At 73.6% G+C, this 56,696-nt stretch carries 50 protein-coding genes and 1 riboswitch (1 of these 51 only partly in view); of the genes, 28 read left to right on the forward strand and 22 right to left on the reverse strand.

Annotated features, from left to right (window positions below; translation table 11 throughout):
• Positions 1-201: 201 nt before the first annotated feature.
• From ACIP9D_RS07560 to eccB, 7 genes are all read right to left on the reverse strand, one after another.
• The gene (locus ACIP9D_RS07560) at positions 202-609 is read right to left on the reverse strand and encodes a TIGR03618 family F420-dependent PPOX class oxidoreductase (RefSeq protein WP_350867827.1); all 408 of its coding nucleotides are present in this window, start codon (positions 607-609) and stop codon (positions 202-204) included.
• A gap of 31 nt (positions 610-640) precedes the next feature.
• Entirely contained in the window at positions 641-982 is a 342-nt protein-coding gene (locus tag ACIP9D_RS07565; protein WP_350867825.1) for a YkvA family protein, read from the reverse strand.
• 85 nt (positions 983-1,067) lie between these two features.
• A complete protein-coding gene (locus tag ACIP9D_RS07570; RefSeq protein WP_350867823.1) occupies positions 1,068-1,865 on the reverse strand; it encodes a hypothetical protein in 798 nt (265 codons plus the stop codon).
• 255 nt (positions 1,866-2,120) lie between these two features.
• A complete protein-coding gene (locus ACIP9D_RS07575; protein ID WP_350867821.1) occupies positions 2,121-2,432 on the reverse strand; it encodes a hypothetical protein in 312 nt (103 codons plus the stop codon).
• A gap of 248 nt (positions 2,433-2,680) precedes the next feature.
• Positions 2,681-3,964, reverse strand: a complete 1,284-nt coding sequence (locus ACIP9D_RS07580; RefSeq protein WP_350867820.1) for a WXG100 family type VII secretion target — start codon at positions 3,962-3,964, stop codon at positions 2,681-2,683.
• Complete coding sequence (locus ACIP9D_RS07585; protein ID WP_350867818.1) at positions 3,957-4,325, reverse strand: hypothetical protein; 369 nt, start codon at positions 4,323-4,325, stop codon at positions 3,957-3,959. The genes ACIP9D_RS07580 and ACIP9D_RS07585 overlap by 8 nt, the downstream gene beginning before the upstream one ends.
• Before the next feature lie 105 nt (positions 4,326-4,430).
• Positions 4,431-5,999: a type VII secretion protein EccB gene (gene eccB, locus ACIP9D_RS07590; RefSeq protein WP_350867816.1), complete on the reverse strand. Its 1,569-nt coding sequence runs from the start codon at positions 5,997-5,999 to the stop codon at positions 4,431-4,433.
• 160 nt (positions 6,000-6,159) lie between these two features.
• On the opposite strand from eccB, the gene ACIP9D_RS07595 reads away from it, so the two are divergent.
• The gene (locus ACIP9D_RS07595) at positions 6,160-7,350 is read left to right on the forward strand and encodes a type VII secretion protein EccE (RefSeq protein WP_350867814.1); all 1,191 of its coding nucleotides are present in this window, start codon (positions 6,160-6,162) and stop codon (positions 7,348-7,350) included.
• On the opposite strand, the gene eccD is transcribed toward ACIP9D_RS07595, so the two are convergent.
• Positions 7,334-8,731, reverse strand: coding sequence for a type VII secretion integral membrane protein EccD (gene eccD / locus ACIP9D_RS07600; protein ID WP_350867812.1), 1,398 nt, complete (start codon positions 8,729-8,731; stop codon positions 7,334-7,336). The genes ACIP9D_RS07595 and eccD overlap by 17 nt on opposite strands.
• A gap of 169 nt (positions 8,732-8,900) precedes the next feature.
• On the opposite strand from eccD, the gene eccCa reads away from it, so the two are divergent.
• From eccCa to ACIP9D_RS07635, 7 genes are all read left to right on the forward strand, one after another.
• Positions 8,901-12,866, forward strand: coding sequence for a type VII secretion protein EccCa (eccCa, locus tag ACIP9D_RS07605; RefSeq protein WP_350867811.1), 3,966 nt, complete (start codon positions 8,901-8,903; stop codon positions 12,864-12,866).
• Positions 12,867-12,924: 58 nt separating this feature from the next.
• On the forward strand, positions 12,925-13,188 hold the full coding sequence (locus ACIP9D_RS07610; protein WP_350867809.1) for a hypothetical protein: 264 nt from the start codon (positions 12,925-12,927) through the stop codon (positions 13,186-13,188).
• A 193-nt stretch (positions 13,189-13,381) separates the two neighbouring features.
• Positions 13,382-13,690 (forward strand): WXG100 family type VII secretion target, encoded by a 309-nt coding sequence (locus ACIP9D_RS07615; protein ID WP_350867807.1) that lies wholly within the window; start codon positions 13,382-13,384, stop codon positions 13,688-13,690.
• Between the two features lie 28 nt (positions 13,691-13,718).
• Positions 13,719-14,000, forward strand: a complete 282-nt coding sequence (locus tag ACIP9D_RS07620; RefSeq protein ID WP_350867805.1) for a WXG100 family type VII secretion target — start codon at positions 13,719-13,721, stop codon at positions 13,998-14,000.
• Positions 14,001-14,091: 91 nt separating this feature from the next.
• Positions 14,092-15,591 carry a S8 family serine peptidase gene (locus ACIP9D_RS07625; RefSeq protein ID WP_350867803.1) on the forward strand — a complete coding sequence of 500 codons (1,500 nt, stop codon included), beginning with the start codon at positions 14,092-14,094 and terminating at the stop codon, positions 15,589-15,591.
• Positions 15,592-15,625: 34 nt separating this feature from the next.
• Positions 15,626-16,162 carry a hypothetical protein gene (locus ACIP9D_RS07630; protein ID WP_350867801.1) on the forward strand — a complete coding sequence of 179 codons (537 nt, stop codon included), beginning with the start codon at positions 15,626-15,628 and terminating at the stop codon, positions 16,160-16,162.
• Positions 16,163-16,178: 16 nt separating this feature from the next.
• The gene (locus tag ACIP9D_RS07635) at positions 16,179-17,549 is read left to right on the forward strand and encodes a hypothetical protein (RefSeq protein WP_350867799.1); all 1,371 of its coding nucleotides are present in this window, start codon (positions 16,179-16,181) and stop codon (positions 17,547-17,549) included.
• Between the two features lie 142 nt (positions 17,550-17,691).
• Here ACIP9D_RS07635 and mycP read toward each other — a convergent pair whose 3' ends face one another.
• Together mycP and ACIP9D_RS07645 are read right to left on the reverse strand one after the other, a co-directional pair.
• Complete coding sequence (mycP, locus tag ACIP9D_RS07640) at positions 17,692-18,816, reverse strand: type VII secretion-associated serine protease mycosin (RefSeq protein WP_350867797.1); 1,125 nt, start codon at positions 18,814-18,816, stop codon at positions 17,692-17,694.
• Between the two features lie 181 nt (positions 18,817-18,997).
• Positions 18,998-19,330 (reverse strand): MarR family winged helix-turn-helix transcriptional regulator, encoded by a 333-nt coding sequence (locus ACIP9D_RS07645; protein WP_350867795.1) that lies wholly within the window; start codon positions 19,328-19,330, stop codon positions 18,998-19,000.
• Positions 19,331-19,507: 177 nt separating this feature from the next.
• Between ACIP9D_RS07645 and ACIP9D_RS07650 the strand changes: the two genes are divergently transcribed.
• A complete protein-coding gene (locus ACIP9D_RS07650; RefSeq protein WP_350867793.1) occupies positions 19,508-20,230 on the forward strand; it encodes a carbonic anhydrase in 723 nt (240 codons plus the stop codon).
• Positions 20,231-20,332: 102 nt separating this feature from the next.
• Here ACIP9D_RS07650 and ACIP9D_RS07655 read toward each other — a convergent pair whose 3' ends face one another.
• The gene (locus ACIP9D_RS07655) at positions 20,333-21,352 is read right to left on the reverse strand and encodes a hypothetical protein (protein ID WP_350867791.1); all 1,020 of its coding nucleotides are present in this window, start codon (positions 21,350-21,352) and stop codon (positions 20,333-20,335) included.
• Between the two features lie 3 nt (positions 21,353-21,355).
• Positions 21,356-21,487: riboswitch (cyclic di-AMP (ydaO/yuaA leader) on the reverse strand.
• A 166-nt stretch (positions 21,488-21,653) separates the two neighbouring features.
• On the reverse strand, positions 21,654-23,021 hold the full coding sequence (locus tag ACIP9D_RS07660) for a YibE/F family protein (RefSeq protein ID WP_350867789.1): 1,368 nt from the start codon (positions 23,019-23,021) through the stop codon (positions 21,654-21,656).
• Between the two features lie 328 nt (positions 23,022-23,349).
• On the opposite strand from ACIP9D_RS07660, the gene ACIP9D_RS07665 reads away from it, so the two are divergent.
• Positions 23,350-25,662 (forward strand): heavy metal translocating P-type ATPase, encoded by a 2,313-nt coding sequence (locus ACIP9D_RS07665; RefSeq protein WP_400449524.1) that lies wholly within the window; start codon positions 23,350-23,352, stop codon positions 25,660-25,662.
• A 3-nt stretch (positions 25,663-25,665) separates the two neighbouring features.
• On the opposite strand, the gene ACIP9D_RS07670 is transcribed toward ACIP9D_RS07665, so the two are convergent.
• The gene (locus tag ACIP9D_RS07670) at positions 25,666-25,962 is read right to left on the reverse strand and encodes a metal-sensitive transcriptional regulator (RefSeq protein ID WP_350867787.1); all 297 of its coding nucleotides are present in this window, start codon (positions 25,960-25,962) and stop codon (positions 25,666-25,668) included.
• A 147-nt stretch (positions 25,963-26,109) separates the two neighbouring features.
• Between ACIP9D_RS07670 and ACIP9D_RS07675 the strand changes: the two genes are divergently transcribed.
• From ACIP9D_RS07675 to ACIP9D_RS07710, 8 genes are all read left to right on the forward strand, one after another.
• Positions 26,110-26,319 (forward strand): cation transporter, encoded by a 210-nt coding sequence (locus ACIP9D_RS07675; protein WP_350867785.1) that lies wholly within the window; start codon positions 26,110-26,112, stop codon positions 26,317-26,319.
• A gap of 30 nt (positions 26,320-26,349) precedes the next feature.
• The gene (locus ACIP9D_RS07680; RefSeq protein WP_350867783.1) at positions 26,350-27,336 is read left to right on the forward strand and encodes a hypothetical protein; all 987 of its coding nucleotides are present in this window, start codon (positions 26,350-26,352) and stop codon (positions 27,334-27,336) included.
• Positions 27,337-27,346: 10 nt separating this feature from the next.
• Positions 27,347-29,611, forward strand: coding sequence for a heavy metal translocating P-type ATPase (locus tag ACIP9D_RS07685; protein ID WP_350867781.1), 2,265 nt, complete (start codon positions 27,347-27,349; stop codon positions 29,609-29,611).
• Positions 29,612-29,684: 73 nt separating this feature from the next.
• Positions 29,685-29,858 (forward strand): CsbD family protein, encoded by a 174-nt coding sequence (locus ACIP9D_RS07690; protein WP_350867779.1) that lies wholly within the window; start codon positions 29,685-29,687, stop codon positions 29,856-29,858.
• A gap of 120 nt (positions 29,859-29,978) precedes the next feature.
• Positions 29,979-30,479 (forward strand): hypothetical protein, encoded by a 501-nt coding sequence (locus ACIP9D_RS07695; RefSeq protein ID WP_350867777.1) that lies wholly within the window; start codon positions 29,979-29,981, stop codon positions 30,477-30,479.
• 141 nt (positions 30,480-30,620) lie between these two features.
• Entirely contained in the window at positions 30,621-30,977 is a 357-nt protein-coding gene (locus tag ACIP9D_RS07700; RefSeq protein ID WP_350867775.1) for an ArsR family transcriptional regulator, read from the forward strand.
• Positions 30,974-31,243, forward strand: coding sequence for a hypothetical protein (locus ACIP9D_RS07705; protein WP_350867773.1), 270 nt, complete (start codon positions 30,974-30,976; stop codon positions 31,241-31,243). Before ACIP9D_RS07700 ends, ACIP9D_RS07705 begins: the two co-directional genes overlap by 4 nt.
• A gap of 114 nt (positions 31,244-31,357) precedes the next feature.
• A complete protein-coding gene (locus ACIP9D_RS07710; RefSeq protein ID WP_350867771.1) occupies positions 31,358-32,824 on the forward strand; it encodes an alpha/beta fold hydrolase in 1,467 nt (488 codons plus the stop codon).
• Positions 32,825-32,873: 49 nt separating this feature from the next.
• Here ACIP9D_RS07710 and ACIP9D_RS07715 read toward each other — a convergent pair whose 3' ends face one another.
• The 6 genes from ACIP9D_RS07715 to ACIP9D_RS07740 form a co-directional block, all read right to left on the reverse strand.
• Entirely contained in the window at positions 32,874-33,509 is a 636-nt protein-coding gene (locus ACIP9D_RS07715) for a dihydrofolate reductase family protein (RefSeq protein ID WP_350867769.1), read from the reverse strand.
• Positions 33,506-34,783: a DUF6596 domain-containing protein gene (locus ACIP9D_RS07720; protein ID WP_350867767.1), complete on the reverse strand. Its 1,278-nt coding sequence runs from the start codon at positions 34,781-34,783 to the stop codon at positions 33,506-33,508. Before ACIP9D_RS07720 ends, ACIP9D_RS07715 begins: the two co-directional genes overlap by 4 nt.
• Complete coding sequence (locus ACIP9D_RS07725; RefSeq protein ID WP_350868796.1) at positions 34,780-35,136, reverse strand: YciI family protein; 357 nt, start codon at positions 35,134-35,136, stop codon at positions 34,780-34,782. The genes ACIP9D_RS07720 and ACIP9D_RS07725 overlap by 4 nt, the downstream gene beginning before the upstream one ends.
• 148 nt (positions 35,137-35,284) lie before the next feature.
• Positions 35,285-36,541, reverse strand: coding sequence for a DUF2786 domain-containing protein (locus tag ACIP9D_RS07730; protein WP_350867765.1), 1,257 nt, complete (start codon positions 36,539-36,541; stop codon positions 35,285-35,287).
• 143 nt (positions 36,542-36,684) lie between these two features.
• The gene (locus tag ACIP9D_RS07735) at positions 36,685-37,368 is read right to left on the reverse strand and encodes a response regulator (protein WP_350867763.1); all 684 of its coding nucleotides are present in this window, start codon (positions 37,366-37,368) and stop codon (positions 36,685-36,687) included.
• Positions 37,365-38,954 carry a sensor histidine kinase gene (locus ACIP9D_RS07740; RefSeq protein WP_350867761.1) on the reverse strand — a complete coding sequence of 530 codons (1,590 nt, stop codon included), beginning with the start codon at positions 38,952-38,954 and terminating at the stop codon, positions 37,365-37,367. Before ACIP9D_RS07740 ends, ACIP9D_RS07735 begins: the two co-directional genes overlap by 4 nt.
• A gap of 112 nt (positions 38,955-39,066) precedes the next feature.
• Between ACIP9D_RS07740 and ACIP9D_RS07745 the strand changes: the two genes are divergently transcribed.
• Positions 39,067-40,479: a cation:dicarboxylate symporter family transporter gene (locus ACIP9D_RS07745; RefSeq protein ID WP_350867759.1), complete on the forward strand. Its 1,413-nt coding sequence runs from the start codon at positions 39,067-39,069 to the stop codon at positions 40,477-40,479.
• 67 nt (positions 40,480-40,546) lie between these two features.
• Here ACIP9D_RS07745 and ACIP9D_RS07750 read toward each other — a convergent pair whose 3' ends face one another.
• The gene (locus ACIP9D_RS07750; RefSeq protein ID WP_350867758.1) at positions 40,547-41,683 is read right to left on the reverse strand and encodes a CaiB/BaiF CoA-transferase family protein; all 1,137 of its coding nucleotides are present in this window, start codon (positions 41,681-41,683) and stop codon (positions 40,547-40,549) included.
• Complete coding sequence (locus ACIP9D_RS07755; RefSeq protein ID WP_350867756.1) at positions 41,673-42,821, reverse strand: acyl-CoA dehydrogenase family protein; 1,149 nt, start codon at positions 42,819-42,821, stop codon at positions 41,673-41,675. The genes ACIP9D_RS07750 and ACIP9D_RS07755 overlap by 11 nt, the downstream gene beginning before the upstream one ends.
• 112 nt (positions 42,822-42,933) lie before the next feature.
• On the opposite strand from ACIP9D_RS07755, the gene ACIP9D_RS07760 reads away from it, so the two are divergent.
• Both ACIP9D_RS07760 and ACIP9D_RS07765 read left to right on the forward strand, forming a co-directional pair.
• The gene (locus ACIP9D_RS07760) at positions 42,934-43,890 is read left to right on the forward strand and encodes an ATP-binding cassette domain-containing protein (RefSeq protein WP_350867754.1); all 957 of its coding nucleotides are present in this window, start codon (positions 42,934-42,936) and stop codon (positions 43,888-43,890) included.
• A 76-nt stretch (positions 43,891-43,966) separates the two neighbouring features.
• Complete coding sequence (locus ACIP9D_RS07765) at positions 43,967-44,758, forward strand: ABC transporter permease (protein WP_350867752.1); 792 nt, start codon at positions 43,967-43,969, stop codon at positions 44,756-44,758.
• Here the strand turns inward: ACIP9D_RS07765 and ACIP9D_RS07770 are convergent.
• Positions 44,734-47,931, reverse strand: coding sequence for a BTAD domain-containing putative transcriptional regulator (locus tag ACIP9D_RS07770; RefSeq protein WP_350867750.1), 3,198 nt, complete (start codon positions 47,929-47,931; stop codon positions 44,734-44,736). The genes ACIP9D_RS07765 and ACIP9D_RS07770 overlap by 25 nt on opposite strands.
• 191 nt (positions 47,932-48,122) lie before the next feature.
• Here ACIP9D_RS07770 and ACIP9D_RS07775 point away from each other — a divergent pair, with 191 nt between their 5' ends.
• The 7 genes from ACIP9D_RS07775 to ACIP9D_RS07805 form a co-directional block, all read left to right on the forward strand.
• On the forward strand, positions 48,123-48,485 hold the full coding sequence (locus tag ACIP9D_RS07775; protein ID WP_350867748.1) for a hypothetical protein: 363 nt from the start codon (positions 48,123-48,125) through the stop codon (positions 48,483-48,485).
• 317 nt (positions 48,486-48,802) lie between these two features.
• A complete protein-coding gene (gene kdpF / locus ACIP9D_RS07780) occupies positions 48,803-48,892 on the forward strand; it encodes a K(+)-transporting ATPase subunit F (protein ID WP_262287437.1) in 90 nt (29 codons plus the stop codon).
• A complete protein-coding gene (gene kdpA, locus ACIP9D_RS07785) occupies positions 48,892-50,547 on the forward strand; it encodes a potassium-transporting ATPase subunit KdpA (protein ID WP_350867746.1) in 1,656 nt (551 codons plus the stop codon). The genes kdpF and kdpA overlap by 1 nt, the downstream gene beginning before the upstream one ends.
• Positions 50,548-50,567: 20 nt before the next feature.
• Positions 50,568-52,760, forward strand: a complete 2,193-nt coding sequence (gene kdpB / locus ACIP9D_RS07790) for a potassium-transporting ATPase subunit KdpB (protein ID WP_350867745.1) — start codon at positions 50,568-50,570, stop codon at positions 52,758-52,760.
• Positions 52,760-53,641, forward strand: a complete 882-nt coding sequence (locus ACIP9D_RS07795) for a potassium-transporting ATPase subunit C (RefSeq protein ID WP_350867743.1) — start codon at positions 52,760-52,762, stop codon at positions 53,639-53,641. Before kdpB ends, ACIP9D_RS07795 begins: the two co-directional genes overlap by 1 nt.
• A 91-nt stretch (positions 53,642-53,732) precedes the next feature.
• Positions 53,733-56,288 (forward strand): DUF4118 domain-containing protein, encoded by a 2,556-nt coding sequence (locus tag ACIP9D_RS07800; RefSeq protein WP_350867741.1) that lies wholly within the window; start codon positions 53,733-53,735, stop codon positions 56,286-56,288.
• Positions 56,285-56,696, forward strand: the 5' portion of a protein-coding gene (locus ACIP9D_RS07805) for a response regulator (protein ID WP_350867739.1). It continues 269 nt past the right edge of the window; only the first 412 of its 681 coding nucleotides appear in the window; it begins with the start codon at positions 56,285-56,287; its stop codon lies beyond the right edge, outside the window. The genes ACIP9D_RS07800 and ACIP9D_RS07805 overlap by 4 nt, the downstream gene beginning before the upstream one ends.

A 56,696-nucleotide genomic window follows, 5' to 3' on the forward strand; every position in this document is an offset into this window, starting at 1 on the left:
GATGTAACGGCCCTGCTCCGCCCGGCATTCCACCGCTCAACCACCCCGGCCTGCGGCGTCTGGACCACTAGACCACCCCACCCCACCCGCCCCTCCCGTCCCGGTGATCAAGAGCTTCGCGTCACCGGAAACGGGATTCCTGACGCAGATCTCTTGATCAACTGCTCAGGGAACGGACAGTGCGGACATCGGGGGCTGGGGTTACAGGCTGCCCAGGAGGCGGGTCACGGTGATCTCGATGACCACCCGGGCCGGGTTCGGGCGGGGGGTGCGGTAGCGCTCGGCGTACCGGCGCTCCGCCTCGGCGACCGCGGCCGGATCGGCGCGGACGACCGCCCGGCCCTCGATGGTGAGCCAGCGCCGGCCGTCGACGTGACAGACGGCCACCGGGGCGCCCTGCGGGCCGGCTGCGGCGACGTGATCGGCCTTGCGGGAGGTGCCGGAGGTGATGACCCGGGCCAGGCCGGCCGCCGGGTCGAGGGTCACCCCGATCGGCACCACGTGCGGGGTACCGTCCGGACGCAGCGTGGTCAGCGTGGCGAGGTGCCGCTCCCGGCAGAAGGCGGCGACGCGCTCGTCGCGTATGTCCAGTCGATGCGCGCCCGACATGCTCGTCCCCTGTCTCCCGGTGCCGGGCCGATCATGGCACGCGCCGGCGGGCCCGCCCGGACTCCGGGGGCGCGTCCGGCTGCCCGGGCAGCCGGCGGGCGGCCGCGCGGCGCTGGTGGGCCAACCGAGTGAGATAGATCAACGCACCGGCCAGCACACCCATGTCGTCCAGGTAGATCGGGTCGGGCAGCACGTCGACCGGGAAGATCGTGTAGATCAGGGCACCGTAGAAGGCGACCTTGCCGCTGCCGCCGAGCGCGGTGAGCATCCGGCGGGCACGGACCACCCGGATCGCCAGCAGCACGGCGCCGACCAGCGTGGCGACCGCCACGATGCCGGCGATCACGACGACGATCCACGCCTCCCGGGACATGCGGTCACGCTAACCCAACTCGACCAGGCCGGCCGGGCAGCCGCCGGTACGCCGCCCGGAGGTGTCGGGGCTCCGGCCCCGCCGATCAGTACGCCGGCACCGCGGCCCGGCCGCGCGCCACGACCTGGTTCTCCCGGGTCTGCTGTTCGACCGGGCGCGCGACCTCGCTCAGCGGCAGCACCGACAGCTGCTCCTCGACCCGACGACCGGTGGCGGCGAACGCCTCGTCCCGCAGGCTCCGCGCGGACGCGACCGCCAGCTCGGCGGCCCGCCACGCCGTCTGCTCCTGCTCCCGGGCCGCCTGATGCCGGGCGAACAGGTTGTCGCGTACCGCCCGCCGCAGGACCAGCTCCTGCTCCACCGGGTGCAGTCGCGGGTCCCAGCCGTTGCGGTGCGCGAAGACGTCGCTGAGCTGCTCCACCGACAGCTCCCGCCGCCAGTACGCGTCCAGTGCGGCCCGGTGCAGGTAGCGCTCGCGATCGACGTACTCGGCCGGGGTGCGGACGGTGCGCGGCAGCGGCATCGCCGTGGCTGCGGCGAGCCGGCGGACGTCAGCCTCGGCCGCCTCGTACGCCTGCCAGGCCTTCTCGACCGACTCCTGCGCCGCGAGCCACTCTGCCCGGCGACGCTGCGCGGTGGCGGTGGCCCGCTCCGCGGCGACCGCGACCTCCGCGGCGTACCGGACCTGTTCCCGCTCCTCCTGGACCTGTTCGAGCTGGCTCGGCATGGCCGCCCGCCGGATCCGGGCGGCAGTGTCGGTGCGGAGCCGGCCCGGTCGCAGCAGCAGGGCGGCGACGGTGACGGCCACCACGGCGAGCAGGCTCAGCCAGATCACGGCGGCCCGGGACACGTCGGGCAGTACGGCGGAGAAGACGGTCTGCATCAGCTGCACCTCGCGGTTGATTGTCGGGAGTGGACGAGATGACCCGCTATAGGTAAAGGGACGATGGGGGCGTAAACCGACACGTTGCCGTGGGGCGTGAGCCGCCCGACAAAGGGCGCGTCGGCTCGCCGGAAGGCGTGGACCGCCGGAGACGGAGCGGCTGCCGGCCGGGGGGTCGGTTGCCCGATCAGCGCGATCGGCGAACCCGCGGCGGATCAGTGCGGCCGACAGCCGCCGGGCGGTCTGGCCCCGGGGTCAGGAGAGCGGAGGGCCGCGTCGGCCCGGAGCGCCGCGGCCCGCGTCGGTGGCGACGGCCGGAGCGAAGGTCGACGGCACGATGCCGGTCGGGGCGGTGACGATGCGCTGGCCGGTCGGCCGCCGCGACGGAGCGGCGAGGTCGGCCAACCGCTCGACGGACGGCGCGGCCTCGGGTCGCAGTGCCTCGACCTGGCTGCTCACGGCGCTCGAGCGGACCTGGGCGACCGGTGGCGCGGCCAGCGCCGGCACCGTTGTGGCCCCGCCGAAGCCGACGGTCAGCGCGAGCGCGGCAACGGCAAAGCGGGTCATCTCGCGCAGAGAACGCAGCGTGGCCCGCCAGACGGGACGAGCGGACGCTACGGACAGCACGTCACCAACCTATCGCCCGTGGCGGAGCAGCGCAGCGGGGCGAACCGGATCAGGCACGTGACCGAGCCCACCCTGTCCGGTGTGGACTCGCGCCCGGCCGGCGGTTGACCAGCAGGTCGTTCCGGCAGCAAACGACTGCGGCCCACCTGGAAGTCCGGGTGGGCCGCAGCGGTGTCTCGGGAGGTGGGTCAGTCGGTGGTGCCAAGCACCGACGGCGGGGCGTCCTTGCCGTCCTGCCAGACCATCTCGTCCTCGGTGAGCCAGGTCAGGCGCTCGTCGGACTCGTCCTCGTCGTGCTGGCCGTGCCCGCCGAGCACGCCCGGCCGGTTGGCTCCGGCGCCCCGCCCGCGGCCCACGCCCTGGCGGGCCGTCGCGGCCTCCCGGGCGCCGCCGTCGCCGCGCCGGCCGTCCATGCTCCGCCCCACGCCGCTGGCGGAACGGCCCTCCGCCGCGGCGGTGCCTCCGGTCGCACGGATGGAGGTCGTCGAGGAGCTGCTGGCCGAGCTGGCGAGGGCACCGGTGCCGACCACGCCGCCGGCGGATGCCCCGCCCGACGGGCCGAACAGGCCGGAACCGGCGCCGGCCGTCATGGTGCCGGCGCCGCCACCGGGCGCGCCGACGCCGGCCCCGGTCACCAGCGTGCCGCCGGCCAGCTCGCCGGCACCGGCCAGGGACGTCCCGACCTGGGGAACCGTGGTGCCGGGACCGGTCAGCCCGGTCGTTTCGGTGTCGGTGCCGCTCGGACCGGTCGGGTCTGCGCCGTGGCCGGTGTCGGGACCGCCGACGAGCCGGTCGGGGGTCGCCACCGTGGCGTCGCCGGTCTTCGGGTTGAGACCCTTGCTGTCGGGTGCGGCCGTCGGCGTGCTGACCTGCGGCCCGGTGCGCGGGGCCGAGCCGGTGCTGTCGACGGTGCCGGGGGTGTCGGGATCCGGCGGCGGCGGCGTGACGATCCGTCCGTAGGCGGAGAACTCGTAGCCGGCGGCCAGCTCGGCCACCACGTTGACCATGCGCTGGTGCGCCTTCTCCTGCTCTTCCTTGTCCTGCTGGTGGCCGATCAGCCCGCCGACCAACGCGCCGGGCACGCCGAAGACCGCGCCCTTGAGCGCCCCGTTGACCGCCTGGTCGTGGTCGTCGGTCTCCTCGGGGCTCTCGGCCTGCTTGTGTGCCGTCCGCAGCTGACCGGCCATCATGGTCAGTGCCTGCTGGACGTCGGCCATGCCCTCGCCCAGGGCGCCCGTGTGGTCGACGATCAGCGTCAGTCGCCGCTGGAACTCGTTTCCGGCCGAACCCGTCCAGGTGTTGGCCAGCTTGGCCAGGTCGCCGCTCAGGTCGCGGCCGAGGTCGTCGAGGATGCCCTTGAGCGAGGACCACTGCGCGGCGACACCGTCGATCTGCTCGGGCTTGCCGGCCATCAACCCGTTGTAGAGCTCCTGGTGGCTCACGCCCTGGTAGCGCTGGGTGTACTCAGACACGCGGCTCCCCCTCCGGCTTGAGCGCCTTGTCGACCCCGGTGAGCGCGGCCTCGATGTCGGTCGAGTTGGCGGCGTTGCGCGCCTCGGTCGTCCGGTAGTTGGCCAGGATCGTGCTGGTGCCCTGCTGCGCCGCCTTCACCGCCTGCCGGAGGCGCTCGGCCTGCTCGACGTAGGACTGGTGGACGTCGGAGTAGCGGCGAGCATTGCTGGTCGCGTCGAAGAACCCGCCCAGTGCCGGGGGCGAGCACTGCATCTCGGTGTTGAGCTTGCGCAACACCGACTCGACCTCGGTCAGCCGGTCGGCCAACCGCGAATGGAAGTCCTCAAGGGACAGCAGATCGACTTCCGTGCGCCCGGTCATGGCAACATCCCCGTCGTGCTAATCGACAACCGTTGGCCAGCATCAGGTTAGTCGACGGCAGCGACCCGGGCGACCCGCTGCCGCGCGGGCCGCCGAAAGGCCCGTTCAGCCACCCACCGCGGGCGCCCCGGACGACGGACCGCCGGTGGTGGCCGGTGACCCGGAGGGGGAGCTGCCGGGGGCCGGCGACCCGGCCGGCGATCCACTGGCGTCCGGTGTCGGCGAGCCGGTCGGCTGGTCCGACGAAACCGCTGCCGGGGCGCCGGGCTCGTAGACGGTCATCGCGTCGGCCCGTTCCAGCGTGGGCCCGGTGGGGATGAGCGCGAGCAGCGAGCCGGGCACCGCGAGCGGGACGACCCCGCCGTAGCCGAGCGCGGTCAGCGCGTCGCCGGAGCGGGTGCCGAGCGGGTACCGGATGCCCTGCGGGCTGATCAGGTAGACGGTCGAGCCGGGCGCGCCGGTACCGCTGCCGCCCGCGCCGGGCGCTGCCTGCACCAGCATGCCCTTTCCACCGGGCAGCAGCACCCGCTCGGCCGTGCGTACCGCGTCGCGGCCAGTCTGCCGGACCGGCAACGCAGCCGGGTCAGCGTTGGTCAGCTCCGCCGGGGCCCGGTCGAAGACCTCCACCGTGGTCACCGGGGGGCCGCCGCCGGCGCCCGCCCGGTACGTCGCGCAGAGCACCGTCTGGCCGTCCCGGACCGGGTGGAGGGCGGGCAGCGTCTGCGGCATGCCGACCTCCTCCACCCGCTGCTCGGTGTAGAGGCGACCGGCCTGGTCGGGGGTGATGTCGGTGACCTCGCCGCCGGTGCGCAGCAGCAGCAGCGCCGTCACCTCGCCGATCGAGACCAGGCCTTCCCGGGTGAGCACGTAGTGCTTGCCGGCGGCCCGGTAGACCTGCCCGACGCGGCCGGGCCGGCCGGCCACCGAGAGCCCGCTCTGCTCGCTCTCCCCGGCCAGAGCCGGCGCCCGTAGGGCTGGGCCGGCCGGCACCGCGTTGAGCAGTTGCTGGCCCACCCGGAGCGCCGGAGCGTCCGCTATCCGCAGCGCGGTGACCGTGCTGTCTCCGCCGACCACCTGCAACCGGAGGTCGTTGGTGAGCAGGTGCCGCTGACCGTCGACGTTGACCAGTACCGCCCGGTCGCCCAGCGGGGTGCCGCCGGGGATCGGGCGGTTGATCACCACCTGGGTTCTCGACCGCCGGGGGTCGGCCGGGTCGGGCACGTCGCAGACCGACCAGGGCAACCCGGTGAGTGACTTGCGGTCGGGCAGGGCGTCCGGGGCGCCGACGATGCCGACCGCCGCGCCGCGCGGCCGGTCCCGGATCGAGGCCTGCGACATCGTCCGGACCTGCGGGTCCGCCTCGTTGAGGATGAGCCGCGCCGAGGCGTAGTTGAGCGTCGGATACAGCTGACCCTCGACGAAGATGTAGGTGGCGCCGGTTTCCCGCTCGATCACCAGGGTGTTCGTCTCCAGCGGCGCCGTGTTTCCGGTGAACTGCCCGTACGCGCCCGCGCCGCCGAGCACCACGGCGGCGGCGATGACGCTGCCGAAGACAGCCATGCCGAGCCGACGCATCGGCAGGTTGCTGGTCTCCGGGTCGCCCGACAAGAGCGCGGAGACGATCCGGCGGGTGACGAACCGGTACGCCTGCACCTGATCGCGGCGGGTCCGCATGACTTACCTCCGGCGGGGTGGATCCGCGACGATCAGGTCCGGGTCGTGTCGCGGGCTTCCCTACGATAAGGGGCCGTCGACGGGTTACCGGGACCAGCGCCCGCGCTCGGCAGCTACCGACGTGGCGGGAAGCCGCACCGTGCAGGAGGGACAGTCACCGATGACGCAGGTTCAGGCGCCACCCACGCGAACCGCCGTGGACCCGTCCGGGGTACCGGACAGGCCGGTCCCGGCGCCCGATCAGCGGCGTCGGGGGCGGATCGGGCCGCTGGTGGTCGGCCAGCTGATCGTGCTGGAGCTCTGCGCGGTCGCAGTCTGGGCCGCGCTGGGCGGACCGGGCTGGCTCGTCGGGGTGGTCGCCGTCGTGGCGCTGCTCGTCCTGCTGGCGGTCTTCGCGCGGCGCGGCGGTCGGTGGTGGTACGAGGACCTGCTGCTGCGCCGCCGGTTGCGGGAGCGCCGGGAGCGCGCCAAGGCGGCCCTCGCCGCGGGCGGTGGCGGCGATCCCCGGCTGGTCTCGCTCGCACCGGAGTTGTCGGTCATCGAGCTGACCGACCGGGGCACCCGGCTCGGCATCGGCCAGGACGAGCAGGGTTGGTTCGCCGCGGTGGCGCTGTACGGCCGCTCGGGCGCGCCGGTCGGCTCGGTGGAGGCCACGGTGGTGGATCGGGCGCTGCGGGTGCTCGCCGAGTTCAGCGGGCCGGTCACCCTGGCCCAGGTGGTCTCGCACACCCTGGTCTGGTACCCGGCGCCGGGCGCGCCACCGGCCGCGCACCGTACCGTGTGGGTGGCGCTGCGGCTCTCGATCGCCGACGCCCGGACGGAGACGGTGACCCGGGGCGGCGGCATGCCCGGCGTGCACCGCACGCTGGCCGCCGGCATCGGCCGGCTCGGCAAGGCGCTGAACGCCGCCGGGCTCACCCACCGGGCGCTGGGCCGCGACGAACTGCGTGCCGCCGTGGTCTCGGCCGCGGGCCTGGACCTCACCCCGGAGCCGCCGGCGGAGACCTGGACCGGGCTGCGCGGCGGCGGTTGGACCCACCGGTGCCTGGCCCTGCGGGCCCGGCCGGACGCCTCACTCGGGGCCCTGGTGGACGCGGTGACCTCGACCTCCGCGCCCTCGCACACGGTGTCGGCCGTGGTGCTGCCGGGCGGACGCACGGTCGCGCCGCTGCTCCGGGTCGCGTCGATGGACAACCACGTCGAGGCGTTGGTGAAGGTGGTCCGGGACGTCGCGCGGCGGTGCGGGACGCCGGGCCGCCCGGTCGACGGGCAGCACGGGCCGGGCGTCTGGGCGACCACCCCGGCCGGGTCGCTGCCGGCCGGGGGGTCCTCGGTCAGGGCCGCAGGTTGACGATCCAGCCGTAGAGGCCGAGGACCCAGACGGCCAGCGGCACCAGCGCGATGATCAGAAGGATCTCCACGATGTCCAGCAGGCGGCCCCAGACCGGCGAGATCCGCTTGCCGGCCACGGTCAGGCCGTAGATCAGGCTCACCACCGCGGCCAGCAGCAGGCCGCCCACGATCACGCCGAGCCGCACCGGCGTGCCGCCACCGGCGAAGGTGGCCGCCGCGGTGAGGCCGAGCCCGGCGGTGCCGGCGAAGAGCACCGGCGTCCGCTGGGCGCGGCCGAGGAACGGCCGGGCCCGCAACAGCGACAGCACGGCCAGCACCAGGCAGAGCAGTACCGCCGGCAACCGGCCGTTCAGGGCCAGCAGGACCTGCGCGCCGAGCACCACCAGCGCCACCGTCCACAGCAGACCCGTGAGGAACTCGTCGGCCCGCTCGCTGAGCTGCAGCACCCGCCGGCCGTCCACCGACTCGGTGTCGGTCTTCAGGTCGTCGGGACCGGTCGGGATGGACGGAACGGGCAGCCGGGCCAGCCGGTAGGCGGCCATCGGCAGCGCCGGGACCGCGCCGAACGCGATCGTGGCCAGCACCGCCGCGGCGGCCGTCGCGCTGATGTCGAAGGCCAGGCTGAGCACTGCGCCGAGGCCGGTCGCCGCGCCGAGGGCGACCGCGCCGAAGAAGAGCGGCAGCCGGTCGCCCACGGCCAGCGCGGAGATCGCGGCGAAGAGCACCACCGCGGTCGCGGCGAGCAGCACGTGCGGGCTGGCCAGCTCGCTGAGCCGGCGGTCACCGGCGAGCAGCAGCAGGCCGCCGACGCCTGCGTAGGCCAGGCCGACCGTCGCCAGCACCGCACCGGTGCGGCTGTCACCGGCCGCGCGGGACAGCACCGCCGCACCGACCAGCAACGCGACCGCGACCAGCAGGGCGGCCAGCGCCGCGGGCAGCTGCGGTGGCCCGGTGAAGAGCGCGGCCAGCGCGCCGGCGCTCAGCGCCGCCGCCGCGAAGAGCACCGCGAACGACCGGGTGGTGCCGACCTGCCAGGCGCCGGGCCGTTGGTTGGTCGCGGTGGCGACGGCGTCCACCACGTCGTCGAAGACGACCTCCGGCGCGGTGGCCGACCGCGGGTTGAAGTAGAGCACCTCGCCGTCCCGGACGCCGAGCTGCGTGGCGGTGCGGCCACCGTCCAGCGGCTGCCCGCCGAGCCGCGCCAGGCTCCAGCCGCCGTGCCGTACGCCCTCGTCGGCCAGGTCCTCCCCGGCGTAGCGCAGCAGCGTCGGCAGCAGGTCGGCGAGGGGTACGTCGGATGGCAACGCGAGGTCCATCCGGGTCCGGGGAGCCACGATGGTGATCCGGCTCAGGCCGCCGGTCGCCGTCTTCGTCGCCACTGTGGCCTCCTCGTGCTCTCCGTACGATCACCTGGCCGGCAGCATCGCTCCAACGGGACCGCGACGCCCACGGGAGATTACCTACGATGACAGCCACGTACGATGCCCACCCGACGAGTTCGTAGCGTCGCAGAACTTCATCAGGGCCGCTTCTGGGGAGGAGACAGCCGTGAGCACGGTGGTGTTCCGCCGGCTCCCGCGTCAGCCGGGACCGGCTTTGCCGCGCGGCGAGGTGCTGCTCGAGTCGCCACCCGAGCTGCCGGAGCCGACCCCCCGCGGGATGGGTCAGCTGCTGATGATCCTGCCGATGTTCTGTGGCGTCGGCGCGATGGCCTTCCTCTACGCCGGACGCGGCGGCGGCATGATGACCTACGTCGCCGGCGGCCTCTTCGGTGTGTCGATGCTCGGCATGGCGATCGGTTCGCTGAGCAACAACAGCGGCAACGACAAGGCCGAGCTGAACGCGGACCGCCGCGACTACATGCGCTACCTCGCCCAGATGCGCAAGCGCACCCGGCGTGCGGCCGAGCAGCAGCGGGCGGCGATGGCGTGGCGGCACCCGGAGCCGGACGCGCTCTGGTCGATCGCGGCCTCCCGGCGGCTCTGGGAGCGGCGGATCACCGAGGACGACTTCGGCGAGACCCGGATCGCCCTCGGGCCGCAGCGGCTGGCAGTGGAGATCGTCCCGCCGGAGACCAAGCCCGTCGAGGACCTGGAACCGATGAGCGCCATCGCGCTGCGCCGGTTCGTCCGGGCCCACTCCACAGTGCCGGAGCTGCCCACCGCGCTGTCGGTGCGGGCGTTCAGCCGGGTGGTGCTGCGCGGTGACCGCGAGCCGGTGCTCGACCTCGCCCGGGCCGCCCTCGGCCAGCTGGCCACCTTCCACGCGCCGGACGACATGATCATCGCGGTGGTCGCGGCCGCCGACCGGCAGCCCGCCTGGGACTGGGTGAAGTGGCTGCCGCACGCGCACCACAGTGGACGCACCGACGCCGCCGGCGCCCGCCGGCTCGTCTTCGCCAGCCTCGCCGAGGCCGAGGAGGCGCTCGCCAACGAGCTGGCCGGCCGGCCCCGGTTCGCCCCCGAGGCGAAGCCGTTGACCACCGCGCCGCACCTGGTGGTGCTGCTCGACGGCGGCGAGGTCGCGCCGACCTGCCAGCTGATGGGTGCCGGTCTGCTCGGCACCACGGTCATCGACCTCTCGGGCACCGTCCCCCGCGACGCCGGCCGGTCGCTGCTCTGCCTGGACGCGGGCGACGGCAGCTCGCTCGAGCTGGTCCGGGGCGCGTCGTCGTCCCGGCTGGGCCGGCCGGACCGGCTCAGCGTGGCCGCCGCGGAGGGCCTGGCCCGGCAGGTCGCCCCCTACCGGCTCTCCCAGCAGCAGGCGAGCACCGAGGAGCCACTGGCCCGCAGCACGGAGCTGCCCGACCTGCTCGGCGTCGGCGACGCCGCCGCGGTGGACGTGCAGCAGACCTGGCGGCCCCGCAGTCACCGTGACCGGCTGCGCATCCCGCTCGGCGTAGGCCCGGACGGCAACGTGGTCGAGCTGGACTTCAAGGAGTCCGCGCACGAGGGCATGGGGCCGCACGGTCTGGTGATCGGCGCGACCGGTTCCGGCAAGAGCGAGCTGCTCCGCACGGTGGTGGCCGCCCTGGCGGTCACCCACTCCTCGGAGGAGCTCAACTTCGTCCTGGTCGACTTCAAGGGTGGCGCGACGTTCGCGTCACTGGAGGCGCTGCCGCACACCAGTGCCGTGATCACCAACCTGGCCGACGAGCTGCCGCTTGTCGACCGGATGCGCGACGCGCTCGCCGGCGAGATGGTCCGCCGGCAGGAGCTGCTGCGGGCGGCCGGCAACTACGTCTCCCGCTTCGAGTACGAGAAGGCCCGCGCCGCCGGTGAGCCGTTGGCGCCGATGCCCAGCCTGCTCATCATCTGTGACGAGTTCAGCGAGCTGCTCGCGGCGAAGCCCGACTTCATCGACCTCTTCGTGATGATCGGCCGGCTGGGCCGGTCGCTCGGCGTGCATCTGCTGCTCGCCAGCCAGCGGCTGGAGGAGGGCAAGCTACGTGGCCTGGACACGCACCTGTCGTACCGGATCGGTCTGCGCACCTTCTCCGCCGTGGAGAGCCGGATCGTGCTCGGCGTGCCCGACGCGTACGAGCTGCCGAACGCGCCCGGTCACGGTTACCTGAAGACCGACACCAGCACCATGCTGCGGTTCCGGGCCGCCTACGTCTCCGGGCCCTACCGGGCGCCGGGGCAGCAGGCGTCCCGGTCGCAGGCCCTGGTGCAGCGCCGGATCGTGCCCTACGGCGTGAACTTCGTGCCGGTGCAGACGCCGCAGCTGCCGGTGGAGACGGCGCCGGAACCGGAGCAGCCGGCCGACGGCAAGACCGTCGCGATGCTGGACGTGGTCATCGACCGGCTCAAGGGCAAGGGCCGGCCGGCGCACCAGGTCTGGCTCCCGCCGCTGGCCGAGCCGCCGGGCCTGGGCGAGCTGCTCGGCCCGCTGACCGCCGACCCGACCTACGGGCTCTGCACCGCCTCCTGGCCGGGCCGGGGTCGGCTCACCGTTCCGGTCGGCGTGGTCGACCGGCCGTACGAGCAGCGCCGCGACCCGATGATGGTGGAGCTGGCCGGCGCGGGCGGCAACGTGGTCATCGTCGGCGCCTCGATGAGCGGCAAGAGCACGATGCTCCGCTCGATGCTCGCCTCGCTGTCGCTCACCCACACCCCGCGCGAGGTGCAGTTCTTCTGCCTGGACTTCGGCGGTGGCGCGCTGCGCAGCCTGGAGGCGCTGCCGCACATGTCCGGGGTGGCCGGCCGGCGGGACACCGAGGCGGTCCGTCGTACGGTGGCCGAGGTGGTGGCCGTCCTGGACGACCGCGAGGCGCGTTTCGCCCAGCACGGCATCGACTCGGTGGCGAGCTACCGCCGGCGGCGGGCCGCGGGCGAGTTCGCCGACGATCCGTTCGGCGACGTCTTCCTGGTGGTCGACGGCTGGAACACGCTCCGCCAGGAGTACGAGGAGCTGGAACAGACCATCACCACCCTGGCCAACCGGGGGCTCGGCTTCGGCGTGCACGTGGTGGTGACCGCGGTGCGCTGGGCGGAGATCCGGATCAACATGCGCGACCTGCTCGGCACCAAGCTGGAGCTGCGGTTGGGCGACCCGGCGGAGTCCGAGATCGACCGTCGGTCGGCGATGAACGTGCCGGAGAAGTCCCCGGGCCGCGGTCTCACCCGGGACAAGCTGCACTTCCTCACCGCGATCTCCCGGATCGACGGCCGGCGCGACATCGAGGATCTCTCCGAGGCGTCGATCGCGCTCTCGCGGCACGTGGCGGCGGCCTGGCCGGGCCGCCCGGCGCCGAAGGTGCGGCTGCTGCCGCGCAAGCTGCCGGTCGGCGAACTCGCCCGGATCATCGACCGGTCGGTGCCCGGCCTGCCGATCGGCGTCAACGAGTCCGCGCTGGCGCCGGTCTACCTCGACCTGGCGAACGAACCGCACCTGACCGTCTTCGGCGACGCCGAGTGCGGCAAGACCAACCTGCTCCGGCTGATCGCCCGGGGCATCACCGAGCGGTACACCCCCGCCCAGGCCCGGCTGGTGATCGCCGACTACCGGCGCGGCCTGCTCGGCGCGGTGGAGGGTGACCACCTGCTCGACTACGCGCCGTCCAACCAGGCGTTCGCGCAGGGGCTGGGCTCGATCCGCAGCGCGCTCTCGAACCGGCTGCCCGGCCCGAACGTCACCACCGCCCAGCTGCGCGACCGCAGCTGGTGGAAGGGACCGGACCTGTACATCCTGGTCGACGACTACGACCTGGTGGCCTCGGGCGGCAACAACCCGCTCAGCGCCCTGCACGAGCTGCTGCCCCAGGCCCGCGACATCGGCCTGCACCTGATCATCACCCGGCGGGCCGGCGGTGTGGCCCGGGCCCTCTACGAGCCGGTGCTGCAACGCCTGCGCGAGCTGGACAGCCCGGGGTTGCTGATGTCCGGCAACCGCGAGGAGGGCGCGGTCTTCGGCAACCTGCGTCCCAGCGTGCAGCCGCCCGGCCGGGGCACGCTGGTGCGCCGACGCGACGGCCAGCAGCTGATCCAGACCGCCTGGTCCGAGCCGATGTGAGGATCGGACGTCGCGCTGATTCGCGGCGGTAACGGTCGATGCGCGGAGGGATGTTCCGATGTGGCAGTTGTGGCTCTTCCTGACCGCGCTGGCGGCGATCCTGGTGGGACTCCTGCTCACCGCGTATGAGCGGCTGCGTCCGTCGGCGACCCTGCGCCGGTCGGGAGTGGTGTTCCTGTTGGTCGGGACGCTGGCCATGCTTCCGGTGCTCATCGACCGGGCGCTGGAGAAGCCGGTGCTCTGGGTGGCGGTCGCGTTGCTGGTCGGCATCCTGCTGGCCGGTCCGTTGATGGTGCGGGACGCGTCCCGGCCCCGGCCCTGAAGTCGCCCGGGACCGGCGTCACCGCCCGGGAACGACCGCCCCGACACATCGATTGCCGTCGGGCCAGGGCTGCGCGCGCTGGACCGGGTCGGCTACGGTCTTCACAGGAGTGTCCGTCGGTGGGGTGTTTCGCCTTGCCGCGGGGGAGGGCGCGGCAGATCCGCCGCCACAACATGACGGAAGGGTGTGAAGCATGGCGTTCGAGGTCGAAGCTGCGACTCTACATACCGCCGCGAGTGACGTGCGGTCCACGCGCAGCGAGGTCGACGGCGAGCTGAAGAAGCTGTGGAACGTGGTCGACGACCTGGCCATCGCCTGGAAGGGTCAGGCGTCCACGGGCTTCCAGTCGCTGATGCAGCGCTGGAACGAGGACACCACCAAGCTGCTGACGGCGATGGACAACATCGCCGACCTGCTGGACAAGTCGGGTACGACGCACCAGGTCAACGACGAAGAGCAGCAGCAGATGCTGGACAAGTTCCACTCTGCCCTCAACCCGTGATCCATAGCCAGGAGCAGAGGAGGAAGTCGTGACGATCAAGGTTGACTACGCGGTCCTCGAGAGCAGCAACCAGCAGATGCAGGCCATCTCGCGGACGCTCGACGAGAAGCTCGACACGCTGCGTCAGATGCTGTCCAAGCTCCAGTGGGACGGCGAGGACCGGGCCGCCTACGAGCAGCACCAGGCTCAGTGGGACAGCGCCGTTCGGGACATCAACCGGATCCTGAACGAGATCGGTGGCGCCGTCGGCATCGCCCGGGAAAACTACGTCAGCACCGAGATGAGCAACTCCAAGGTCTGGAGCAGCTGACCAGACCGCCTACATGGCTCCGGTCCGGTCCGGTTCGACCGGACCGGAGCCGTGCTGCGTTACGCGTACCACACCGGCCCTGGGGGAAGTCATGTCAGCCCACAAGCGTCTACGACCGGTCGCCAGGTCGGCCTGCGCCATGCTCGCGCTGGTCGCCGCGGTCGGCGTCGGCCCGGTGGCCGCGCCGGCTCCGGCCCGGGCCGCCGACACGGTACGTGGCCTCCAGTGGCACCTGAACAGCCTGAAGATCTCCGACGCGCATCGGCTGTCGAAGGGGCGCGGGGTCACCGTCGGAGTGGTCGACAGTGGCGTCTACGCCGCTCACCCGGACCTCAAGGGGCAGGTGCTGCGGGGCCGCGGCATGGGCCCCGGGGTGGCCGCCGACGGCCGGACGGACCCGGACGGAAAGGCCGGGCACGGCACCGCGATGGCCGGCATCATCGCCGGTCGGGGCGGCGGTGCCATGCACGCGCTGGGCATCGCCCCCGAAGCAAAGATCCTTCCGGTGGGCCTGGGGCCTGAGGACCGGGGGCTCCAGGAGGCGCCCGTGGCCATCCGGTGGGCGGTCGACGAGGGCGCCGACGTGCTCAACCTGTCCTTCGGCATGCACGGCGACGACCCGGAGGTCGTCGAGGCGGTCCGCTACGCGCTGAGCAAGAACGTGGTGGTGGTCGCGGCCACCGGCAACGAGGACGGCGGCTACCCGAAGATCCCCCAGCCGGCCAGCGTTCCCGGTGTCATCGCGGTCGGTGCGGCCACCCGTTCCGGCGGGGTGTGGAACGGCACGGTGACGGGGCCCGAGATGGCCATCTCCGCGCCCGGTGAACGGATCATCGCGCCCGCCCCGCCCGACGCCTCGCCGAACGGCTACCTCATTTCCGACGGCACCAGCAACGCCACGGCGGTCGTCTCCGGCGTCGCCGCGCTGGTCCGCGCCCGCTACCCGGACCTCGACGCCGCCAACGTGGTCAACCGGCTGGTCCGCACCGCCCGTGACCGGGGCCCGGCCGGGCGCGACGCGGAGTTCGGCTTCGGCTCCATCGACGTGCTCGCGGCGCTGAGCAAGTCGGTCCCGGCCGTCGAGACGAACCCGTTGGCCGCGCCCGTCGGCGGCTCGGCCAGCCCGGGGGCGCCGGCCGGCGGGGCCGACGACAAGGACGACGAGGGGCCGGCGGTCTCGATCGGGCTCGCCGACAACGCCGGCTTGCAGATCGTGCTCTGTCTGCTGGCGGTGCTCGTGATCGTGGCGATCATCGTGATCCTCGTGGTGGTGAACCGCCGGGCCCGCCGCCGCGCCGCTGCCGGTCCGCAACCGGGTCCGATCCCGCCGCCCGGGCAGTACCCGCCGCCCGGGCAGTACCCGCCCCCTGGGCAGTACCCGCCGCCGGGGCAGTACCAGCCGTACCCACCGTCGGGGGTCCCGGTGCCACCGGCCGGCGTCGGGCAGACACCGCCCGGGCCGCACCCCTACCCGCCGGGCCCGACCGGCCCGCCCACGACGGCGCAGCCGTTCGGGTCGCCGTATCCGCCCGGCGCGGTGCCACCCGCCCCGCCGATGACACCACCGCCGGGCCAGCAGCCGCGCCAGTGACCAGACCGTTCAGCCGCCCCAGGGGAGGACAGCAGTGAGCGACGAGGACGACCGGGTCGAGGTTCGTATGCCGATCCCGATGCCGATCAACCCGGTGATGCCCTACACGGGAGACATCCGGGGGATCAGCTTCGACCGGATCGGCGTGGACCAGGCCGAGACGCCCAGCGGCCTGGTGGCCGGCAAGGGCGAGCAGGGTGTGAAGACCGAGTGGGACGCGGGCAACCTCGACTCCGCCATCGACTGGCTGGAGACGCACGCGAGTTACGTCTACCGGCTCTCGTACGACATGGTGGAGATCAAGGAGAAGCTCGGCGGCGACCAGGCCATGGCCGGTGAGGGCCCGCTCGGCGGCTTCCACTACGCGACGCAGCTCTCCCAGCGGCACACCGAGCTGTACGGCACCACGGAGGGCGGGCTCCGCACTCTCTCCGAGAACCTCTACAACGCGGCGGATGCGCTGCGCACGGTCAAGCGGAACTACGAGAACGCCGAGGGCGCCAACGCCATGACGGCGCAGGAGATGCAGCAGGCCTTCAACAACGCCGCGAGTGGCGGCGGCGACCACTAGAGCGGGGGACGGGGAGATGGGCGACGGGAAGAGCTGGGAGGAGATGGCCCGGGAGGTGCTGGTGGCCGGTCGGCCGGCCGATGTCGCCAGCGCCGCCCTCGGCTGGAAGGAACTGGTCAAGAACATCGGCGAGGTCAAGGAGAGTCTCGAGAAGAACGTCAAGGACCTCGGCGCGGTCTGGAAGGGCCCCGCGTACGAGTCGTTCAAGACGCACATCGAGGGCTTGGCCAAGCAGGCCGGCGGCCTCCAGGACGACATCGACAAGCCGGGCCACGGCAAGGTCAGCATGGCGACCACCCTGGAGACCGCGGCCAGGCAGCTGGAGGAAGCGCAGAACAAGATGCCGATTCCGGCGGCCTGCGTGGGCGACGTGCTGGCAGCCCGGAACGGGGAGATCACCCTCGGCATCGGCATGTTCGAGACCAAGGTCACGGCCGACCTGATGGGCAGTTGGCCGGCCGAGCAGATGGGCAAGCTGGGTGACTGGGTGACCGGCTGGTTCTCCGACAAGGAGGGCGAGGCCCGCAAGGTCTACGACGAGGTCAACGGCAACTTCCGGGACCGGACGATGGAGGCACCCGGCAGCGGCCGGTCCGGCGGCCTGGAGAACGTCAACACCGAGGTGCCCAATCTGGACACCGGCGGCGGCGGCAAGGGCGTCGGCGACGTCTCCGACATCGGCGGCGGTGGCGGCAAGCCCAAGCTCGGTGACATCGGTGAGCCGATGGCCGTGAAGCCCGGTGACTCGCTCGACACCGGGGACCCGGGCATCGGCTCCGGCGCCCACCCGGATCTCTCCGGCGGCTACGACCCGGAGACCGGCGGGGTCCCGGGCGGCGGCGAACTGCCCGACGACTACGGCACCGGCCTCGCCGGCGCCGGTGGCCCGAGCGGTGCCGGGATCGGCTCGAGCGGGCTCGGCGGTGCCGGGCTCAGCGCCGGTTCCGGGCTGGGTTCGGGCGGTGGTGTGGGCGGCGGCGCCGGTGGTGGAGCGATCCCCGGCGGCGGCGCGCTGGGCCGTGCGGTCACCCCTGGCATGCCGCCGATGATGGGCGGCGGCGCGGCCGGTGGCGGTCGCGGCGGAGGCGGCCGGGGCGCCGGTGGCCGGCTCGGCGCGGGCAAGCTCGGCGCCGGCGGAATGATGCCCGCCATGGGTGGCGGCATGGCCGGCGGCGGCGCCGGTCGCGGCGCGGGTGGCCGTGGGGGCGTGGCCGGCGCGGCCGGCGGCGCCCGGGGCGCGGGTGCCCGCGGCGCCGGTGTCGCCGGGATGGGGCCGGGCGGCGGTGCCGGCTACGGCGAGCAGGAGAGCGCCCGCAACACCTGGCTGGAGGAGGACGAGGACGTCTGGGGCGCCGACGGCGACGGCGCCCCCGGCATCCTGCGCTGAGTCCTACCGGGAGCCGCCCGACCGTTGGTCGGGCGGCTCCCGTGCGTCTGGTCGAGCCGAGCGCCGCTGTCGCCCGCCCACCGTGACGTCCGGCATGCTCACGGCCGGCTCCCGGCCCATTCGCGCCGGCGGCGTGGCGGACTCAGCCGGTGGTGAGCGTGTCGGCTCCGGCCGGGCGCCGCCCGGGGCGCCAGCCGCGTCGACGGCCCCGCGCCAGGATCGGCTTGATCGCCAGCAGGAGCGCCGCGAGCAGCGCGCCGACGACGGCCACCCAGACCGCCACCGTCCGCTGCCAGTCCAGCGGGTCACCCGGTGGGGCCGGCGCGGGCATCGCCGCCGGCGGCGGGTTCGACCGGGTGCCGAGCACGGTGGACACCGCCCGGTACGGGTTGACCACGCCGTAGCCGACCTCGGCGTTGTGGCCGTCCGGCGGGTTGTCCGCCGTCTGGGTCAACCGGTCGGCGATCTGCTGTGCGGTGAGATCGGGATGTGCGGCGCGTACCAGCGCGGCGACCCCGGACACGTACGCGGCGGCGAAGCTGGTGCCGCCCTGCGGTTCGCCGATGTAGCCCGACCCACCGGGCGCCGGGCCGACGATGTTCACGCCGGGCGCGGCGATGTCGACGTAGTTGCCGCTCACCGAACTGCCGACGTGCGCCCCCTGCTCGTCCACCCCGGCGACCGCGATCACCCCCGGGTACGCGGCCGGGTAGCCCGTCCGGTCCTGCTGCTGGTCCTCGCGCCGGTTGCCGGCGGCGGCCACCACGATGACCCGCTTGCGCACCGCGTAGTCGACCGCGTCGGCGAGTTCCTTACGGGGGAGGGTCACCAGGGACAGGTTGATCACGTCGGCGCGGTTGTCGACGGCCCAGACGATCGCGTCGGCGATCTCGCCGGGTAGCGCCTCGTCGTGGTTGTCCTTGCCGTCGGGAAGCACCCGGATCGGCAGGATGCGGGCCTGCGGGGCGATGCCGGTGAACGGCACCCCGGTGCCCTCGCGTCCGGCGATGATGCCGGCCACGATGGTGCCGTGCCCGGCCAGGTCGCAGCGGCCCTTGTTGGCCGGCAGGCCGTTGAAGTCGGCGCCCTCGCGCACCTGCCCGTTGAGCAGCGGGTGGGTGGCCGAGACGCCGGAGTCGATCACCGCCACGGTCACCCCGGCGCCGCGGGAGAGCGGCCAGGCCGCGGACGGGTCGAGCCGGCGCAGCGCCCAGGGCGTCTCGGTCGGCGGCGCAAGGCCGGCGGGGCCGCAGGTGGGGGCCGCCATGGCCGGTGACGGCGGGACGACTGCCGTTCCGAGCAGGACGGTGATCGATCCACAGAGGACCGCCCGGACGACGTGCCCGGCACGGTGGGCCCTTCCGCCAGCGTTCAGCCGCCTGCTCTCGCGCACCCGCTGAGATTACCGCCGCCGCGCCCGTCGTGCGGTGACGGGAGCCCGCCGGTCGTCACTGGTGGTTCGGTGCCGGTTCCTCGGTGAAGAGCGCGAGGAGGGCGCCGACCTCCCGGTCCGCCTCGGCGGGGTGGCGGAACCGGCCGGCCGGGTTGAGGGTGTATTCGTTGCGCCGGCCCACCCGGGTGCGGACCAGGTAGCCGCCGGCTTCCAGGTCGGCGACGATCGCCTGGGCCGCGCGTTCGGTGACGCCCACCTCGTCGGCGACGTCGCGCAGCCGGGCGGTGGGGTTCCGGGCGATGGCGAGCAGCACGTGTCCGTGATTGGTGAGGAAGGTCCAGTTTCGGGTGCTCCCGTACCCGCTCGTACTCGTCGCCATGGTCGTCATGGTATGGCTCGCCGGCGTTGCCCGCCGCCTTGGCCGGCGGTGCTGAACACCTGAAACGCATATCACGTATCCCTTGACGTATCTTGCGCTGAGTGTGACCGTGGATCACAGCCCGCGTCCGACAGCGGCCGAGGGTGACAGTGACCTGGCCGATTGCGTGGGAGTCGAGGTGCGGGCATGAGCGGACCCGGATCGCCCGGAGCACACCCGGGCGCCCAGCGCGTCCCCGACGCGTCGGACGGTGTCGCGTCGCCACCGGACCCGGAGCAGGCCCTCGCCGAGCTGCGGGCGGGCAACCAGCGCTTCGTCACGGGCGCGCCGCGCCACCCGAACCAGGACGTCGAGCGCCGGGCCGAGGTGGCCGCCGAGCAACATCCGTTCGCGGTGATCGTCGGCTGCGCCGACTCACGGCTCGCCGCCGAGATCATCTTCGATCGCGGCCTGGGTGATCTCTTCGTGGTCCGCACCGCCGGGCACACCGCCGGTCCGGAGGTGCTGGGCAGCGTCGAGTACGCGGTCAGCGTGCTGGGCGTCCCGCTGGTGGTGGTGCTCGGGCACGACTCCTGCGGCGCGGTGCAGGCGGCCCGGGAGGCGGTCGCCACCGGCACCCCGCCGCCGGGACACCTCGGTGCGGTGGTGGACGCCGTGGTGCCCAGCCTCCGCCGGGCCGCCGCCGAGGGTGTGGACGACATCAACGGGATCGTGGACATCCACATCGCCCAGACCGTCGAGGCCCTGCTCGGCAACTCCGCGGTGCTGGCCACCGAGGTTGCCGGTGGTCGGTGCGCGGTGGTTGGCATGTCGTACCGGCTAGCCGCGGGTGAGGTGCGCCAGGTCGCCGAGGTGCCGGCGGGGGGATCCATCGCCCCGGTGGGCCTCGACGCGCCGGCGGCCGCCTAGCAGGGGCCGACCCCCGGCCCGCCGGCCGTGTGCGGTCAGCCCGCCAGAGGTACGCGAAGGGCCGCCCCGCGAGCGCGGAGCGGCCCTGTCGTGCGGATGTCGCTAGAGCAGCGACATGTGCACGTGGTCGGTGTGGTTGGAGGGCCCGCTGTAGGACTTCCAACCGGTCGCCGGGAACCAGATCTGCCTGTTCCAGATCACGTAGTAGATGCCGAGCCGGTCGGCGTTACGGATCAGGAACGCGGCCACGTTGTTGCCGTACATCCTGGTGTCGTTGTTGTGCCACGGCGCGAAGCCGCTCTTCTGCAGTGACCAGTCACAGGCGCGGCCCTTCGGGTGCTCCCACGGGCCGCCGGAGCGGTAGCAGCCGACGAACCGGTTGAAGCCGGCCCGCTTGACCTCCTTGTACGCGTGCAAGGTGCGCGGGGTGACGCAGCCGGAGGTGGTGGGGTCATCCTCGGAGCACGACTGGGGCTTCCAGTCCCCGTCGGCGGTCCGACCCGGGCCGATCCGGGCGACCGGCGAGGTGGCCGAGACCAGGCCCCCGGTGAAGCCCTTCCCACCGACCAGCGCCAGCGCCTTGTCCGCGTCGCGCTTCTGCTTGGCCATCACGGCGGTCTGCTTCTGCTGCTCGCGTACCTCGGCGTCGATCGCGAGCTTGGCCAGTTCGGCGCGGCTCTTGATGGCGTTGACCTTGGCGAGCTTCTGCCCGTTGACCAGGTTGAGCTCGTCGAGACCGGCGGCGCGCTGGACGAACGAGTCCGGCGCCTTGCTCTCCAGCAGCACGGCCATCGCGCCGATCCGCCCGGTGCGGTAGGACTGGGCGGCGATCTGGCCGACCTGCGGGGCCAGCGCGTCCAGCTCGTCCTGCGCCCGCTTCACCTCGAGGGCGAGTTCCAGCTGACGCTTCTTGGACTTCTCTAGCTTGATCTTGGCCGAGGAGTAGCTGCGGTTGGTCGCCTCGATCACGTCGTTGAGTAGCTTGGGCTCGCCGTCCTCCTCATGCCCGGAGGGGGTGTTCGGCTTGGGCGCGGCGGACGCCGGGAGGGGCCCGGCGAGCACGGCCAACGCGGCGAACACGGCCACCACAGGTGTCAACCAGCGGCGTAGGGGTGCCGTCACAGTGTTCCCTTCCATCGACCGCCGACCGGGTTAGCTGACGGGTTCGGGGCGGAAGTGGCCCCTACCGCTGGCGCGGATTCACCCCGGGTACCTGGGTTCCCGGTTCGCCCCTTGGCGATTGGGCGGTGGTACCGCAGGCGCCGCTGCGCGCCTTCGTCGGTAACCGGCAGCGAGGTTACCTGAGAGTCGACCCGGGGATCTACGTCCGGATGCCGACTAAAACCGTCATTTCGCCATTGCGCTGGGTGATCAGTGACGTGGTCGTCAGGTCGTGGGACCCGCCTGATCACGCTGCGGAGTGTCACCATGCGCTGTCTGTGCTCCTGTCCGGGTCGGGCCACCACTTCCGGGTGGCGGGGGATGGTTCCGGATCTCCGGCGGGACCGGGCCGACCCGCACCGAGCGCCTCCAGCGCCTCGGCCCGGTCCGGCGCCGGCCGGGCGGCCGGGGTGGCGGGAGGGTCGTCGCCGGTGCGTTCCGGCGGTCCGTGGTGACCGGCCGTGGTCACCAGCGCGGCCAGCGCGGTGGTCAGCGGTACGGCGGCGATCAGGCCCAGCGTGGCGACCGCGCTGCGGACGATCTCCTGGGCCAGGAACTCGCTGGTGAGGATCTGGCGAACCCCGCGGGAGTCGGCGGTCAGCAGGAGCAGTAGGGGCAGCGAGGCGCCGGCGTACGCCAGCACGATGGTGTTCACCGTCGAGGCGATGTGCGCCCGGCCGACCCGGGTCGCGGCACGGTAGAGCTGGCGGCGGGACAGGCCCGGGTTCGCGTGGGCCAACTCGGTGACCGTGGCCGCCTGGGTGACCGTGACGTCGTCGAGCACGCCGAGTGAGCCGATGATGATGCCGGCCAGCAGCAGGCCGTGCAGGTCCACGTCGGCCTGGAACATCGACAGCGTGGTGGCCTCCTCGCTGCCGAAACCGGTGAGGTGGGTGGCGGCGGTGGCCAGGGTGCCGAGCAGCCCGGTGAGCACCAGGCTGCCCAGGGTGCCGAGCACGGCCACCGAGGTCTGCGCGGTGATCCCGTGCGTCAGGTAGAGCACCACGAACATGATCAGCGCGGCGCCGACCACCGCGACCAGCAGGGGTGACCGGCCCGCGCTGATTCCGGGGAGGACGAAGGCGAGCAGGATGGCGAAGCTGGCGGCCAGGCCGGCGAGCGCGGCCACCCCACGCCACCGGCCGAACGCGACGATGGCGGCGGCGAAGACGACGGCCAGCCAGATCAGTGGCGTGCCCCGCTGGTGCTCCGCGATGTTCCAGCTGCTCGACGTCGGATCGGTCGGATCGGTCAGCTCGACCAGGATGATCTCGTCGCCGGCCTCCACCCGTGGCGCCCCCGGACCGGCCGGAATCGGGGTCTGCACCTGCTGCCCGGCGGCCGGGCCGGTGTCCACCCGTACGCTCACCGTGCCGCAGGGTTCCGACCCGGTCTCGGGCGCGCCCTCGGGGACCTCCGGCGCGGGCGGGCAGGACTCGCTCACCACCCGGGTGACCGTGCCGTGGTAGCGCGGCACGTCGGCACCGGCCTCCGGCTCGGGCGAGTTCCAGGGCCAGAGCACCAGAGCGGCCACCACGGTGGCGAGGACGAGGGGGACCACCGTCGCGACGAGGATCCGTCGCACCCGGGGCGGGGTGGACGGAGCGGGACGGGTGTGGTCGGCGCCCAATGCGAGTCTCCCAACGAATCCGAGGCGGGGTACGTACCGGCGGGGCGAACGGTTCAGCGCCGCCGGACGACCACCGGGGTAGGCGCCTCGGATGGCGCCAGGGTGGTGCGACGGTGACCCGCCGTGAGCGCGGGGCCCGGCCGGTTCCGGCCGCGGGCGGCGGACGATGCCCGACGGTGCGGTCGGGCCGGACGGTGCGGGATCCGGAGAGCCATCGTCGGAATGCTAACCAGGTCCGGCCGACGCCGCCCTTCGCGTGGGGCGGTGTCGGGGCACCGCATGCCGGTGAAGGTGCCCGCCGGGCCGGCCGGGCGGGCATGGTGGAGGCATGCCCGTGCACCCGCGATCGCCGGAGCCGGATCACGGCACCTCCGCGCCCGCTCCGCCGCGGCGCGGTCGTCCGGGGCGCGGTGGACCCGCCGGCCGGCCGGCCCACGACGGCCACGCCGGGCCGGCGGAGCCCGACGACCACGGCGCGCCGGCCGACCGCGAGAACCAGGCCGAACCGACCGGGCACGACAGCCACGCCGGGCCGGCGGGGCACGACAGGCAGGCCGGGCACGACGGCCAGCCCGGGCACGACGGCCGGGCCGGCGACGACAGCGACGCCGGGCGGGCCGGGCGCGGCGGGCCTGCGGGTCACGGCGGGCACGACAAGCACGCCGGGCACGACCCGGAGATGTTCCGGCGGCGGTTCTGGCTCTGTCTGCTGCTCACGGTGCCGGTCGTGGTCACCAGCCACATGGTGATGGAGTGGTTCGGTTACCGCCTGGAGTTCCCGGGCCGCTCCTGGGTGGGGCCGGTGCTCGGCTCGGTGGTGTTCTGGTGGGGCGGCTGGCCGTTCCTGGTCGGCGCCGTACGCGAGATCCGGGACCGGGCGCCGGGCATGATGCTGCTCATCGCCATGGCGATCAGCGTCGCCTACGTCGCCTCGCTCGCCACCAGCCTCGGCGCCTTCGACCTCGACTTCTGGTGGGAGCTGGCCGCGCTGGTCACCATCATGCTGCTCGGTCACTGGCAGGAGATGCGGGCCATCGGGCAGGCGCGGGGCGCGCTGGCCGCGCTCGCCGCGCTGCTCCCCGACCAGGCCGACCGGGTGACACCGGACGGCGGGGTCGAGTCGGTCCCGGTCGCCGGGCTACGGGTCGGCGACGTGGTGCTGGTCCGGCCGGGCGGCCGGGTGCCGGCGGACGGCCGGGTGGTGGACGGCGGTGCGGAGCTGGACGAGTCGATGGTCACCGGTGAGTCCCGGCCGGTGCTCCGGTCGGTCGGGGACCGGGTGGTGGCCGGCACGGTGGCCACCGACTCGGCGCTGCGGGTCCGGGTCGAGGCGGTCGGCGAGCAGACCACGCTCGCCGGCATCCAGCGGATGGTCGCCGAGGCCCAGCAGTCCAGCGGGCGGGCACAGGTGTTGGCCGACCGGTTCGCCGCTGCGCTCTTCTACCTGGCCACCGCCACCGCCGTGGTCACCGTGCTGGTCTGGACGCTGCTCGGCCAGGTGGACGAGGCGGTGGTCCGGGCCGTCACGGTCCTGGTGATCGCCTGCCCGCACGCGCTCGGCCTGGCGATCCCGCTGGTGATCGCGCTCTCCACCGCGCTGGCCGCGGGGTCCGGGATCCTGGTGAAGGACCGGCTGGCGCTGGAGCGGATGCGGACCGTCGACGCGGTGCTCTTCGACAAGACCGGGACGCTGACCCGGGGGGAGCACGCGGTCACCGACCTGGCGGCGGCGCCCGGTACCGACCGGGACGAGCTGGTGCGGCTCGCCGCCGGAGTGGAGTCGGACAGCGAGCACCCGCTGGCCCGGGCCATCGTGGCCGCGGCGGACCAGCGTGGCGGGGCGGCCCGGGCGACCGGCTTCCGGTCGCTGCCGGGCCGCGGCGTGCAGGCCACGGTCGACGGTACGGAGTACGCGGTGGGCGGGCCGGCGCTGCTGCGGGAGCTGGGCGCGCGGCTGCCGGACGAGCTCGGTCCGGCGGTCGACCGGTGGGCCGGCCGGGGTGCGGCGGTGCTGCACCTGGTCCGGCTGCCGGACACGGTGCTCGGTGCGTTCGCGTTGACCGACGAGGTGCGGCCCGAGGCGCGGAAGGCGGTCGCCGAGCTGCGCGCCCAGGGCGTCGGGACCATCGCGATGATCACCGGCGACGCCCGGGCGGTTGCCGAGGCGGTCGCCGCCGATCTCGGTTTCCGCCCCGGCGACGAGGTCTTCGCCGAGGTGCTGCCGGCGGAGAAGGACGGCAAGGTGACCGAGTTGCAGCGGCGCGGTTTGACCGTGGCGATGGTCGGCGACGGGGTGAACGACGCCCCGGCACTGGCCCGGGCCGACGTCGGCATCGCGATCGGCGCCGGCACCGACGTGGCGATCGAATCTGCCGGGGTGGTGCTCGCGTCCTCGGACCCGCGCGGCGTCACCGCGGTGATCCGGCTCTCCCGTGCCTCGTACCGGAAGATGCTGCAGAACCTGGGCTGGGCGGCGGGCTACAACGTGGTCGCGTTGCCGCTGGCCGCCGGGGTGCTGGCCTCGGCCGGGGTGGCGCTGAGCCCGGCGCTCGCCGCGGTGCTGATGTCCGCCTCCACCATCGTGGTGGCGCTCAACGCCCAACTGCTGCGCCGGGTGCGCCTCGGCCCGGCCGGCGACTGACGGTCAGCCGCGCTTCATCAGGCGGCCGACGGCGGCCATCATCTCGGTGGCCATCTCGTCGGCCCGGCCTTCGGCCGCCCCCTCGTGCATGCAGTGCCGGGCGTGCCCGTCGAGCAGGCCGAGGGCGACCTTGTCCAGCGCCGCCTGGATCGCGGAGATCTGGGTCAGCACGTCGATGCAGTAGCGGTCCTCGTCGACCATCTTCTCGATGCCGCGGACCTGCCCCTCGATGCGCCGCAGCCGGCTGAGCAGTTGGTCCTTGCTGGCGGTGTACCCGCGGATCGGGGTGGGAGCGGTCATGCCGACAAGGATACCCTACCCCCAGGGGGTATGGTACGGTCCTGTCGTGGCCGATACCCCCACCGGGTACCGGTACATCGACAGGGCGGCTGTCCGTCCTCGCCACACCCCTGGGGTGCGGGTTGGGGCGGCGGAAGGAGAGTTCCGATGATCACCACGACGTACCAGGTGCAGGGCATGACCTGTGGGCACTGCGTCAGCTCGGTCAGCGCCGAGGTCGGCGCCATTCCGGGCGTCAGCGACGTCCAGGTCGACCTGGCCACCGGCCAGGTCGCCGTCACCAGCGAGAGCCCGCTGGACGCCGCGTCGGTGCGCGCCGCGGTCGACGAGGCCGGCTACGAGCTCGTCGACGCCTGACGGGCGTCGGACGAAGATCGGGGTATCACGATGAACACCGGAATGAAGCTGAGCGGCTTCGCCCTCGGGCTCGTCGCGGTGTTCGGCGCGGCGTACGGGGTCGGTCAGGTGGCCGGCCCCGTCGCCCCCGCCGCCGAATCCCGCCACCAGGGCACCACCGGCGCCGGGCACGGCACGACCGGCGACGCCGGACACGGCGGCGAGGAGGGGGCGGACGCTCACCTCCCCGGCGGCCTGCTCGTCTCCGACCGCGGCTACACCCTCGTGCCGGTCGCCACCTCGGCCGACGAGTTCGCCTTCCGGATCACCGGTCCGGACGGCCGACCGGTCACCGGATACGACGTGGCGCACGACAAGCGGATGCACCTGATCGTCGCGCGCCGCGACCTCTCCGGCTTCCGGCACGTGCACCCCGAACTGGGGTCGGACGGCACCTGGCGGGTCGCCTCTCCGCTCGGCGGGCCGGGCGTCTGGCGGGCGTTCGCCGACTTCACCCCCACCGGAGGCCAGCCGCTGACGCTCGGCGTCGACGTGAGCGTGCCCGGCACGCTGACCGACCGGCCGTTGCCGGCGCCGGCGACCAGCACCACCGTCGACGGCTACACGGTCACGCTGGCCGGCGACCCGCGGCCCGGTCGTACCGCCGAGCTGACCCTGACCGTCAGCCGCGACGGCGCGCCGGTCACCGACCTGGAGCCCTACCTCGGCGCGTACGGGCACCTGGTGGCGTTGCGCCAGGGCGACCTGGCGTACCTGCACGTGCACCCGGACGGCGCGCCCGGCGACGGGCGGACGAGCCCGGGCCCCGCGGTGACCTTCCTCGCCGAGGTGCCGTCGGCCGGCGCCTACCGGCTCTACCTGGACTTCAAGCACGCCGGCGCGGTGCACACCGCGGAGTTCACCGTGCTGGCCGGCAACGCGGCGGCGACCGGCGGCGCGTCCGCTGCGCCGAGCAGCGCCGCACCCACCCCGACCGGCGCCGCCGAGCACGGCGAGCCCGGCCACGGGCACGACTGACGGGACGGACATGACGACCACCAGCAGCACCCCGCTGCCCACCGCGCCCAACCTGATCGAGCTCGCCATCGGCGGGATGACCTGCGCCTCCTGCGCCGCCCGGATCGAGAAGAAGCTGAACCGGATGGACGGCGTCTCGGCCAGCGTCAACTACGCCACCGAGAAGGCCACCGTCCGCTACGCCGACGACGTCACGCCCGACGAGTTGATCGCCACCGTGGAGAAGACCGGCTACACGGCGGCGGTGCCACCCCCGCCCACCCCGGCGGGCGCCCCGGCCTCCGCCGAGCCGGCGGACGAGCTGCGCGGGCTGCGGACCCGGCTCTGGGCGTCGGTGGCGCTGAGCGTGCCGGTGATCGTGCTGGCCATGGTGCCCGCCTGGCAGTTCGACTACTGGCAGTGGCTGTCGCTGACGCTGGCCGCCCCGGTCGTGGTCTGGGGCGGCCTGCCGTTCCACCGGGCGGCGCTGACCAACCTGCGGCACGGCGCCGCGACCATGGACACCCTGGTCTCGGTCGGCACCCTGGCCGCGTTCGGCTGGTCGCTCTGGGCGCTCTTCCTCGGCGACGCCGGGATGCCCGGGATGACGCACCCGTTCCGGTTCGACATCACCCGCTCCGACGGGGCCGGGAACATCTACCTGGAGGCGGCGGCCGGGGTGACCGTGTTCATCCTCGCCGGCCGCTACTTCGAGGCCCGCTCGAAGCGTACGGCCGGGGCCGCGCTACGCGCCCTGCTCGAACTCGGCGCCCGGGACGTCGCGGTGCTGCGTGGCGGGGTGGAGACCCGGATCCCGGTCGACCAGCTCGCCGTCTCGGACCGGTTCGTGGTCCGGCCGGGCGAGAAGATCGCCACCGACGGCGTGGTCGACGAGGGCACCTCGGCGGTCGACGCCAGCATGCTGACCGGCGAGTCCGTCCCGGTCGAGGTCGGTCCGGGCGATGCCGTGGTGGGTGCGACGGTGAACGCGGGCGGCCGGTTGGTGGTCACCGCGACCCGGGTCGGCGCCGACACCCAGCTGGCCCAGATGGCCCGCCTGGTCGAGCAGGCCCAGAGCGGCAAGGCGGCCGCGCAGCGGCTGGCCGACCGGATCTCTGGCGTCTTCGTCCCGATCGTGATTGCCCTGGCCGTGGGCACCCTCGGCTGGTGGCTCGGCACCGGGGCGGGGCCGACCGCGGCGTTCACCGCCGCGGTGGCCGTGCTGATCATCGCCTGCCCGTGTGCGCTCGGGCTGGCCACCCCGACCGCGCTGCTGGTCGGCACCGGCCGGGGCGCTCAGCTCGGCGTGCTCATCAAGGGACCGGAGGTGCTGGAGAACACCCGGAAGGTCGACACCGTGGTGCTGGACAAGACCGGCACGGTGACCACCGGCCGGATGACCCTGGTCGACGTGCTGCCCGCCGAGGGCACCGACGCCGACGAGCTGCTCCGGCTGGCCGGGGCGCTGGAGGGCGCCTCGGAGCACCCGATCGCCCGGGCGGTCGCCGCCGGCGCTGCCGAGGCCGGAGCGCTGCCGGCGGTCACCGGCTTCGCCAACGTCGAGGGGCTCGGCGTGACCGGAACGGTGGCCGGGCACGAGGTGCTGGTCGGCCGGCTCCGACTGCTGCGGGAGCGCGGATTCGACGTACCGCCGGGGGTGGAGCGGGCGGCGACCGACGCGGAGGCCGCCGGCCGGACGGCGGTGCTCGCCGGCTGGGACGGGCGGGCGCGGGGCGTCCTCGCGGTCGCCGACGTGGTCAAGCCGACCAGCCGGGCCGCGGTGGCCCAGCTCCGTGACCTCGGGCTGCGCCCGGTGCTGCTCACCGGCGACAACGACACGGTGGCCCGCGCGGTGGCCGCCGAGGTCGGCATCACCGAGGTGATCGCCGAGGTGCTGCCGGCCGACAAGGTCGACGTGGTCGCGCGGCTGCAGGCCGAGGGGCGGACGGTGGCGATGGTCGGCGACGGGGTCAACGACGCCGCCGCGCTGGCTCGGGCCGACCTGGGCCTGGCGATGGGGACCGGCACCGACGTGGCGATCGAGGCGTCCGACCTGACCCTGGTCCGGGACGACCTGAGCGCCGCGGTCGACGCGATCCGGCTCGCCCGGCGCACCCTGAACACCATTCGGGGCAACCTGTTCTGGGCCTTCGGCTACAACGTGGCGGCCCTGCCACTGGCCGCGGCCGGGTTGCTCAACCCGATGATCGCCGGTGCCACGATGGCCCTCTCCTCGGTCTTCGTCGTCGCCAACAGCCTGCGCCTGCGCCGCTTCCGTCCGGTCAGACCCGCCTGATCGTCGATGGTTGGGCAGGTCGGAGGCGGGGTACCTCTCCGGGCGTAGCGGCACTTCGGAGTGGAGGTTCGCCATGGGTATGGACGACAAGGTCAAGAACGCGACCGAGGACGCGACCGGCAAGATCAAGGAGGGCGCCGGTCGGGCAACCGACGACGAGCGGCTGGAGGCCGAGGGTCGCAACGACCAGGCCGCGGCCAACCTCAAGCAGGCCGGCGAGAAGATCAAGGACGCCTTCAAGAGCTGACCGTACGCACGACACGCCGGGCCGGTACCCACCGGCCCGGCGTGTCCTGCGCTGACGCCCGGTCGTTTCCAGGGCGAGGTGTTCGCCCTGAACGGCCCGACCGTGCGACAGGAGGGGACGATGTCGTACGCCACCATGGCCGCCCGCGCGGCCATCGCCGCCGGGCTGACGGCGCTGGTCGTCGGCTGTCAGGCGCCCGGATCGCGCTCGGGCGCCCCGGCTTCCACGCCCACCGCGACCGGGCCGGCCACTCCCACCGCCGCCGCGTCGCCCAGCGCGACCCCGTCGCCCGTGACCGCCGCCAACACCGTGCAGGTCTGCCAGGCCGTGGACCGCCTCATCATCGCCACCAGCCGGGAGATCGCCGAGGACTCGACCGCCGCGACCGAGCGCGAGCTGACCGGCGAGCAGCTCGCCGACCAGCTCCGGGGAAACCTGGCCGAGCTGGCCGACGAGATCCGTTCGCAGGCCCGCCGGGCCGAGGATCCGCAGATCAGGAAGCTGGTCGCGGGTACCGCTGACCAGATCGACGCCGGCGGCCGCGCCGAGCGCCCGGCCGCCTGGCTGGCCGACACCTTCACCCGGATCCCGGCCAACCTCACGCGGGACTGCCGCCCCTGACCCGGACGCTTCCCGCCCGCCCAGCCGGGTGGATGCGCCGCCTTGCGGGTGAACCCGTAACTCACCCTGATCACGCCGACAGAGGGCTACCTCGTCGGCGCGACACCTGCTAACTTCCTTTTGCATGTGCAAGGGCTCGTCATGAGTGGTGACCCGCCGCTGTCGGGAGATGACCTGGTCCGGGTGCTCGGCACCCTGGCCAACCCACACCGGTTGCGGGTGATCGCCGCGTTGGCCCGGGAGCGCGCCTACGTCAGTCGGCTCGCCCGGGATCTCGGCATCAGCCGCGCCCTGCTGCAGGTCCACCTGCGGAAGCTGACGGCGGCCGGTCTCGTGTCCGCCCAGCTGGAGTTGTCGGAGGACGGGAAGGCAATGAAGTACTACGAGGTGAAACCGTTCGTGCTCCGGCTCACTCCGGAGCTCATCGCGGTCGCGGTCCGCACGCTGACCCCGCCGGACGCGGCGGACCGCGACGGTGCCGGGGGGTGGTCGGAGTGAGCGAGCACGACTGGACCGAGGTGGTCGGGGCGTTCGGCGTCTTCGCCCTGCTCATCAGCGTCATCACGGTGACCGTTGTGCAGGTGGCCAAGACCCGACGGGCGCGGCTCGGCGGGATCCGCGAGGAGGAGTACCGCCGGCTCGCCGAGACGGCGGTCCGCGCCCAGGAGAGCAACGAACGTCTGCTCGCCACGCTGGACGACCGGCTGGGCGGGATGGAGAACCGGATGAGCACGGTCGAGCGCGTCCTGCGGGACGTCGACTAGCGGCAGGTTCCCGGGCCGTCGAGCGCCAACTCGACGGCCCGGGCGGAAGCAGCATCACCTCGCCCACGGGCGAGTTCTCACCGCAATGCCCCTTCGAGGAGAGGACAGCATTTCGTGCTGCGCGTACGCAAGTCCGTCGGCTGGACGCTGGCGGTCGCGACGGCCGTCACGCTGGTGACCGCCGTCGGCCCACCGGCCTCGGCGGCCCGCCCCGGGCCCGACCGGACGATCACCTGGCACCCCTGCGAGAAGGACGCCACCGCCGAGTGCGGCACGCTGTCGGTCCCGGTCGACTGGGACCGGCCGGCCGGTGAGCGGTTCGACCTGGCCCTGGCCCGCCGGACCGCCACCGACCCCGCCGCCCGCGTCGGCTCGCTGGTCTTCGGCCCCGGTGGGCCCGGCGACAGCGGGGTGGACCGGCTGCTCACCGGCATGAACCGCTTCAGCGACGACCTGCGCCGCCGGTTCGACATCGTCAGCCTCGACCCGCGCGGCACCGGCCGCAGCCACCCGGTCGTCTGCGCCACCGAGTTGCTGGCGGCGCAGCCCCAGGTGATCGCGGACCAGGCGGAGTTCGACGCGACGCTGGCCGGCAACGCACGCCTGCGGGCCGACTGCCGAGCCCGCACCGGGCCGCTCTACGACCACGTGGACACCGCCAGCGCGGCACGGGACCTGGACGCGGTCCGGGCCGCGCTGGGTGAGCGCCGGCTGACCTTCCACGGCAGCTCGTACGGCACCCTGCTCGGCCTCCAGTACGCCGAGCTGTTCCCGGGCCGGGTACGGGCCATGGTGCTGGAGGCGGTGGTCGACCACAGCCTCGACACCCGGTCCTTCCTGGACACCCAGGCGGCCACCGTCCAGGACTCCTTCGACGAGTTCGTCGCCTGGTGTGCCGGCGACGCACGGTGTGTGCTGCACGGGAGGGACCTCCGCGCGATCTGGGCGGGCCTGCGGGTCCGAGCCGAGCGCGGCGATCTCACCGACCCCGACCGTCCCGGGTCCAGGCTGACCCCGTTCCTGCTCAGTCGACTCGCCCAGAAGGCGCTGTACGGGCCGGACTGGCCCGGGCTGGCGGCGGACATCCAGACCATGGAGTCGACGCCGGCGGCCACCACGGCCACCCCGAGCGCCCCGGCCGAGACGGTCGGTCCGTACCCCTTCGCGGTCTTCTGCCAGGACTGGGCCCTGCCGGTACGCGACCACCGGGAGTATGCCGCGCACCTGAACCGGCTCGCCCGGATCGCGCCCGACCTGCGCTATCCCCAGGCCGTCTTCGCGGTGGCGACCTGCCTGGGCACCCCGCCGCCGGTGGCGAACCCGCAGCACCGCCTGCGGGTGCGTACCGACGTGCCGCTGTTGGTGGCCGGCACCCGGCACGACCCGGCGAGCGGCTTCAACTGGGCGACCGGCGTCGCACGACAGCTCGGCCGCCACGGCGTCCTGCTGACCTACCAGGGCTGGGGGCACGGCAGTTACACGACCAGCCCGTGCGTCGCCGGGGCCGTCGACCGGTACCTGGTCGACGTGGCGCCGCCGGCTCGGGGCGTCCGGTGCCCGGCGGTGGACCCGACCACCTGACGCCCGCGTCACCGGCCGTCGGGTCGGGTGACCCGGCGGCCGGCGACGGTCAGCGTGACACCCGGTACGTCACGTGGGTGATGCTCGGGCCGGCGACCACCGCCGCCTGCTCCAGCCGGAGATCGCCGACGTCCTCGAAGAGCCGCTCGCCGGCCCCGAGCACGATCGGGACGATGTGCAGTTGAAGGGTGTCGAGCAGGCCGGCGGTCAGGTACTGCCGGACGGTGCTCGCGCCACCGGCGATCGAGACGTCCCGGCCACCCGCCGCCTCCCGCGCCTGCTTCAGCGCCGAGTGGATGCCGTCGGCGACGAACCGGAACTCCGTGCCGCCGGCCATGGTCAGTGCGGCGCGGGGGTGGTGGGTGAGCACGAAGACCGGCGTGTGGAACGGCGGCTCCTCGCCCCACCAGCCGCGCCACGTCTCGTCCCACGGCCCGTCGCCGCCGCCGAACATGTGCCGCCCCATGACGTACGCGCCCACGTTGCGGGTCATCTCGTCGACGACCTCCGCGTCCACGCCGCGATCGCCACCGGTCAACCCGTGCTGTGCCCGCCAGGCATCCAGGCCGAAGAGCCACTCGTGCAGGCGCAGGCCGCCCCGGCCCAGCGGGTCCTGGAGGCTCTGCTCCGGCCCCGCCACATAGCCGTCCAGGGAGATCGACAATTGACTGGTCACGGTGCTCATGGTCGGTCCACTCCAATGCTCGGTGCGGGCTCGGCCCCGGCCAGCCGGGCGGCCCGCAGCTCCAGATAACGCCGCTCGGGGAGGCTGGTGGTGGCCCGGGCGGCGGCCAGGTACGCCTCCCGCGCCGGGCCGGGCTCGCCGGCCAGCTCCAGCAGGTGGGCACGGACCGCCGCGAGCCGGTGGTGTGCGGCCGTTCGCTCGTCGTCGGCGAGCGGCGCGAGCAGCGCCAGCCCGGCGCGCGGACCGTCCACCATGGCCACCGCGACCGCCTGGTTCAGGGTGACCATCGGGTTCGGCGCGAACCGGGCGAGCAGCCGGTAGAGCGCCACGATCTGCGGCCAGTCCGTCTCCGCGGCCGACGGCGCCTCGGCGTGCACCGCCGCGATCGCCGCCTGGAGCTGGTACGGCCCGGGCGGCGACCAGGTCAGCGCCTCGGTGACCAGGGCGACGCCCTCCGCCGTGGCGGCCCGGTCCCACCGGTCGCGGTCCTGCTCGGCCAGCGGCACCAGCTCGCCGCCCGGCCCGACCCGGGCCGCCCGGTGCGCGTCGGTCAGCAGCATCAGCGCCAGCAGCCCGGTCACCTCCCCGTCGTCGGGGAGCAGCGCGTGCAGCATCCGGGCCAGCCGGATCGCCTCACCGGTCAACTCGGCGCGGTGCAGCTCCGGCCCGCTGGACGCGGTGTACCCCTCGTTGAAGATCAGGTAGAGCACCTGCCGCACCGCGGCCAACCGGTCGTCCCGGTCGGCCGGCGACGGCATGGTGAACCGCGCGCCGGCCGCCTCGATCCGCTGCTTGGCCCGGCGGATCCGCTGGCTCATCGTCGCCTCGGGCACCAGGTAGGCGCGTGCGATCTGTGCGGTGCTGAGTCCGCCGACCGCGCGCAGGGTCAACGCCACCTGCGCCGACCGGGCCAACGCCGGGTGGCAGCAGAGGAACAGCAGGCGCAGCGTGTCGTCGCCGGCCGGCGGCTCCGCGTCCGCCGGCGGGGCGACCATGGCGTACGCCGGCTCGCGGGTGGCCACCGTGACCTCGCGCTCCCGGCGGGCGTGCTCGCTGCGCCACTCGTCGGTGAGCCGGCGGGTGGCGACGGTGAGCAGCCAGGCGCGCGGATGTTCCGGCAGGCCCTGCTCCGGCCACTGGAGGGCGGCGGCGAGCAGCGCCTCCTGCACCGCGTCCTCGCACCGGTCGAACTGGCCGTGCCGGCGGACGAGCAGGCCGAGGACCTGCGGCGCCAGGACGCGCAGCAGCTCCTCGACCTCGCCGCCGTCGGTCACATCTCGGTCCCGGCGTCGTCCATGATCGGGCGGACCTCCATGACGCCGCCGTAGCGCACGTCCGGCCAGCGTGCCGCGATCTCCGCCGCCCGTTCCGGGCTGTCGCAGTCGACCGCCAGGTAGCCGGCGAACTGCTCCTTGCTCTCCATGAACGGCCCGTCGACGACCTCCGGATGCCCGCCGGCCAGCCGGACGGTACGCGTCTGCGACGGGTCGGCCAGCGCCTGCCCGCCCACCAGCTCCCCGGACGCGGAGAGCTCCGCCATGATCTCGTCGACCTCGCCGAAGAGCGTGACCCGCTCCTGCTCGGAGAGTTCCTCGACGAAGCCGGGCCGGTTCCAGATCAACAGCATGTACTTCACGACCTGCTCCTCGCGTCCTGGCCGCGCGATCGGTGGCGCGGCTCGCCGAGGGGTCGGAGCCGATACTCCGGTCCCTACAACCGTAGGTAAGAAAATCGCAGAATCTTCGGCGGGACGGTGGCCCCCACGCCGGGGCGGCTCAGCGCTTGCCGCGTACCTGCCGGCCCGGCCGGGCACCACCCGGGTCGAGCGACGCCCGGTCGGCCGCCGACGTGCCGGAGGCCCAGCCCTCCGCGTCCCGGACGGTCAGCCGGTGCCGGCGGACCCCGGGGAAGAGGCTCTCCATCCGTTCGCGCACCGCCTCACCTCGGGCGGCCAGCACCGGCAGCAACCGCTCCGCCCCGGCCGCCTCCGCCGCCTGCCGGCTCGCCGCTGCGCTGACCGCCCGCAGCCGCTCGCCGATCCGCAGCGCGAACGCGTTGAGGAAGGACTCGTCGTAACCGCGGGTACGCCGCCCGCCTCCCTTTCCCTGGCGCTGACCCCGGCCGCGCAGCATCTCGGCGGTGGCCTGCACCAGCAGCGACGTGTAGAGCAGCTCGACCGCCTCCAGGTCGGCCGGCCAGCCGAGCACGGTGGCGAAGCCGAGATCGTCGGACCAGACCGCCTCGCACCCGTTCGCCGCCGCCACCTCCTGCACCAGCAGCGCCTTCGCGCCGGCGTACGGGGCTTCGGTGCCGAGCCGCACCCCGCCGGGCAGGTCGGTCCGCGGCGCGTCGGCCGCCAGCAACGCCTCGTCGAGGCTGTGCCGGGCCATCAGCTCCTGCGCCTTGCCGGTCAGCGCCTCGGCCTCGGCCGGGAAGGTCGTCGACTCGGCCTTGGCCAGCAGCGCCCGGACCCGGTCCAGCATCCGCGAACCGCCGCCACCCCGGGAGCCGGCGCCCGGGCCGGCCGGCCCGCCGGTCGGCGTCGACCCGGGCGGTGGCCGCAGCACGGCGATCGGTGGCAGCCCCTCCACCAACGCCAGCGCCTCGACCGCCTCCCGCAGCGCGGTCACCCGGTCCACCCCTTCCCGGGCGGCCCAGGTGGTGAGGTGGGCACGGTCGTCGTCCCACCACAGCCCGGCGTCCAGGTCGCGCAGCTGCTCGTCCCACCACGTCGGGACCGGGCCCGCCTGCTCGCGCCGCTGAAGGGCCATGGCATCCGCCAGCAGCCGGGCCGGCCGGGCGCCGAGCCGCCGACCCGCGATCCGGGCCAGGTCGACCGGCTGCCAGCCGCGCGGCCAGAGCCGCCCGACGCCGCCGGCCAGCCGGCGCAGCAGCGCCGCGTCCACCGCCGCCGCGCCGTCCGGTGCGCCGGTGCCGACCACGAGCCGGTCCAGCTGCCGCTCGGCGCGGCGTACGTCGGTGTCACGGGCCGCCGCGAGCGCGTCGGTGATGAGCTCGTCGGCGTCGGGCACAGCCGGGCTCCTCCCTGCTTCTGTGGGCGGGCTCTCGCGCCGCCACCTGCATGATCATGCCCGGCGGGCTCCGGCCGGGCCGGAACGGGGAGGTTCGGATCCCACCGGGCCGGCCGGGGTCACGGCACCGCCGGTACGGGCGCTCAGGTGGGCCGGTACTCCACCTCGGGACGGCCCGGGGTGCCGTAGCGGGGTGTCCGGGCCACCCGGCCGGTCTCGGCCAGGTGCTCCAGGTAGCGCCGCGCGGTGACCCGGGAGGTGCCGGTCCGCTCGGCGACCTCCGAGGCGGAGAGCCCCGGCTGACGGCGCAGCACGTCCAGTACGGCGTCGAGCGTCTGCGCGCCGAGCCCCTTCGGCAGGGTGTCCGGGGCGGTTCCGCGCAGGGTGGCGAACATCCGGTCCACCTCGTGCTGGGCGGCGACCGCGCCACCCGCCGACGCCTGCCGTCGGTACTCGGCGTAGCGCTCCAGCTTGTCCCGGAAGGCGGCGAAGGTGAACGGCTTGAGCAGGTAGTGGGTCACCCCGAGGGCCACCGCCGAACGGACCACGGCCAGGTCCCGGGCGGAGGTGACGGCGAGCACGTCGGCGTCGCTGCCGGCCGCCCGCATCGCCCGGCAGATGTCCAGGCCGTGTACGTCGGGCAGGTGGAAGTCGAGCAGCACCAGGTCGACCGCGTCCGCGCCGGTCCGGCGCAGCTCCCGCATCGCCTCCCGGGCGGTGTGCGCCACCCCGACCACCCGGAACCCCGGCACCCGCTCGGTGTACGCGCGGTGCGCCGCCGCGATCAGCTCCTCGTCCTCGACGACGAGCACCCGGATCTCGGTCATGTCCGCTGCTCCGCCGGGACCGGTAGCCGGACCCGGAACACCGTCCCGCCGTCCGGTCCGGCGGCCACCTCGTGCCGGCCGCCGTGCCGGGCCAGCACCTGAGCGACCAGGGCGAGGCCGATGCCCCGTCCGCTGGCCTTGGTCGACCAGCCCCGACGGAACGCGTCGGCGACCCGGTCGGGCGGCAGCCCGGAGCCGCTGTCGGTCACCTCGACCAGCACCTCGCCGGCCGTCTCGGTCACGTACACCCGTACCCGCCGGGGCGGCTCCCCGGCGGCGACCGCCTCCAGCGCGTTGTCGACCAGGTTGCCCACCACGGTGAGCAGCTCCCCGGCCGGCAGGGTGCCGACGTCGAGCCGGGAGGTCGGGTCGACGGTCAGCTCCACGCCGCGCTCGGCGGCCTGGGCGGACTTGCCGAGCAGCAGCGCGGCCAGCGCCGGTTCGGCGATCGCGCCGACCACCTGGTCGGTGAGCTGCTGGGCGAGCGCCAGCTCCTCGGTGGCCAGCCGGACGGCCTCCTCGGTGCGCCCCAGCTCGACCAGGGTGAGCACGGTGTGCAGCCGGTTGGCGGCCTCGTGCGCCTGCGACCGGAGCGCGTCGGTGAGCCCGCGCACCGAGTCCAGCTCGCTGGTGAGGGCCCGCAGGTCGGTGTGGTCCCGCAGGGTCAGCACCGTGCCCAGGGCCCGGCTGTCGGCGCCGGTGGGGCGGAGGTTGGCGACCAGCGCGCGATCGGCGGTCAGGATCAGCTCGTCCCGGGCGGCCTGACCCGACGTGATCAGCTCGGTCAGCGCGGCCGGCAGGTCGGCCTCGGTCACCGGCTGATCGACCAGCGCCGCGTCGGCGGGCAGCCCGAGCAGCCGGCGGCCCTCGTCGTTGATCAGCGCGATCCGGCGGTCCGGGCCGATCACCACCAGGCCCTCGCCCACCGAGTGCAGCACCGCGTCGTAGTACTCGTACATCCGGGTGATCTGGGCCGGGCCGAGGCCGTGGGTCTGCCGGCGCAGCCGCCGGCTGAGCAGCCAGGAGCCGGCGCCGGCCAGGGTCAGCGCGGCGATGGTGGCGGCCACCAGCACCGGCGACTTCTCGAGCAGCTCCCGGTCGATCGCCTCGGTGGTGATGCCGACCGAGACCAGCCCGATCACCGCGCCGCCGGTGTCGCGTACCGGCACCACCGCGCGGACCGACTCGCCGAGGGTGCCGGTGTTGACCACGGTGAACGGCTGCCCGGCCAGCGCCGGTTCGATCGTGCCGATGAACGGCCGGCCGATCTGGGTCGGGTCTCTGTGCGAGTGGCGGGTCCGGTCCGGGGCCATCACCACCACGAAATCCGTGCTGGTGGCGACCCGGATCGACTCGGCGTACGGCTGGAGGGTGGCGGACGGGTCCTGGGTGCGCAGCGCGGCGGCCACCTCGGGCGACCGGGCGACCGTCTCGGCCACCGCCAGCACCTCCTCGCGGGCCGCGTCCCGGGCGTCGGAGCGGGCGACCAGCGCGACCCCCAGGGTGGCCGCCGCCACCAGCAGCGTGACCACGACGACCTGGAGGGCGAACAGTTGCCCGGCGATGCTCCACTTCCGTCCGGTCATGTCTCCTCGTCGTGACGGTCCGTCGCGCTCCCTGTTTCGTCGACAGTTCAGGTCGGTGAACAGAATGAACGCAAGGCTGATTCCGGTTGAGACCTGGGCCACAGTCTCAGCCATGCAGACCCCCACCACCAGCACACCGGCCACGCGGCCCCGGCGGGATCGCACCCACTTCCTCTACCTCGCGGTGATCGGCGCCGTCCTGGCGGGCATCATCCTCGGCTTCGCGGCCCCCGACGCGGCGCAGGAGCTCAAGCCCCTCGGCACCGGTTTCGTCGCGCTGATCAAGATGATGATCAGCCCGGTCATCTTCTGCACCATCGTGCTCGGCGTCGGTTCCGTACGGCAGGCCGCGAAGGTCGGCAAGGTCGGCGGCCTGGCGCTCGGCTACTTCCTGATCATGTCGACCGTCGCGCTCGCCATCGGCCTGGTCGTCGGCAACCTGATCCACCCCGGCTCCGGGCTCCAGCTGAGCAACGAGCTGGCCGAGGCGGGCCAGAAGGCGGCGGGGACCGAGAGCGAGGGGACCGTCGACTTCCTGCTCGGCATCATCCCCACCTCGCTGCTCTCCGCGCTGACCGGTGGCGAGGTGCTGCAGACCCTGCTGGTCGCCCTGCTGGTCGGCTTCGCCGTGCAGAGCATGGGCCGCCGGGGCGAGCCGGTGCTGCGGGCCGTCGGCACCATCCAGCGCCTGGTCTTCAAGGTGCTCGCCATGATCATGTGGTTGGCGCCGATCGGTGCGTTCGGCGCGATCGCCGCCGTGGTCGGGGCGACCGGGATGGACGCGTTGAAGAGCCTGGCCCAGATCATGCTGGGCTTCTACGCGACGTGTCTGATCTTCGTGCTGGTGGTGCTCGGTGCGCTGCTGTGGTTCGTGGCCCGGATCTCGATCTTCTCGCTGCTGCGGTACCTCGGTCGGGAGTTCCTGCTGATCGTGTCGACCTCGTCGTCGGAGTCGGCGCTGCCGCGGTTGATCGCGAAGATGGAGCACGTCGGAGTGAGCAAGCCGGTGGTGGGCATCACGGTGCCGACCGGCTACTCGTTCAACCTGGACGGCACCGCGATCTACCTGACCATGGCGTCGCTCTTCATCGCCTCGGCGATGGGCGACCCGCTCTCGGTCGGCGAGCAGATCTCGCTGCTGGTCTTCATGATCATCGCGTCCAAGGGCGCCGCCGGCATCACCGGCGCCGGCCTCGCCACCCTGGCCGGCGGGCTCCAGTCGCACCGGCCGGACCTGGTCGACGGGGTGGGGCTGATCGTGGGCATCGACCGGTTCATGTCCGAGGCGCGGGCGCTGACGAACTTCGCCGGCAACGCGGTCGCCACCGTCCTCATCGGCCGCTGGACCGGCGAGTTCGACCCGGAGCAGGCCCGGGCGGTGCTCGCCGGCGAGCGTCCGTTCGACGAGGCCACCATGCTCGACGAGGACCACGACGGCCCGGACGTGCAGGAGGCCGCCGCCGAGCCCACCGCCGACACCTCGTCGACCGTGGCCGAGCCGGAGCCGGCCACCGCGCGCGGCTGACCGCTGGAGATCTTGGTAGGAAACTGCCCCTCCGGGAGCGCTTTCCTACCAAGATCTTCTTTGTCGGCTAGCTCGACCAGCGCGCGATGATCTCCGCCGCGGGTTCCGGGTCAGGGGTGGGGGCCGGGGGCGGGGAGGGCGTACGCCCGAATCGCGGCGCCGGGGCGGGCTGGACCTCCCCGCCGACCTCCACGAAGGTGCCCCGGGCGGCGTTGTGCGGGTGCCGGTGCGCCTCGGTCGGGGCGAGCACCGGCGCCACGCAGGCGTCCAGGTCGGTGAAGACGGCCGTCCACTCGTCCCGCGTCCGGGTCGCGAACCGTTCCGTGAACCGGCGGCGCAGCTCGTCCCAGCCCGCCGGGTCGTACTGGGCCGGCAGGTCGGGGTCGTCGCCCAGACCAAGGCCGGCGAGGAGGGCGGCGTAGAAGGCCGGCTCCAGCGCCCCGACCGCCAGGTAACCGCCGTCGGCGGTGCGGTACGTGTCGTAGAACGGCGCCCCGCCGTCGAGCAGGTTGCGCCCGCGCGGCGCGGACCAGAGCCCGGTACCCAGCATCCCGTGCAGGAACGCGGTGAGCAGTGCGGAGCCGTCGACCATCGCGGCGTCCACCACCTGCCCGACGCCCGAGCGTTCCCGCTCCAGCAGCGCCGCCAGCACCCCGACGGCGAGCAGCATTCCGCCGCCGGCGAAGTCGCCGAGCAGGTTCAACGGCGCGTGCGGGCGCTCACCGGCCCGACCCAGCGGCTCCAGCGCGCCGGCCACCGCGATGTAGTCGATGTCGTGCCCGGCCCGGGGGGCCAGTGGGCCGTCCTGCCCCCAGCCGGTCATCCGGGCGTACACCAGCCGGGGGTTGCGGGCTCGGCAGGTCTCCGGCCCGAAGCCCAGCCGCTCGGCCACCCCCGGCCGGTACGCCTCCACCAGCACGTCCGCGCGCTCCACCAGGCGCAGCAGGTCGGCCACGCCGTCCGGCGACTTGAGGTCCAGAGCGGTGACCCGCCGGCCGCGCTGCAACGGCCCGCCGGGTGGCGCGGCCAACCGACCGGCGGCGGGACCGCCGGGCCGGTCGACCCGGACCACGTCGGCGCCGAGGTCGGCGAGCACCATGCAGCCGAACGGGGCGGGCGCGAGGCTGGCCAGCTCGACCACCCGTACGCCGGCCAGCGGCCCACCCCGACCTTCCGGCGCGGCCGACCCGGGGTCAGAGCGCACGGGCGATCAGCTCCTTCATGATCTCGTTGGTGCCACCGTAGATCTTCTGGGCCCGGGCGTCGGCGTACATCCGGGCGATCGGGTACTCGGTGGTGTAGCCGTAGCCGCCGAAGAGCTGCAGGCAGCGGTCGATGACCTCGCACTGCCCCTCGGTCAGCCAGTACTTGGCCATCGCGGCGGTCGGCACGTCCAGCTCGCCCCGGGCGTGCCGGGCGATGCAGTCGTCCAGGAAGACCCGGCTGGCCCGGGCCCGGGTGGCGCACTCGGCGAGCACCATCCGGGTGTTCTGGTGCCCGAGCAGCGGCTTGCCGAAGGCGGTGCGCTCCTTGGTGTAGGCCACGGTCAGCTCGACCGCCCGTTCCATCGCGGCGACCGCGCCCACCGCGATCACCAGTCGCTCCTGCGGGAGCTGCTGCATCAGCTGGACGAAGCCGAGGCCCTCGGCCGCGCCGAGCAGGTTCGCCGCCGGCACCCGGAACCCGTCGAAGAAGAGTTCGGCGGTGTCGTTGGCGTGCAGCCCGATCTTGGAGAGCAGCCGGCCACGGCGGAACCCCTCCGGATCACCGCCGACCTCGCAGACCAGCAGCGAGATCCCGGCGGCCCGCTGCTCCGGGTCGGTCTTGACGGCCACGATGACCAGGTCGGCGAGCCCGCCGTTGCTGATGAAGGTCTTCGCCCCGGTGATCAGGTAGTCGTCGCCGTCGCGTACCGCGCGGGTGCGCATCGCCTGCAGGTCCGAGCCGCCGTCCGGCTCGGTCATCGCGATCGCCCCGACGAGTTCGCCGCTGCACAGCCCGGGCAACCAGCGCCGCTTCTGCTCCTCGCTGCCGTACGCCACCAGGTAGCCGGTGACGATGCCGCTGTGCACGGCCAGACCGAGGCTGCTCTCCCCGGTGTGCGCCTGCTCGTGCAGCATGACCGCCTCGTGGGTGAAGCCCCCGCCCCCGCCGCCGTACTGCTCGGGCACGGAGAGGCCGAGCAGCCCCAGCTCGCCGGCGCGGCGGTAGTGCTCGCGGTCCGGGTGCCCCTGGGCGGCCAACCGGTCGGCGTGCGGCAGCACCTCCTTCGTGAAGAAGCTGCGGGCCAGGTCGGCCAGGTCGTCGTGCTCGGGTTGGCGCCAGGGCGAGGGGTGCGACATGGCCTCACCCTCGTGCCCGCCCCCCGGTGTGTCAACAGGCCCGGAACGCGCCGCCCGGACCGTGAAACCGCGGTGAAACCGCTGTGATCCGGGTGCCGCGCACGCTTCCCCCATGACGACAACCGCACCACGGCCGGCGATCGCCGCGACCGGCCTGCGCAAGACGTACGGCGACCACGTCGTCCTCGACGGCATCGACCTGCACGTCGCCGAGGGGACCATCTTCGCCCTGCTCGGCCCGAACGGCGCAGGCAAGACCACGGCGGTCCAGATCCTGTCCACGCTGATCCGGGCGGACGGCGGCGACATACGGGTCGTCGGACACGACCTGACCCGCGAGCCGGACCGGGTGCGCGCCGGCATCGGCGTCACCGGCCAGTTCTCCGCGGTCGACAACCTGCTCACCGGCGCGGAGAACCTGAAGCTCATGGCCGACCTGCGTCATCTGGGGCGTGCCGCGGAGCGTCGGCGGACCGCCGAGCTGCTCGAGCGGTTCGACCTGGTGGACGCGGCCGGCAAGCCGGCTGCCACCTACTCCGGCGGCATGCGCCGGCGGCTCGACCTGGCGATGACCCTGGTCGGCGACCCGCGGCTGATCTTCCTGGACGAGCCGACGACCGGTCTGGACCCGCGCAGCCGCCGGGCGATGTGGGAGATCATCCGGGAACTGGTGTCCGGCGGGGTGACCATCTTCCTCACCACCCAGTACCTCGAGGAGGCGGACCAGCTCGCCGACCGGATCGCCGTGCTGGACCACGGCCGGCTGGTCGCCGAGGGCACGGCCGAGGAGCTGAAGCGGCGGGCCCCGGGCGGCCACCTCCAGCTGCGCTTCACCGACGCCGAAGGGCTGGCCGCGGCCGCCCGCGCGCTCGGCGACGTGCGCCGCGACGACGAGTCGCTGACCCTGCGGGTGCCGAGCGACGGCGGCGTCCGGTCGCTGCGGGCCGTGCTCGACCGGCTCGACGACATCCGGGTCGAGGTCGAGTCGCTGAGCGTGCACACGCCTGACCTCGACGACGTCTTCCTCACCCTCACCGGCCACGACACCCAGGAGAAGGTCCCGGCATGAGCGAGCGCAGCGAGCGAATCATCAAGCACAGCGCGGGCGAGTCTCAGGCCGGCGCCGACCGGAGGGAGGTGCTGGCATGAGCAGCCTCGCGTACACCCTGAGCGACTCCGCGACCATGCTGCGGCGCAACCTGCGCCACATGCAGCGGTACCCGTCCCTGACCCTGATGGTCATCGGCATTCCGGTGATCTTCCTGCTGCTCTTCGTCTACGTCTTCGGCGGCACCCTCGGCGCCGGACTCGGCGGGCCCTCCGGCGGCCGCGAGGAGTACGCCACCTACGTCACGCCCGGCATCCTGCTCATTGCCGTGGCGGGGGTGGCGCAGGGCACGGCGATCTCGGTGGCGATGGACATGACCGAGGGCATCGTCGCCCGGTTCCGCACCATGTCGATCGCCCGGGTGTCGGTGCTGACCGGCCACGTCGTCGGCAGTCTGATCCAGACCATGCTCGGCCTCGCGGCGGTCACCGGCGTCGCCCTGCTGGTCGGGTTCCGCCCCACCGCCGGCCCGCTCGAGTGGCTGGCCGCCACCGGGCTGCTCGCCGCGGTCACCTTCGCGATCACCTGGCTGTCGGTGGCGCTCGGCATGGTCACCAAGAGCGTCGAGACGGCGAGCAACCTGCCCATGCCGCTGATGCTGCTGCCGTTCCTGGGCAGCGGGTTCGTCCCCACCGACTCGATGCCGACCGGGCTGCGCTGGTTCGCCGAGTACCAGCCGTTCACGCCGGTGATGGAGACCCTGCGTGGCCTGCTGGTGGGCGGGCCGATCGGTTCCAGCGCGACCCAGGCGCTCGCCTGGTGCGCCGGGATCACGCTGCTGAGCTACCTGTGGGCGCGAAAGCTCTACGATCGCGACCCGTCGCGGTGACCGGCGGGACGGGCGGCCAGCGCCGAGAGCGCGGCCGCCCGCAGCCCGCCCGGGTCCATGGCGGCGTACGTCGACACCGCGTCGGCGTACGCCGCCTTGTCGGCCTGTTCGGCCTCCTGCCGCGCGGTGGCCGAGGACATCGTGGGCTGGAACTCCCGCAGGAAGCGGAACCGCTCCGCCAGGGCGACCAGCCGGGCGCCGCTGGCGGCGGCCGCGGGATCGCCGCCGTTGCGGGCCTGCTCGATGTCGACCATGGCGAGCGCCAGGAGGAGCGTGCCGGAGACCGGCTGCTGCATCACGAACGCGGGCGGGTTGACGGCGGGATTCGTCAGCATCCGGTGCAGGTGGTCGGCCAGCGCATCCGGCAGCGTGGGAACGAGATCGAGCCGGTCGGACCTGGCGTGCGCGACGACGGCGATCGCCCCGATCTGGAGCGCCCACGGGGTGGGGCCGCCGCACTCGTCGGTCTGGAACAGCGGGTCCACGGACGCGGTGACGTCCGTGACGGCCTGTCGCCACAGCTCCAGTCCGCGGTCGACCTGGCCACGTTGGAGCCGGACCTCGGCGCGGACGCCCAGCTCGAACGACCCCAGCCCGTACGCGTCCTCGATGCCGTGCCGGGCCGCCAGTTCGAGCCAGCGCTCCGCCGCGTCGACGTCACCGGCCCCGAGGCTGACGAGCGCCAGCGCCCACCGGATCTGGATCACGTCGGCCCACGGCCCGGTCTCCTCCAGCAGGCGCAGCGCCGCCATCAGGTGCCGTCGTGTCTCCTCCCACTCATCCGTCTGGGCGAGCAGTTCGCTGAGTCGGGAGTGGGCGAGGATCCGCAACCACGGGGTGACGGTCGGCCCGAGGGCGTCGAGCATCCGCCGGGCCGCGTCGAGCGCGCCCTCCGGGTCGCCCTCCCGCTCGTAGGTGTAGGTGGCGAGGGAGTGGGCGAGGCCGGCCACGAGCGGTTCGGGGCGGGCCCGGAGCGCGCGCAGCACGGCGGGGTCCGCGGCGATCGCGGGGAGGGCGTTCAGCAGGATCGACAGCGCACCGGTCAGGGTGTCCGGCGACGGGGGCGGCAGGCGGCGCAGGGTCACCAGGCTGCGGATGGGGTGCGGGCCCTGGATCATCATCAGGTTCGCCGCGCAGAGGGCCGAGGCGGCCCTGGTCACCTCGACGAACTTCGGCTCGGGCCGGTAGTGCGAGAGCGGCGGCCCGGTCTCCTCGGCGAGCGCGATCATCCGGGTGTAGGCGGCGTCCAGCGTCCAGATGCCGGCCAGGACGGCCGCGGTGGCAGCCACCGTGGGGCAGTCCGCACGGGCCAGCGCGATCCGGTACGCCTGCACGATGTTGTCCTGCTCGGCGCGGACCCGCTCCACGGTGGCGAACGCGTCCGGGCCGAGCAGTTCCTCGTGGTGCGTGAGGCCGACGTCCCGGGCCCAGTCGAGGAGACGGTCGGTCACCGCCCCGGTCTCCCCGGCCTCGTCGCGGCGGGCGGCGCCGAACTCGCGGACCGTCTCCAGCATCCGCATCCGGACACCGGTCGGGGTCTCGTCGACCTTGAGCAGCGACTGGTCCACGAGGTGTTCCAGCACCGGCAGCGGGTCGCCGTCGACCAGGTACCGGGCCGCGTCGGCGGTGAACCCGGCGGGGAAGACGGAGAGGGCACGCATGGCCGCCCGGCCGTCCTCGTCGAGCAGGGCCCAGCTCCAGTCGACCACCGCGTGGAGCGTGTGGTGCCGCTGCGGCGCGTCCCGGGCCCCGCCCCGGAGCAGGGCGAACCGGTCGTCCAGCCGGCGGGCGATCTCGGCCACCGACATGGTCCGCACCCGGGCCGCCGCCAGCTCCACCGCGAGCGGGAGCCCGTCGAGGTGCCGGCAGAGCGCCGCCACCACGTCCCCGGGCAGGTCGACGCCGGGCCGCGCGGAGCGCGCCCGCTGCCCGAACAGCTCGACGCTGGTCGGCAGCGTCAGCTCCGGCAGCAGGTGGACGGACTCGGAGGAGAGGCCCAACGGGGTACGGCTGGTGACGAGTACCCGCAGGTCGCGGGTCGTCGAGACCAGCGCACCGACCAGCTCGGCGGCGCCCCGGACGACGTGCTCGCAGTTGTCGAGCACCAGCAGCGTCGGTCCCGAGCCGAGCACGGCGGCGATGGCGGTCGCCGGGTCCCGCCCGGCGGACAGGGCGGCGGCCGGCGTACCGAGGGTCTCGCCGACGCCGAGGGCGGCGGCCACCTCACCGGCCACGTCCTCGTCGGCTCGCACACCGGCGAGCGGCACCAGGTGGACGACGCGCTGCGCGGCCTGCCGGGCGACCGCGTAGGACAGCCGGGTCTTGCCCAGCCCGCCCGGCCCCACGATGGAGGTCACCCGGGAGGCGCGCAGCAGCCCGGTCACCGCGGTGATGTCGGCGTCCCGCCCGAGCAGCGGGTTGGGATCGTGCGGCACGCCGTGCCGGACCGGCGGCGGCTCGTCCCGCAGCAGTTCCCGCTGCACCTCCCGCAGCGCCGTTCCAGGGTCGGTGCCGAGCTCGTCGCGGAGCGACCGCCGGTACGCCTCGTAGCGGGCCAGCGCCGCCGACGGACCGGTCGTGGCCGCCTCGGCGCGCAGCAGTTCGCCGAGCAGCTCCTCGTCGCGGGTCGGTCCGCCGGCCAGCTCGGCGAGCGGCCCGACCGCCTCGGCGTGCCGGCCGAGCCGGGCCAACGCCAGCGCCCGTGAGCGCAGCAGCGACCGGTACGCGGTGGCCCGTTCGGCCCGCAGCACGGCGAGCGGATCGCCGGCGGCGCTCTCCTCGGGCGGCCCGCTCCAGTAGGCCAGACCGGCGTCCGCGCTGGCCAACGCCGCGGCATGGTCGCCGGCCCGGGCCCGCTCCGCGCTCACCGCGGCGTGCCGCAGCACGGCGGCGGCGTCGACCTGCTCCTCGACCAGGGTGAGCCGGTAGCCGGTGGCCGTCCGGGCGATGACGTCCGCGCCCAGCTGCGCCCGCACCCGGGAGACCAGGACCTGCACCGCCTTGGGTGGGTTCTCCGGCAGCTCGTCCGGCCAGAGCCCGGCGACCAGCCGGCCGGTGCCGCACCCGGCGCGCAGGTCGGCGGCGAGCAGCGCGAGCAGCCCGTGCAGCCGGGGCCCGGCGATCTCCCGGCCCCGGTAGGAGACACCTGACAGCAGAGTCAGCTCGGCGGTCACCCGATCAGGTTAGACAGGTGCGGTCCGCCCCCGAGGCCGGCCGCACACCGGGCGCCGTCGTTATGGCGTCGTCAAGAATCCCCGGCTCACCGTCACAGGCGTGTGAAAACCATCGACGGTTGCCGGTCGGCGGGAATCGGATGGCGACGGACGGGCCCGGCGGGCGGGCTCAGGTTCGGCGGAGGCGTGCCGTGAGCGTCGATCGTGACCGGAAGATCGGAGCGGAGGACTGTCGTACCCCCACCGGAGTCAGCGCAGCGTTCGGTGCCCTGCTGGTGGTCGGTGCGGCTCTGCTGGCCGCGGCGCTCTTTCCGCCGGCCGAGGTGCCGGGCCGGCTGCTGGTCGTCGCGCTCGCGGTCGGCGGGTACGCCGCCGTCGTGCCGGACCTGCGGGCGCTGGCCGTGACGACGGTACTGGCCGCGGCGACCTTCATCGGGTTCCTGGTCAACCAGTTCGGCGACCTGACCGGGGTCTCCGGTGAGGTCTGTTCGTACCCGGCGGTGATCGCGTTCGCGGCCGCCCTGGGAGCCGGGTACCGCCACCTGCGCTCTTGACGACCGCCCGGCGGCGTGGAAACCCGCCGCCGGACCTTCGCGCCGGCCCACCAGGCGCCGCGCCCGCTGTGGCCGCGCTCACCCGATGGGGGCGAGCTGTGAAAAGGCCGTCAAGAAACCGGGGCCTGCCGTCATGGTCGCGTTATGGACCCTGTCGCCGTGCACTGCGTGGCGCTTTGATTGCCCGGCGCGACCGGCAGGCGGTCGCGACGAACCTTTCCCGTACGAGGAGTCAGCGTGTCTGACGTGGTGTTCGTGGTCTTGACGGTGGTGCTGTTCGCAGCGCTCGCCCTGGTGATCCGGGCGGTGGAGAAGCTGTGAGCGCGGTCAACGCCGTCGGCCTCGTGCTGGCGATCGGCCTGGGTCTGTTCCTGGTGGTCGCCCTGCTGTTCCCGGAGCGCTTCTGATGACCATGACAACAGCCGGCGTCATCTTTATCCTGTCGCTGGTGGTGGCGCTGGTCGCCGTCTACAAGCCGTTCGGCGACTACATGTACCGGGTGGTCTCCGGCACCCGGCAGTCCCGCGTCGAGCGCGGGATCTTCCGCCTGGTCGGGGTCAACCCGGCCGCCGAGCAGACCTGGGGCGTCTACGCCCGCAGCGTGCTGGCGTTCTCGGCCGTCTCCCTGCTGTTCCTCTACGCGTTCCAGCGGGTGCAGGACAAGCTCTGGCTGTCGCTGGGCTTCGACGCGGTGGTGCCGCACGGCGCCTGGAACACCGCGGTGTCGTTCGTGACCAACACCAACTGGCAGTCGTACTCCGGTGAGTCGACCATGGGCCACCTGGTGCAGATGGCCGGCCTGGCGGTGCAGAACTTCGTCTCCGCGTCGGTCGGTATCGCGATCGCGGTGGCCCTGGTGCGGGGCTTCGCCCGGCACCGCACCGAGCAGCTGGGCAACTTCTGGGTCGACCTGACCCGGATCACGGTGCGCATCCTGCTGCCGATCGCCGTGCTCGGCGCGATCGCGCTGATGATCGGCGGCGTGGTGCAGAACCTCTCCGGCGGCACCGACGTCAGCACGCTGACCGGCGGCGGCCAGACGATCACCGGCGGCCCGGTGGCCAGCCAGGAAGTGATCAAGGAGCTGGGCACCAACGGCGGCGGCTTCTACAACGCCAACAGCGCCCATCCGTTCGAGAACCCGACCGCCTGGACCAACTGGCTGGAGATCTTCCTGATCTTGTTGATTCCGTTCAGCCTGCCCCGGGTCTTCGGCCGGATGGTCGGGCAGAACCGCCAGGGGTACGCCATCGCCGCGGTGATGGGCATCCTCGCGCTGGCCAGCATCACGCTGACCAACGTCTTCGAGCTCGCCGGGCACGGCACCGTGCCGCAGGCGGTCGGCGCGGCGCTGGAGGGCAAGGAGGTCCGCTTCGACGTGTCGAACTCGGCGACCTTCGCCGCGGCGACCACGTTGACCTCGACCGGCGCGGTCAACTCGTTCCACGACTCGTTCACCCCGCTCGGCGGGATGATGCCGCTGGTCAACATGATGCTCGGCGAGGTCGCCCCCGGTGGCGTCGGCGCCGGCCTCTACGGCCTGCTGATCCTCGCGGTCATCACGGTCTTCGTCGCCGGGCTGATGGTCGGCCGCACGCCCGAGTACCTGGGCAAGAAGATCGGCGCCCGGGAGATCAAGTTCGCCTCGATGTACTTCCTGATCACCCCGACGCTGGTGCTGGCCGGCACGGCGGCGGCGTTCGCCACCGGCAACAACTCGACCGCGCTGAACGTGGGCCCCCACGGGCTCTCCGAGGTGCTCTACGCGTTCACCTCGGCCAGCAACAACAACGGTTCCGCGTTCGCCGGCATCACGGTGAACACCACCTGGTGGGACACCGCGCTCGGGTTGTGCATGCTGCTCGGCCGGTTCCTGCCGATCATCTTCGTGCTCGCCCTGGCCGGTTCGTTGGCCCGGCAGCAGCCCACCCCGGCGTCCGAAGGCACCCTGCCGACCCACCGGCCCCTGTTCGTCGGGATGGTCGTCGGCGTCACGGTGATCCTGGTCGCGCTGACCTTCCTGCCCGCACTCGCGCTCGGCCCCCTGGCTGAGGGGCTGTGAACCCCATGAGGAACGAGAACATGTCCGTCACGTCGGTGACATCCGGGGCCGGCGAACAGCCGACCGCGGGCACCCCGGCCACCCAGGGCAACCGGGTCGGCGGGGGCCTGCTCGACCCGCAGCAGCTGTTCCGGTCCCTGCCGGACGCGCTGCGCAAGCTCGACCCGCGCACGCTGTGGCGCAACCCGGTGATGCTGATCGTCGAGATCGGCGCCGTCTTCACCACCGTGCTCGCGGTCGCGGACCCGTCCGTGTTCGCCTGGGCCATCACCGTCTGGCTCTGGCTGACCGTGCTCTTCGCCAACCTGGCCGAGGCCGTCGCGGAGGGCCGGGGCAAGGCCCAGGCGGCCACCCTGCGCCAGGCCAAGCGGGACACCATCGCCACCCGGCTGATCGGCTGGGCGCCCGGCCTGCCGGCGAACCGGTACTCGGACGAGGCGGTGCCCGCACCGGAGCTGAAGCAGGGCGACATCGTCCTGGTCGAGGCGGGCGGCACCATCCCGGGCGACGGTGACGTCGTCGAGGGCATCGCCAGCGTCGACGAGTCGGCCATCACCGGCGAGTCCGCGCCGGTGATCCGGGAGTCCGGCGGCGACCGCAGCGCGGTGACCGGCGGCACCAGGGTGCTCTCCGACCGGATCGTCGTGAAGATCACCCAGAAGCCGGGGGAGAGCTTCATCGACCGGATGATCGCCCTGGTCGAGGGCGCCAACCGGCAGAAGACGCCGAACGAGATCGCGCTGAACATCCTGCTCGCCGCGCTCACGGTCATCTTCCTGCTCGCGGTGGTCACCCTCCAGCCGTTGGCGATCTTCTCGAAGGCGTACCAGGCCGCCGCGCCGGACACCGGTGCGATCACCGACTCCGGCGTCACCGGCGTGGTGCTGGTCTCCCTGCTGGTCTGCCTGATCCCGACCACCATCGGCGCGCTGCTCTCGGCGATCGGCATCGCCGGCATGGACCGCCTGGTGCAGCGCAACGTGCTCGCGGTGAGCGGTCGCGCGGTCGAGGCGGCCGGCGACGTGAACACCCTGCTGCTGGACAAGACCGGCACGATCACCCTCGGCAACCGGCAGGCCGCCGAGTTCCTACCGGTCGAGGGAGTCACCGCCGGGGACGTCGCGGACGCCGCGCAGCTCTCCAGCCTGGCCGACGAGACCCCGGAGGGGCGCTCGGTGGTGGTGCTGGCCAAGAACGAGTACGGGCTGCGCGAACGCGAGCCGGGCGTGATGCCGCACGCCACCTTCGTGCCGTTCACCGCGCAGACCCGGATGAGCGGCGTCGACCTCGGCGCGGAGAGCGTCGACGGCGGCGTCCGCCGGATCCGCAAGGGCGCCGCGGCCGCGGTGATGAAGTGGGTACGCGACAACGGCGGCCACCCGACCGGTCAGGTCGGCGAGCTGGTGGACGCGATCAGCGGCACCGGCGGCACCCCGCTGGTGGTCGCCGAGCACGTGGACGGTCAGCCCGCCCGGGCACTCGGCGTCATCCACCTCAAGGACGTGGTCAAGTCCGGAATGCGCGAGCGCTTCGACGAGATGCGCCGGATGGGCATCCGGACCGTGATGATCACCGGTGACAACCCGCGGACCGCGAAGGCGATCGCCGACGAGGCCGGGGTGGACGACTTCCTCGCCGAGGCCACCCCGGAGGACAAGCTCGCCCTGATCAAGAAGGAGCAGCAGGGTGGCCGGCTGGTGGCGATGACTGGTGACGGCACCAACGACGCTCCGGCGCTGGCCCAGGCCGACGTCGGCGTGGCGATGAACACCGGCACGTCGGCCGCGAAGGAGGCCGGCAACATGGTCGACCTCGACTCGGACCCGACGAAGCTCATCGAGATCGTCGAGATCGGCAAGCAGTTGCTGATCACCCGGGGCGCGTTGACCACCTTCTCCATCGCCAACGACGTCGCGAAGTACTTCGCGATCATCCCGGCCATGTTCGCCGGCCTCTACCCGAGCCTGGACGCGCTGAACATCATGCGACTGTCCAGCCCGGAGTCGGCGATCCTCGCCGCGGTCATCTTCAACGCGATCATCATCGTCGTGCTGATCCCGCTCGCCCTGCGCGGCGTGCGGTACCGGCCGGCGAGCGCGTCGAAGCTGCTCGGCCGCAACCTGTGGCTGTACGGCCTGGGCGGCCTCGTCGTGCCGTTCGTCGGAATCAAGATCATTGACCTGATCATCCAGTTCATCCCAGGGATCTCGTGATGCGCCTACCAACCTGGCTCGCCCAGCACCTCGCTGCCCTACGGGCCCTGCTCGTCTTCACCGTCCTGCTCGGCCTGGCCTACCCGCTCGCGCTGGTCGCCGTCGGCCACATCCCCGGTCTCGCCGGCAAGGCGGACGGGTCCCTGGTCAGCGTCGGCGGACAGACCGTCGGGAGCAGCCTGATCGGGCAGTCGTTCACCGACGCCGACGGCAACCCGGTCGCGCGCTACTTCCAGAGCCGTCCGTCGGCCGCCGGTGACGGCTACGACCCCACCGCCACCGCGGCCAGCAACCTCGGTCCGGAGAGCGTGGTGGACACGATCGCCACCGACCCCGAGGAGTCGACGCAGAGCCTGCTCACCCAGGTCTGCGAGCGGAGCAAGGCGGTCGGCGAGCTCAACGGCGTGGACGGCGCTCGCCCGTTCTGCACCATCGACGGCGTCGGCGCGGTGCTCGCGGTGTTCCGCGCCGACGGGCTCACCGGCACGCCGACCCGGGTGGTCAGCGTCAACCAGACCGCCCCGGCCACCCCGTTCCTCGCCACCTTCGAGGGCGTGTCGGTGGAGCTGGCCCAGCCGGGCCAGGACTACGTGGCCGAGGGCGGGATCATCACCCCGATCCGCGGCAACGCCCCCGCCGACCCCGCGGTGCCCGCCGACGCGGTCACCGCCAGCGGCAGCGGCCTCGACCCGCAGATCAGCCCGGCGTACGCCGAGCTGCAGGTGAACCGGGTCGCGCGCGAGCGCGGCGCCGACCCGACAGCGGTCCGTCGCCTGGTCGACGCGCACACCAACGGCCGGGCGCTCGGCTTCATGGGTGAGCCCGCAGTGAACGTCCTCGAACTCAACCTGGCCCTGGACCGGGAGTTCCCGGCCCGCTGACCCACCGACCGCGCGGGGCGAGGCCACCACCGTGGTCTCGCCCCGCGCCGTGGCCGCCCCAGCGGGCCGGCCCACCGGAGAGGATGGTCCCGTGCGACGAGGAGAACTCCGCATCTACCTGGGCGCCGCCCCCGGCGTCGGCAAGACGTACGCCATGCTGGAGGAGGCCCACCGCCGGGCCGAGCGGGGCACCGACGTGGTGATCGGGCTGGTCGAGACGCACGGCCGTAAGCACACCGCGGCGATGCTCGGTGACCTGGAGCAGGTGCCGCGCCGCAGCATGGACTACCGCGGCGCCGAGTTCGCCGAGATGGACCTCGACGCGGTCCTGGCCCGCCGACCCCAGGTCGCCGTGGTCGACGAGCTGGCGCACACCAACGTCCCCGGCTCCCGCAACGCCAAGCGGTGGCAGGACGTCCAGGAGCTGCTCGACGCCGGCATCGACGTGCTCTCCACGGTCAACGTGCAGCACCTCGAGTCGGTCAACGACGTGGTCGCCCAGATCACCGGCACCACCCAGCGGGAAACCGTGCCGGACGAGATCGTCCGCGGCGCCGAGCAGGTCGAGCTGGTCGACATGACTCCGGAGGCGCTGCGCCGACGGATGGCGCACGGCAACATCTACCGGCCCGACAAGATCGACGCTGCGCTGGGCAACTACTTCCGGGTCGGCAACCTCACCGCGCTGCGCGAGCTGGCGCTGCTCTGGCTGGCTGACAAGGTCGACGAGCAGCTCGGCCGCTACCGCAGCCAGGAGGGCATCGCCGAGACCTGGGAGGCCCGCGAGCGGGTGGTGGTGGCGCTCACCGGTGGCCCCGAGGGGGAGACCCTGATCCGCCGGGCGGCCCGGATCGCCGCGCGCAGCAAGGGCGCCGATCTGCTCGCGGTACACGTGGCCCGCAGCGACGGCCTCGCCGGCGCCGACCCGGCACAGCTCGCCCGGCAGCGGGTGCTGGTGGAGAGCCTCGGCGGCACGTACCACCAGGTCCTCGGCACCGACGTGCCGGCGGCCCTGCTCGACTTCGCCCGCGGGGTCAACGCCACCCAGTTGGTGCTCGGCGCCAGCCGCCGGGGCCGGTTCGCCCAGCTCCTCTCCCGTGGCGTCGGGGTGACCACCACCGCGCTCTCCGGCAGCATCGACGTGCACCTGGTCACCCACACCGAGGCGGGCCGGGGCCGGCGTGCCGCTGCCGTGCCGGCGGCGGCGCTCTCCCGGCGTCGGCGGCTGCTCGGCTTCGCCCTCGCCCTGGTCGGCATGCCGCTGCTGACCCTGCTGCTGACGGTGCTGCCCGACCTCACCCTGGCCAGCGACATCCTGCTCTTCCTCGCCGGGGTGGTGGTGGTCGCGCTGGTCGGCGGGCTCTGGCCGGCCCTGGTCGCCGCTCTCGGCGGGACGTTGCTGATCAACTGGTTCTTCACCCCGCCCTTTCACACCCTCACCATCGCCGAACCGGAGAACCTGCTCGCCCTGGTGGTCTTCGTCGGCGTGGCCCTCGCGGTCAGCTGGATCGTGGACCTTGCCGCGCGGCGTACCCGGGAGGCGGCCCGCGCCGCGGCCGACGCCCAGACCCTGGCCGCCGTGGCCGGTGGGGTGCTGCGCGGCGGACGGCCGCTGATCGCGCTGCTCGACCAGCTGCGGGAGACGTTCGGGCTGCGCTCGGTCAGCGTGCTGGAGCTCGTCGAGGAGGCAGCCGGCCGACCGGCCCGGGCCCGGGAGGAGGGCTCCTGGTGCGTGGTGGCCAGCGTCGGCGACCAGCCGGCCACCACCCCGGACAGCGGCGAGACGGCGGTGCCGGTCGACGAACGGATCACCGTCGTGCTCTGCGGACGCCGGCTGGAGGCGGCCGACCGTCGACTGGTCGAGGCGTTCGCCGCCCAGGCCGCCGTCGCGCTGCGGCAGGAGCGGCTGGCAGAGGAGGCGGCCACCGCCCGGCCGCTCGCCGAGGCCGACCGGATGCGCACCGCGCTGCTCGCGGCGGTCAGCCACGACCTGCGTACTCCGCTCGCGTCGGCGAAGGCGGCGGTGACCAGCCTGCGCAGCCCCGACGTCGAGTTCGACGAGGAGGACCGGGCGGAGCTGCTGGCCACCGCCGAGGAGTCGCTGGACCGACTGGCCCGGCTGGTCGCCAACCTGCTCGACATGAGCCGGCTCCAGGCCGGCGTGCTCGGCCTCACCCCGGCCACGATCGGTCTGGAGGACGCGGTGCCCCGGGCCCTGGACGAGCTCGAACCCCAGGCCGCCGGGGTCGCCACCGACATACCGGCCGACCTGCCCGCCGTCTCCGCCGACCCCGGGCTGCTGGAGCGGGTGCTGGTGAACATCATCGCCAACGCGCTGCGCTACAGCCCGCCCGGTCAGCCGCCGACGGTGACCGCGAGCGCCCACGCCGGCCTGGTCGAGCTGCGGGTCATCGACACCGGCCCGGGTATCCCCGAGGACAAGTGGGAGCACGTCTTCCTGCCCTTCCAGCGGCTCGGCGACCGGGACAACCAGACCGGGGTCGGGCTCGGCCTGGCGCTCTCCCGTGGGCTTGCCGAGGCGATGGGGGGCAGCCTCACCCCGGAGACCACCCCGGGTGGTGGACTGACGATGGTGCTGCGGCTGCCGGCCGTCAGCCACAACCTGGTGGAGGGACCACAGGAATGACGCGCATCCTGGTCGTCGACGACGAGCCGCAGATCCTGCGCGCCCTGCGGATCAACCTGCGCGCCCGCCGGTACGACGTCGAGGTCGCCGACACCGGTGCCGGCGCGCTCAAGGCCGCCGCCGGCCATCCGCCGGACCTGGTCGTCCTCGACCTCGGCCTGCCGGACATGGACGGGGTCGACGTGATCCGGGGCCTGCGCGGCTGGACCACCGTGCCGATCATCGTGCTCTCCGGTCGGGCCGGCAGCGAGGACAAGGTCGACGCGCTCGACGCGGGCGCGGACGACTACGTCACCAAGCCGTTCGGGGTCGAGGAGCTGCTCGCCCGGATCCGGGCGGTCACCCGGCGGTTGAGCGCTCCGACCGACGCCACCGCCGCCCTACGGATCGGCCAGCACACCGTCGACC

The sequence above is a fragment of the Micromonospora sp. NPDC093243 genome, assembly GCF_044753725.1.
GTDB lineage: Bacteria > Actinomycetota > Actinomycetes > Mycobacteriales > Micromonosporaceae > Micromonospora.

Excerpts from the sequence above, each read along its gene's own strand:
- ACIP9D_RS07700 (WP_350867775.1), top strand. The coding sequence starts at position 30,621 with ATGAGTGGTGACCCGCCGCTGTCGGGAGATGACCTGGTCCGGGTGCTC.
- ACIP9D_RS07585 (WP_350867818.1), bottom strand. The coding sequence starts at position 4,325 with ATGACCGGGCGCACGGAAGTCGATCTGCTGTCCCTTGAGGACTTCCAT.
- ACIP9D_RS07635 (WP_350867799.1), top strand. The coding sequence starts at position 16,179 with ATGGGCGACGGGAAGAGCTGGGAGGAGATGGCCCGGGAGGTGCTGGTG.
- ACIP9D_RS07685 (WP_350867781.1), top strand. The coding sequence starts at position 27,347 with ATGACGACCACCAGCAGCACCCCGCTGCCCACCGCGCCCAACCTGATC.
- ACIP9D_RS07735 (WP_350867763.1), bottom strand. The coding sequence starts at position 37,368 with ATGACCGAGATCCGGGTGCTCGTCGTCGAGGACGAGGAGCTGATCGCG.
- ACIP9D_RS07560 (WP_350867827.1), bottom strand. The coding sequence starts at position 609 with ATGTCGGGCGCGCATCGACTGGACATACGCGACGAGCGCGTCGCCGCC.
- kdpA (WP_350867746.1), top strand. The coding sequence starts at position 48,892 with ATGACCATGACAACAGCCGGCGTCATCTTTATCCTGTCGCTGGTGGTG.
- ACIP9D_RS07575 (WP_350867821.1), bottom strand. The coding sequence starts at position 2,432 with ATGACCCGCTTTGCCGTTGCCGCGCTCGCGCTGACCGTCGGCTTCGGC.
- ACIP9D_RS07650 (WP_350867793.1), top strand. The coding sequence starts at position 19,508 with ATGAGCGGACCCGGATCGCCCGGAGCACACCCGGGCGCCCAGCGCGTC.
- ACIP9D_RS07625 (WP_350867803.1), top strand. The coding sequence starts at position 14,092 with ATGTCAGCCCACAAGCGTCTACGACCGGTCGCCAGGTCGGCCTGCGCC.
- ACIP9D_RS07695 (WP_350867777.1), top strand. The coding sequence starts at position 29,979 with ATGTCGTACGCCACCATGGCCGCCCGCGCGGCCATCGCCGCCGGGCTG.
- kdpB (WP_350867745.1), top strand. The coding sequence starts at position 50,568 with ATGTCCGTCACGTCGGTGACATCCGGGGCCGGCGAACAGCCGACCGCG.
- ACIP9D_RS07595 (WP_350867814.1), top strand. The coding sequence starts at position 6,160 with ATGACGCAGGTTCAGGCGCCACCCACGCGAACCGCCGTGGACCCGTCC.
- ACIP9D_RS07565 (WP_350867825.1), bottom strand. The coding sequence starts at position 982 with ATGTCCCGGGAGGCGTGGATCGTCGTCGTGATCGCCGGCATCGTGGCG.
- eccB (WP_350867816.1), bottom strand. The coding sequence starts at position 5,999 with ATGCGGACCCGCCGCGATCAGGTGCAGGCGTACCGGTTCGTCACCCGC.
- ACIP9D_RS07755 (WP_350867756.1), bottom strand. The coding sequence starts at position 42,821 with ATGTCGCACCCCTCGCCCTGGCGCCAACCCGAGCACGACGACCTGGCC.
- ACIP9D_RS07680 (WP_350867783.1), top strand. The coding sequence starts at position 26,350 with ATGAACACCGGAATGAAGCTGAGCGGCTTCGCCCTCGGGCTCGTCGCG.
- ACIP9D_RS07745 (WP_350867759.1), top strand. The coding sequence starts at position 39,067 with ATGCAGACCCCCACCACCAGCACACCGGCCACGCGGCCCCGGCGGGAT.
- mycP (WP_350867797.1), bottom strand. The coding sequence starts at position 18,816 with ATGGCGGCCCCCACCTGCGGCCCCGCCGGCCTTGCGCCGCCGACCGAG.
- ACIP9D_RS07760 (WP_350867754.1), top strand. The coding sequence starts at position 42,934 with ATGACGACAACCGCACCACGGCCGGCGATCGCCGCGACCGGCCTGCGC.
- ACIP9D_RS07675 (WP_350867785.1), top strand. The coding sequence starts at position 26,110 with ATGATCACCACGACGTACCAGGTGCAGGGCATGACCTGTGGGCACTGC.
- ACIP9D_RS07570 (WP_350867823.1), bottom strand. The coding sequence starts at position 1,865 with ATGCAGACCGTCTTCTCCGCCGTACTGCCCGACGTGTCCCGGGCCGCC.
- ACIP9D_RS07645 (WP_350867795.1), bottom strand. The coding sequence starts at position 19,330 with ATGACGACCATGGCGACGAGTACGAGCGGGTACGGGAGCACCCGAAAC.
- ACIP9D_RS07765 (WP_350867752.1), top strand. The coding sequence starts at position 43,967 with ATGAGCAGCCTCGCGTACACCCTGAGCGACTCCGCGACCATGCTGCGG.
- ACIP9D_RS07795 (WP_350867743.1), top strand. The coding sequence starts at position 52,760 with ATGCGCCTACCAACCTGGCTCGCCCAGCACCTCGCTGCCCTACGGGCC.
- ACIP9D_RS07610 (WP_350867809.1), top strand. The coding sequence starts at position 12,925 with ATGTGGCAGTTGTGGCTCTTCCTGACCGCGCTGGCGGCGATCCTGGTG.
- ACIP9D_RS07725 (WP_350868796.1), bottom strand. The coding sequence starts at position 35,136 with ATGCTGTTGATCTGGAACCGGCCCGGCTTCGTCGAGGAACTCTCCGAG.
- ACIP9D_RS07690 (WP_350867779.1), top strand. The coding sequence starts at position 29,685 with ATGGGTATGGACGACAAGGTCAAGAACGCGACCGAGGACGCGACCGGC.
- ACIP9D_RS07615 (WP_350867807.1), top strand. The coding sequence starts at position 13,382 with ATGGCGTTCGAGGTCGAAGCTGCGACTCTACATACCGCCGCGAGTGAC.
- ACIP9D_RS07715 (WP_350867769.1), bottom strand. The coding sequence starts at position 33,509 with ATGAGCACCGTGACCAGTCAATTGTCGATCTCCCTGGACGGCTATGTG.
- ACIP9D_RS07740 (WP_350867761.1), bottom strand. The coding sequence starts at position 38,954 with ATGACCGGACGGAAGTGGAGCATCGCCGGGCAACTGTTCGCCCTCCAG.
- ACIP9D_RS07665 (WP_400449524.1), top strand. The coding sequence starts at position 23,350 with ATGCCCGTGCACCCGCGATCGCCGGAGCCGGATCACGGCACCTCCGCG.
- ACIP9D_RS07670 (WP_350867787.1), bottom strand. The coding sequence starts at position 25,962 with ATGACCGCTCCCACCCCGATCCGCGGGTACACCGCCAGCAAGGACCAA.